Annotated in this window: 52 protein-coding genes (2 of these 52 cut by a window edge); 21 read left to right on the plus strand and 31 right to left on the minus strand. The window is 35.7% G+C overall.

Features of this window, described 5'->3' with window-relative positions; all coding sequences use genetic code 11:
* Both GJU43_RS09170 and GJU43_RS09175 read right to left on the minus strand, forming a co-directional pair.
* Window positions 1–131, minus strand: partial view of an iron-containing alcohol dehydrogenase gene (locus GJU43_RS09170; RefSeq protein ID WP_154340469.1) — the beginning only. 1,027 nt of this gene lie to the left of the window's left edge; 131 of the gene's 1,158 nt are visible here — the first part of the coding sequence; it begins with the start codon at window positions 129–131; its stop codon lies beyond the left edge, outside the window.
* Window positions 132–311: 180 nt separating this feature from the next.
* On the minus strand, window positions 312–1,076 hold the full coding sequence (locus GJU43_RS09175; RefSeq protein WP_195760032.1) for a type 1 glutamine amidotransferase domain-containing protein: 765 nt from the start codon (window positions 1,074–1,076) through the stop codon (window positions 312–314).
* An 86-nt stretch (window positions 1,077–1,162) separates the two neighbouring features.
* Between GJU43_RS09175 and GJU43_RS09180 the strand changes: the two genes are divergently transcribed.
* The 11 genes from GJU43_RS09180 (at window position 1,163) to GJU43_RS09230 (ending at window position 14,921) form a co-directional block, all read left to right on the plus strand.
* Window positions 1,163–2,068, plus strand: a complete 906-nt coding sequence (locus GJU43_RS09180; protein WP_154340470.1) for a LysR family transcriptional regulator — start codon at window positions 1,163–1,165, stop codon at window positions 2,066–2,068.
* Window positions 2,069–2,127: 59 nt separating this feature from the next.
* Window positions 2,128–2,511 (plus strand): PKD domain-containing protein, encoded by a 384-nt coding sequence (locus GJU43_RS09185; RefSeq protein ID WP_229655027.1) that lies wholly within the window; start codon window positions 2,128–2,130, stop codon window positions 2,509–2,511.
* A 113-nt stretch (window positions 2,512–2,624) separates the two neighbouring features.
* The gene (locus GJU43_RS09190) at window positions 2,625–3,317 is read left to right on the plus strand and encodes an NUDIX domain-containing protein (RefSeq protein WP_154340472.1); all 693 of its coding nucleotides are present in this window, start codon (window positions 2,625–2,627) and stop codon (window positions 3,315–3,317) included.
* A gap of 11 nt (window positions 3,318–3,328) precedes the next feature.
* Window positions 3,329–4,531, plus strand: a complete 1,203-nt coding sequence (locus tag GJU43_RS09195) for a M48 family metalloprotease (protein WP_154340473.1) — start codon at window positions 3,329–3,331, stop codon at window positions 4,529–4,531.
* A gap of 1 nt (window position 4,532) precedes the next feature.
* Entirely contained in the window at window positions 4,533–9,938 is a 5,406-nt protein-coding gene (locus GJU43_RS09200) for an AAA domain-containing protein (protein WP_154340474.1), read from the plus strand.
* A gap of 93 nt (window positions 9,939–10,031) precedes the next feature.
* Window positions 10,032–10,865: a ribose-phosphate diphosphokinase gene (prs, locus tag GJU43_RS09205; protein WP_154340475.1), complete on the plus strand. Its 834-nt coding sequence runs from the start codon at window positions 10,032–10,034 to the stop codon at window positions 10,863–10,865.
* Complete coding sequence (locus tag GJU43_RS09210; protein ID WP_154340476.1) at window positions 10,862–11,401, plus strand: NADAR family protein; 540 nt, start codon at window positions 10,862–10,864, stop codon at window positions 11,399–11,401. Before prs ends, GJU43_RS09210 begins: the two co-directional genes overlap by 4 nt.
* A 4-nt stretch (window positions 11,402–11,405) precedes the next feature.
* Window positions 11,406–11,927: an O-acetyl-ADP-ribose deacetylase gene (locus GJU43_RS09215; RefSeq protein ID WP_154340477.1), complete on the plus strand. Its 522-nt coding sequence runs from the start codon at window positions 11,406–11,408 to the stop codon at window positions 11,925–11,927.
* Between the two features lie 11 nt (window positions 11,928–11,938).
* Window positions 11,939–12,496, plus strand: coding sequence for an RNA 2'-phosphotransferase (locus GJU43_RS09220; protein ID WP_154340478.1), 558 nt, complete (start codon window positions 11,939–11,941; stop codon window positions 12,494–12,496).
* Window positions 12,497–12,507: 11 nt separating this feature from the next.
* The gene (locus GJU43_RS09225) at window positions 12,508–13,455 is read left to right on the plus strand and encodes an ADP-ribosylglycohydrolase family protein (protein WP_154340479.1); all 948 of its coding nucleotides are present in this window, start codon (window positions 12,508–12,510) and stop codon (window positions 13,453–13,455) included.
* Window positions 13,452–14,921, plus strand: coding sequence for a nicotinate phosphoribosyltransferase (locus GJU43_RS09230; RefSeq protein ID WP_154340480.1), 1,470 nt, complete (start codon window positions 13,452–13,454; stop codon window positions 14,919–14,921). Before GJU43_RS09225 ends, GJU43_RS09230 begins: the two co-directional genes overlap by 4 nt.
* 114 nt (window positions 14,922–15,035) lie before the next feature.
* On the opposite strand, the gene nadD is transcribed toward GJU43_RS09230, so the two are convergent.
* The 4 genes from nadD to GJU43_RS09250 form a co-directional block, all read right to left on the minus strand.
* A complete protein-coding gene (gene nadD / locus GJU43_RS09235; RefSeq protein WP_154340481.1) occupies window positions 15,036–15,617 on the minus strand; it encodes a nicotinate (nicotinamide) nucleotide adenylyltransferase in 582 nt (193 codons plus the stop codon).
* 111 nt (window positions 15,618–15,728) lie between these two features.
* Window positions 15,729–16,301: a guanylate kinase gene (gmk, locus tag GJU43_RS09240; protein ID WP_127339023.1), complete on the minus strand. Its 573-nt coding sequence runs from the start codon at window positions 16,299–16,301 to the stop codon at window positions 15,729–15,731.
* Window positions 16,302–16,392: 91 nt separating this feature from the next.
* Window positions 16,393–17,253, minus strand: coding sequence for a YicC/YloC family endoribonuclease (locus tag GJU43_RS09245; protein ID WP_154340482.1), 861 nt, complete (start codon window positions 17,251–17,253; stop codon window positions 16,393–16,395).
* Between the two features lie 230 nt (window positions 17,254–17,483).
* Window positions 17,484–17,825, minus strand: a complete 342-nt coding sequence (locus tag GJU43_RS09250) for an arsenate reductase family protein (protein ID WP_370455569.1) — start codon at window positions 17,823–17,825, stop codon at window positions 17,484–17,486.
* An 86-nt stretch (window positions 17,826–17,911) separates the two neighbouring features.
* Between GJU43_RS09250 and GJU43_RS09255 the strand changes: the two genes are divergently transcribed.
* A complete protein-coding gene (locus GJU43_RS09255) occupies window positions 17,912–18,367 on the plus strand; it encodes a DinB family protein (protein WP_154340483.1) in 456 nt (151 codons plus the stop codon).
* Window positions 18,368–18,398: 31 nt separating this feature from the next.
* On the opposite strand, the gene GJU43_RS09260 is transcribed toward GJU43_RS09255, so the two are convergent.
* From GJU43_RS09260 to GJU43_RS09285, 6 genes are all read right to left on the minus strand, one after another.
* On the minus strand, window positions 18,399–18,893 hold the full coding sequence (locus GJU43_RS09260; protein WP_154340484.1) for a septal ring lytic transglycosylase RlpA family protein: 495 nt from the start codon (window positions 18,891–18,893) through the stop codon (window positions 18,399–18,401).
* An 89-nt stretch (window positions 18,894–18,982) separates the two neighbouring features.
* On the minus strand, window positions 18,983–19,405 hold the full coding sequence (locus GJU43_RS09265) for a hypothetical protein (RefSeq protein ID WP_154340485.1): 423 nt from the start codon (window positions 19,403–19,405) through the stop codon (window positions 18,983–18,985).
* 104 nt (window positions 19,406–19,509) lie between these two features.
* On the minus strand, window positions 19,510–22,263 hold the full coding sequence (locus GJU43_RS09270) for a TonB-dependent receptor (protein ID WP_154340486.1): 2,754 nt from the start codon (window positions 22,261–22,263) through the stop codon (window positions 19,510–19,512).
* Between the two features lie 313 nt (window positions 22,264–22,576).
* On the minus strand, window positions 22,577–24,220 hold the full coding sequence (pgi, locus tag GJU43_RS09275) for a glucose-6-phosphate isomerase (protein WP_154340487.1): 1,644 nt from the start codon (window positions 24,218–24,220) through the stop codon (window positions 22,577–22,579).
* 134 nt (window positions 24,221–24,354) lie between these two features.
* On the minus strand, window positions 24,355–24,861 hold the full coding sequence (locus GJU43_RS09280) for a lipocalin-like domain-containing protein (RefSeq protein ID WP_154340488.1): 507 nt from the start codon (window positions 24,859–24,861) through the stop codon (window positions 24,355–24,357).
* Between the two features lie 10 nt (window positions 24,862–24,871).
* A complete protein-coding gene (locus GJU43_RS09285) occupies window positions 24,872–25,432 on the minus strand; it encodes a short chain dehydrogenase (protein ID WP_154340489.1) in 561 nt (186 codons plus the stop codon).
* A gap of 94 nt (window positions 25,433–25,526) precedes the next feature.
* On the opposite strand from GJU43_RS09285, the gene GJU43_RS09290 reads away from it, so the two are divergent.
* Window positions 25,527–26,372, plus strand: a complete 846-nt coding sequence (locus GJU43_RS09290) for an AraC family transcriptional regulator (RefSeq protein ID WP_154340490.1) — start codon at window positions 25,527–25,529, stop codon at window positions 26,370–26,372.
* 33 nt (window positions 26,373–26,405) lie between these two features.
* Here GJU43_RS09290 and GJU43_RS09295 read toward each other — a convergent pair whose 3' ends face one another.
* From GJU43_RS09295 to uvrC, 9 genes are all read right to left on the minus strand, one after another.
* Entirely contained in the window at window positions 26,406–27,626 is a 1,221-nt protein-coding gene (locus GJU43_RS09295; protein ID WP_154340491.1) for a peptidoglycan DD-metalloendopeptidase family protein, read from the minus strand.
* A 24-nt stretch (window positions 27,627–27,650) separates the two neighbouring features.
* Complete coding sequence (locus tag GJU43_RS09300) at window positions 27,651–28,592, minus strand: tryptophan 2,3-dioxygenase family protein (RefSeq protein WP_154340492.1); 942 nt, start codon at window positions 28,590–28,592, stop codon at window positions 27,651–27,653.
* Window positions 28,592–29,362: a DUF3108 domain-containing protein gene (locus GJU43_RS09305; protein WP_154340493.1), complete on the minus strand. Its 771-nt coding sequence runs from the start codon at window positions 29,360–29,362 to the stop codon at window positions 28,592–28,594. The genes GJU43_RS09300 and GJU43_RS09305 overlap by 1 nt, the downstream gene beginning before the upstream one ends.
* Window positions 29,363–29,658: 296 nt before the next feature.
* Window positions 29,659–30,819, minus strand: a complete 1,161-nt coding sequence (gene hppD / locus GJU43_RS09310; RefSeq protein WP_370455570.1) for a 4-hydroxyphenylpyruvate dioxygenase — start codon at window positions 30,817–30,819, stop codon at window positions 29,659–29,661.
* Window positions 30,820–30,903: 84 nt separating this feature from the next.
* Entirely contained in the window at window positions 30,904–31,266 is a 363-nt protein-coding gene (locus GJU43_RS09315) for a four helix bundle protein (protein WP_154340495.1), read from the minus strand.
* Between the two features lie 178 nt (window positions 31,267–31,444).
* Entirely contained in the window at window positions 31,445–32,605 is a 1,161-nt protein-coding gene (locus GJU43_RS09320; protein WP_154340496.1) for a homogentisate 1,2-dioxygenase, read from the minus strand.
* A 211-nt stretch (window positions 32,606–32,816) separates the two neighbouring features.
* The gene (locus tag GJU43_RS09325; protein WP_154340497.1) at window positions 32,817–35,105 is read right to left on the minus strand and encodes a patatin-like phospholipase family protein; all 2,289 of its coding nucleotides are present in this window, start codon (window positions 35,103–35,105) and stop codon (window positions 32,817–32,819) included.
* A gap of 75 nt (window positions 35,106–35,180) precedes the next feature.
* Window positions 35,181–35,681 (minus strand): hypothetical protein, encoded by a 501-nt coding sequence (locus GJU43_RS09330; protein ID WP_154340498.1) that lies wholly within the window; start codon window positions 35,679–35,681, stop codon window positions 35,181–35,183.
* A 4-nt stretch (window positions 35,682–35,685) separates the two neighbouring features.
* Entirely contained in the window at window positions 35,686–37,485 is a 1,800-nt protein-coding gene (gene uvrC / locus GJU43_RS09335) for an excinuclease ABC subunit UvrC (protein WP_154340499.1), read from the minus strand.
* Window positions 37,486–37,621: 136 nt separating this feature from the next.
* Between uvrC and GJU43_RS09340 the strand changes: the two genes are divergently transcribed.
* A complete protein-coding gene (locus GJU43_RS09340) occupies window positions 37,622–38,602 on the plus strand; it encodes a succinylglutamate desuccinylase/aspartoacylase family protein (protein WP_154340500.1) in 981 nt (326 codons plus the stop codon).
* Window positions 38,589–39,158: a 5-formyltetrahydrofolate cyclo-ligase gene (locus tag GJU43_RS09345; RefSeq protein WP_154340501.1), complete on the plus strand. Its 570-nt coding sequence runs from the start codon at window positions 38,589–38,591 to the stop codon at window positions 39,156–39,158. Before GJU43_RS09340 ends, GJU43_RS09345 begins: the two co-directional genes overlap by 14 nt.
* Before the next feature lie 107 nt (window positions 39,159–39,265).
* On the opposite strand, the gene GJU43_RS09350 is transcribed toward GJU43_RS09345, so the two are convergent.
* The 8 genes from GJU43_RS09350 to GJU43_RS09385 all read right to left on the minus strand — a co-directional run bounded on the left by GJU43_RS09350 (window position 39,266) and on the right by GJU43_RS09385 (window position 48,750).
* Window positions 39,266–40,015, minus strand: coding sequence for a tetratricopeptide repeat protein (locus GJU43_RS09350; protein WP_154340502.1), 750 nt, complete (start codon window positions 40,013–40,015; stop codon window positions 39,266–39,268).
* A 62-nt stretch (window positions 40,016–40,077) separates the two neighbouring features.
* On the minus strand, window positions 40,078–41,826 hold the full coding sequence (locus tag GJU43_RS09355; protein ID WP_154340503.1) for a BatD family protein: 1,749 nt from the start codon (window positions 41,824–41,826) through the stop codon (window positions 40,078–40,080).
* Window positions 41,827–41,938: 112 nt separating this feature from the next.
* Window positions 41,939–42,709: a tetratricopeptide repeat protein gene (locus GJU43_RS09360; protein ID WP_154340504.1), complete on the minus strand. Its 771-nt coding sequence runs from the start codon at window positions 42,707–42,709 to the stop codon at window positions 41,939–41,941.
* Window positions 42,710–42,840: 131 nt separating this feature from the next.
* A complete protein-coding gene (locus GJU43_RS09365; protein WP_154340505.1) occupies window positions 42,841–43,878 on the minus strand; it encodes a VWA domain-containing protein in 1,038 nt (345 codons plus the stop codon).
* Between the two features lie 138 nt (window positions 43,879–44,016).
* Complete coding sequence (locus tag GJU43_RS09370) at window positions 44,017–45,018, minus strand: VWA domain-containing protein (protein WP_154340506.1); 1,002 nt, start codon at window positions 45,016–45,018, stop codon at window positions 44,017–44,019.
* A gap of 1 nt (window position 45,019) precedes the next feature.
* A complete protein-coding gene (locus GJU43_RS09375; RefSeq protein ID WP_154340507.1) occupies window positions 45,020–46,651 on the minus strand; it encodes a hypothetical protein in 1,632 nt (543 codons plus the stop codon).
* Window positions 46,652–46,795: 144 nt separating this feature from the next.
* Window positions 46,796–47,659: a DUF58 domain-containing protein gene (locus GJU43_RS09380; protein ID WP_154340508.1), complete on the minus strand. Its 864-nt coding sequence runs from the start codon at window positions 47,657–47,659 to the stop codon at window positions 46,796–46,798.
* An 86-nt stretch (window positions 47,660–47,745) separates the two neighbouring features.
* Entirely contained in the window at window positions 47,746–48,750 is a 1,005-nt protein-coding gene (locus GJU43_RS09385) for a MoxR family ATPase (protein ID WP_007807095.1), read from the minus strand.
* A 223-nt stretch (window positions 48,751–48,973) separates the two neighbouring features.
* Here GJU43_RS09385 and GJU43_RS09390 point away from each other — a divergent pair, with 223 nt between their 5' ends.
* The 3 genes from GJU43_RS09390 to GJU43_RS09400 all read left to right on the plus strand — a co-directional run bounded on the left by GJU43_RS09390 (window position 48,974) and on the right by GJU43_RS09400 (window position 51,937).
* Entirely contained in the window at window positions 48,974–49,849 is an 876-nt protein-coding gene (locus tag GJU43_RS09390; protein WP_154340509.1) for an aldo/keto reductase family oxidoreductase, read from the plus strand.
* A 61-nt stretch (window positions 49,850–49,910) separates the two neighbouring features.
* Window positions 49,911–50,666 (plus strand): SDR family NAD(P)-dependent oxidoreductase, encoded by a 756-nt coding sequence (locus GJU43_RS09395; RefSeq protein WP_154340510.1) that lies wholly within the window; start codon window positions 49,911–49,913, stop codon window positions 50,664–50,666.
* 131 nt (window positions 50,667–50,797) lie between these two features.
* Window positions 50,798–51,937: an ATP-binding protein gene (locus GJU43_RS09400; RefSeq protein WP_154340511.1), complete on the plus strand. Its 1,140-nt coding sequence runs from the start codon at window positions 50,798–50,800 to the stop codon at window positions 51,935–51,937.
* Window positions 51,938–51,974: 37 nt separating this feature from the next.
* On the opposite strand, the gene GJU43_RS09405 is transcribed toward GJU43_RS09400, so the two are convergent.
* Complete coding sequence (locus tag GJU43_RS09405; RefSeq protein WP_154340512.1) at window positions 51,975–52,718, minus strand: DUF3298 and DUF4163 domain-containing protein; 744 nt, start codon at window positions 52,716–52,718, stop codon at window positions 51,975–51,977.
* A gap of 105 nt (window positions 52,719–52,823) precedes the next feature.
* Between GJU43_RS09405 and GJU43_RS09410 the strand changes: the two genes are divergently transcribed.
* Window positions 52,824–53,966, plus strand: coding sequence for a cystathionine gamma-synthase (locus GJU43_RS09410; RefSeq protein ID WP_154340513.1), 1,143 nt, complete (start codon window positions 52,824–52,826; stop codon window positions 53,964–53,966).
* 58 nt (window positions 53,967–54,024) lie between these two features.
* On the opposite strand, the gene GJU43_RS09415 is transcribed toward GJU43_RS09410, so the two are convergent.
* Window positions 54,025–54,819 (minus strand): glutamate dehydrogenase, encoded by a 795-nt coding sequence (locus tag GJU43_RS09415; RefSeq protein WP_154340514.1) that lies wholly within the window; start codon window positions 54,817–54,819, stop codon window positions 54,025–54,027.
* 324 nt (window positions 54,820–55,143) lie between these two features.
* Between GJU43_RS09415 and gdhA the strand changes: the two genes are divergently transcribed.
* Both gdhA and GJU43_RS09425 read left to right on the plus strand, forming a co-directional pair.
* Window positions 55,144–56,487, plus strand: a complete 1,344-nt coding sequence (gene gdhA / locus GJU43_RS09420; protein WP_154340515.1) for an NADP-specific glutamate dehydrogenase — start codon at window positions 55,144–55,146, stop codon at window positions 56,485–56,487.
* 175 nt (window positions 56,488–56,662) lie between these two features.
* Window positions 56,663–57,671: the 5' portion of a T9SS type A sorting domain-containing protein gene (locus tag GJU43_RS09425; RefSeq protein WP_154340516.1), read on the plus strand. 1,262 nt of this gene lie beyond the right edge of the window; only the first 1,009 of its 2,271 coding nucleotides appear in the window; the start codon lies at window positions 56,663–56,665; its stop codon lies off the right edge, out of view.

Below are 57,671 nucleotides of genomic sequence, written 5' to 3' on the forward strand. Positions count from 1 at the left end.
TTTTTAAAGATACTTCCACCACCATAAGCCAATAATATTTTGGCATCTTTTGGAACTAAAGTTGAAAGTTTTTCGATTTGTCCTTTTCCGAAGATCAAATTCGTCGGATTGTATAATTCAAAGTTTAGCATAATTTTTTATAGTTTCTAAGATGCTAAGGTTCTGAGGTACTAAGTTTTTTTTTCAAACTTAAGTCTAAGAATCTCAGTATCATGTTTTCTTTTTAGATTCTAAGGTTCTGAGGCATTGAGTCTCTAAGCTTTGAAAAAATACCAAATCTTAGCAACTTAGAACCTCAGAACCTTAGTCCCTTATTTATTTAATTGCTCCAATAATTTACCTGCCACTAATTTTGATGAAGCGGGATTTTGTCCTGTAATTAGAAGTCCGTCTTCAACAGCGTAAGGCTGCCAGTTTCCTATTTTAGAGAATTTTGCCCCATTTTGAGTTAAAGCGTCTTCCAATAAAAAAGGAACCACTTTTGTTAAACCAACTGCTTCTTCTTCTTCATTTGTAAAACCGGTTACTTTTTTGCCTTTTACTAAATAATCCCCTTTTACTTTTACATTTTTCAACACTGCCGGAGCGTGACATACAAAAGCAACCGGTTTGTTGTGCGTATAAAAAGATTCGATTAAAGCAATTGAATTTTTATCTTCTACTAAATCCCAAAGTGGTCCGTGACCTCCCGGATAGAACACAGCATCATAATCTTTCTGGTTGATAGTTGAAAGCTTATGTGTGTTTTTTAGTTTTTCCTGTAATACTTGGTCGGCATCAAAACGTTTGGTGTCTTCCGTTGCAGAAGAAGGATCCGCACTTTTAGGATCAATTGGAGGCTGACCTCCAAGTGGGGAAGCAATCGTGATTTCGATTCCCTTGTCTAGTAATTCATAATAAGGTGCAGCAAATTCTTCTGACCAAAACCCTGTTTTTTCTCCTGTGTTGCCCAGTTTATCGTTACTGGTGACAACAAATAATACTTTTTTCATACCTTTTTTATTTAATTTTTGAGCGGTAGCAGAAAAGCTAACGGCTGTGAGTGCTATAATTGCGAGTAATGCTATTTTTTTCATAATATGTAATTTTAGTACAAATTTACGGCAATAGTGATATTGGTAAAAATAAAATAAACTATGTTTGTTATAAATATATTTATATCATGGTAAATCTCGAATGGTACAGAACCTTTAAGTCGGTTTATAAAAACGGCAATTTTTCTATTGCCGCTAAAGAATTGTTTATGAGTCAGCCTGCTGTAAGTCAGCAGATTTCTATGCTGGAAGCTCACGTGGGTAATAAATTATTTAATCGGAAGTCAAAAGGGGTAGAAGCTACCGAGTACGGAAAGTTACTCAATAATTTAATTATTGATGCACTTGATCGTCTGGAAAATGTCGAAACCACTTTTAGGGCAAAAGCACAGGATTCCGTTCGGTTGATTTCTGTCGGAGTTTCAAAAGATTTATTCAATAGCGTCGGAAGCACTTTAATTTCAAAATTTGACTTTATAGATTTTACGTTTGGAGATGATGATGCTCTTTTTTCTCTGGTAGACGCTAAAAAACTGGATTTCGCAATTGTAACGAAGCAATTTGAAACCTTTGATACGATTTATGAAATCGTGGGAAAAATTAAGTTGGTCATGGTGGCGCCGATAAATTTAGATGCGGAAAAATTCCGTCAGATTTTAAAAACAGATAATTATACAGAAACGGAACAATGGCTTAATGAGCAAAAATGGTATTGTCACGACGCGAGAATTTCGCATATAAAATTATTCTGGCTACATGCGTTTAATAAAAAAAGGCCCTCAATGGTTCCTAATTATATTATTCCGTCCGAATCTGAAATGCTCGAAATGTTGTCCAGAAACTCCGGAGTGGCGATCACCTGGAATTGTAATGCAAGAAGATATATTAAGGAAAATAAACTGCAGCTGTTATGGAATAGCTTCCATGTGCCGGAGGAATTTGTGTATGTGCTCACTGCTAAGAATAACAATGTGAATTCCTTTTTTGATAGTATTTCGAAAGAATTGAAGTTGTTTTTTGGTAATAGGCTGTAATTTAAAACAGGTGAAAATTCTTCTTTTTCTTTTGAGTGTATCGTTTAAAAAGGATAATTTTGATAAACAAACTGAACTTCCCAATGATGAAAAAGCTTACAATGATTTTAATGAGTATGCTGGTATTTTTTGTGATTAATTCCTGTAGTAAACATGAGGATGAGGCAATATTTGATTGTCTGGCCGCATCAATTTATATTAAATTGCATAATTCGACGGATCCCAATTTTCCAAAGCTCATGAATTACTCCGTTGAATACACCGGGACCGGAACTTTAGTTGAAGTAAAATGGAACTTTGGTGATGGAACCACCGGAGCGGGTACGCTCGTTACCCACTTGTATACTAAGGCAGGAACCTATGAGGCTAAGTCCGAGGTTACGATTAGGAAAGAGAGTTCAGAATGTACTTCCGGTCTGAAGAGAACGGTGACGGTGGACTAGAAGCAGACAGAAAATAAAATATACAAGAGAGTCAATTTCGTGATTTATTGCATAGGCATAAATAATGAAATTGACTCTCATTCGTTATATTTGTGAGATATGATTTTTTAATTATGGAAAATTTTCAAAATATTCGAATTGCTGTTGACGCCATTGTTTTTGGATATAAAAACAACAATTTGTATGTGCTTTTAATCGAACAGAAATTTGGCTCGGCCGAAAAATACTGGGCTTTACCGGGAGGTTTGGTGAAACCGGAGGAATCTTTAAGCGATGCTGTAATAAGAGAATTGCGTGAAGAAACCAATGTACAGCTGACTTTCATGGAGCAGCTTTACACTTTCGGAGATGATATTAAAAGAGATTCCAGAAATCGTGTGATTTCGGTAGCGTATTATGCGCTAGTTGATGCCTCAAATCTGGAAATTAAAGCAGATACAGATGCCGAAAAAGTGCAATGGTTTAAAATAGATGAAGTTCCTTCTTTGGCTTTTGATCATAATTTGATCTTAAAAAAAGCAGTCGAACGATTAAAAGCTAAACTTACTTACGAACCCATTGGTTTTGATTTACTGCCAAAAGAATTTCTGTTTTCTGAACTTGAAAATTTGTATTGTACCATTTTGGAAAAGGAAATTGACAGAAGAAATTTCAGGAAAAAGATTCTCAGTTATGGTTTTATAGAAGAAACGGAAATTTTTTCAGCAGTAAAAACCGGAAGACCGGCAAAATTATTTAAGTTTAATAAATTAAAATATAATGATTTAATAGAAAGAGGTTTTCATTTCGAAATAAAATTTGCTTAAACTACAGTATAATGATTAAACCATTTCCATTCCATTCCGATTTAAGGGATTATTTTAAAAAGCAGGACAAAACCTGGTCCTGGTTTTCTGAAGAAAAGATTAAAGCAGAACAGCAAGAAGCCTTTAAAACGGATTTATTAAAAAATTCCTACAGAATAGATCCCGATACGGAACCAAAAGTGTATGAAATCCTGAATGTTGCAAAAGATAAATTGGGAATCATTGTTCCGATTACCATCTATCAATCGCAAAGCATGGATGGCAATAATGCCGGAGTTGTTTTTTTTGATAACGAAGCGCATATTATTTTATCAGGAACGATTTTAAAACTGCTTAACGAAGACGAATTACTGGTTTTGTTCGGACATGAACTGTCGCATATTGTCTTGTTTAGTTTGGAAAATGGCGATTTTGAAATTACCAACAGAATTATCAATACCATTGCCAGCGACAGCAGCAGTGAATTGTTTTATTATGAAACGGCAAGATTGTACCAGCTTTATACCGAATTATTTTGTGATTTGGGTGCTCTGAAAGTCAGCGGAAGTCTGGAAACTACGATTCAGACCTTGGTAAAATTAAATACCGGATTAGAAAAAGTCTCGGCAGAAAGTTATCTTAAACAAGCCAACGAAATTCTGGAACGAATAGAAAAAGGATCTAATGGAGAAACGCATCCTGAGAATTTTATTCGCGCGAAAGCTTTGGAAATTTTCGAAAAAGACAATTCCGGTTACTATTCGAAAACAGAAAAAATTATTTCGGGAAAAACCGATTTGCATCAACTGAACTTATTTAATAAAAAACTGGTTTTTGATACTACAAAAGAATTAATCTCGATTATTCTTAAACCAAAATGGGCCCAATCTGAATATTGCCATGCACTTTACAAACAATATTTTGCGAATTCAGCTATAAGAACCGACGCTTTTATTGATGCTGTTTTCAAACTCAAAATAGAAAACAGCAGGAAAAACTTAAAGGAATATTACGCTTATGTCATGCTCGACTTTGCCTTATGTGATCCTGATTTGAAAGAAGCATTTATCGGGCATATTCTGGATATTGCGGAGCAATTAAGTCTGCAGGAAGAAATGAAATGGATTCTGAAAAAGGAATTGAACCTGACGGAGAAAAACTATAAATCATTCGCTGAAAACTGCACGAAGACTTTAAATACTATTTTAGAATCAGATCAGGAAAATACTTATTAAGATGATTACACCCATTAAGGAATCCGCTTTTTATCAATTTATCACCGAAAATTTCCAGCGGGGAACTTTTGCCAACGATGATATTATTGCCATAATATTACCTTTGCTGAAAACGGTTGCCGCTATTCATAATCAGGGAAAAGTGGCGTCACTGCAGGATATTTCGACTATTTATATCGAAAATCAGCATTTTCATATTACGGACAATGCTTTCGAAATAAAAGATAATTCGAAAGCAATTGCGGCGTTTTTTAAAAGTAAAAGTAAAGCGTTTGAAATTTCGGGCGAACATTTTACAACCACCGAAATCGGGGAAGGCGTAAAAAGAGAATATGGCGATAAAAGTGTTTCTGAAGAGGATGGTGAAAATGTTAGGAAACCTGCTTACATAAAAGATTACGGCTCTTTCGAATTTGAATTCGGTCATCACGATCCGGTGACAGATATTTTTGTTCTGGGAATGATCCTGGCCAGTATCGCATTGCAATTTGATTTTACCAATATCGAAGACGTGAAGCGTTTTGTGGAATATCGCAGGAAAATGTATTTCCTGAACAGCAAAATAAATCCTGCAATTGCCAATATTATTTTGGGAATGACAGAACTGAATCGCGAGAATCGCTGGAAAGATTTAAATGAAATCGTAGAAAAACTGCAGAATTACAGAGATTACAATCCTGAAACGGAGTATGATTTATCAAGTTTAATTGATGCGAAAGTTCAGAATAAAAATCAATTCATTCACGAAAAACTCCGAAACCGATTATTTGATAATAGTAAGCGAAACCGGCTTTTATACTTTCAGCCGAATTTAAAATTCCTGAACCTGACCGTTTCTTCGGTTCCGCAGGCATTGAATTATGAAAATATAAATCCGGATGCTATTTTTTACTGGAATGCGGAGATTTCAAAGAAAATCAGCAATACCAGTACGATTTCACTCAATAAATATTTAGAATTTCAGGACAATACCTATATCGTTCCTACGCTTGATAAAATTCGTTTAGAAGCGAATAAGGACATTAACGAATACGGCTTTAGCCAGTTAAAACTCGTTTTGTGTAACCTGAACTGGTTTAATACCAAAGAAGAAAGTACAGAAAAAATAGTTTCACCTTTGCTTCTGGCATCCGTTACGCTGACGAAGAAAAAAGGGGTGAAAGATGATTATTCCTTAGAATTTCTCGATTCTGAAGTGGAAATAAACCCTGTTTTGGCCAATATGCTAAAAGATTTATATGACATTCGATTACCGGAACGCATACAGCTTTCGGAAACCAAAATCGAAGAAGTTTATGAATTATTGCGCATACAAGTGGAGAAAAACAGTTCCGGAATTGTTTTGGATTATATCGACAAACCCAAAATAAAACTGATTCATTCGCAGGCCAGGCAAATCCTGACACAGTTTAATAAACGCTCCAAAAAGAAGGAAGCCATTCAGGATCAAAAAAATCTGAGTTATTCTTATAAGCCCGAAAATTTTCAGCCGTATGGTTTAGAATTGTTCCGAAATTATGTTTTTACGAAGGCTTCCTCTTTAGAATACCTGATCAACAGCGATATAAAACAGAACCCGCATTTTTTCAATGAAACCAAAACCATAGGAAGAGAATTTTACCAGCTTGATGAAGGTGATGTAAATCCTTTCCGTTGGGAATTTGATACCTGCAATTTAATCTTAGGCAATTTTAATTATAAAAAAATGTCTTTGGTTCGCGATTACAATCAGGTTATCGAAAATAATGTTGAAAGTAATGTTTTCGGGAATTTGTTCAATTCACTGGCACAAAAAGAGTTTAAAAATGAACTGGAATCCGGGAATAGTTTTACCAAAACCTTTAATGTTGTAGCGAGCGATCCTACGCAAAACAATGCCGTAAAATATTCCGAATCGGGTGAAAGTTATATTATACAAGGGCCACCGGGAACAGGAAAGTCACAAACCATTGCCAATTTAATTGCCAATTATGTGGCAAATGATAAAAAGGTTTTGTTTGTCTGTGAGAAACGCGCTGCCTTAGACGTGGTTTTTTACCGCCTTAAAAATCAGGGACTGGATGATTTATGTTGTTTAATTCACGATTCGCAGGCCGATAAAAAAGAATTTATTTTAGACCTGAAACAGACTTTTAACGATTTTACGGCATCTAAAAATAATTTTCAGGCTGTAGCAAATAATAGAGAAAAGTTAGTTCAGAAGATTGATGCTGAAATCCATAAAGTGGCGATTTTTCATGATTTTATGAATGCCCGAATCGATGATGAAACAGACCTGACGATCAAATCACTTTTTGATGTTTTGGTTTCTAATCCTCATAAAGCTTTACTTGATAATCTGAATATGCTGGATGATAATGCCGGACTTCAGGACTGGAGCAAACATCACGAATTATTCGAAAAATTATTTGCCATAAATCAGGAAACCAACCAATCGGAGTTCTTTGCTGTGCATCCGTTACGTTTTTTAAAAATGGATGCCTTTCGAAAATACAAACATATCTCTGATTTAAGGAAAGATCTTGAAAACAGCCAGGAGATACTGGAAAACATTTCAGAACGACTGGATTTTGTTTCTATTCCGCCAAAAGTCGATACGTTTTTTGAGATCCATAAATTGCTGCGCAAAGCAATAGCTACTTTTATCTATTTTGATACTAATGTATCTGAGTTATTAGAACCCGACAGCGCGCTTTTCAGATTGCTTGAAAAAGATGTTCAGACATTATTGAAACTGAGATCTGATATTGAAAAATCGGCCCAACAGTATCCGTACTGGACCAGGGCGATATCAGAAACGGATGCGAAAACGGCTCTGGAAATCATCAGAAAAAACGAAAACAGTTTTTTTAATTTCATCAATTCCGATTATAAAAAAACACGAAGCGAGATTCTTGCCGTTTACGATATCAATAAACATACAGTAAAACCAGGTTTAGTTGTCGTTTTGGAAAATTACGTGGCTCAATTTGAGCAGGAAGAAAAATTCAATGCTTTAAAAAGTGATTTTGAAAGCAAATACAGGCTCGGTGATTTATTCGAATTAAAATATCATACCGAAACGATCAAAAAAGAATTAGACGAGACCATTTTAGATTTTGCCAGAAACCTGAATCCGGCAGAACGAAAAGAGGTTACTGAAATTAAAAACCTCTTTTTAAAACTAAGTTCTTCTTTATGTGACAGTATTGAAAATTACGAGAATCTAAGTTTATCCGCGATAGAAAATTCAATCGCAGCGATTAATACAAAGAAGATGTATTTTGATTTGTACGCCTCTTTCTTTGAAGAAATTCAGGATGTAAATCCATCCGTAATCCAATTGTTAAAATCGAAGAAAATCCCGCTCGAACATTTGCAGGTTACTTTGGCAGAAAGATCTTTAGAGAAATATTATGCGATTCATTATACGCATAAAAAATTCAACATGGATTTGCTGCATACCTCCATTGAAAAGGTAAAAAGAATGTATGCCGATTTATTAGAAGTAAACGGAAAATACATCATTGCAAAACAAGTCAGCAATCTGAAAGAGTTGATTTTAACTTCTGAAATGTCCGTTTCGGGAATGACAGCAGCACAAAAAGAAAGCAAAAGATCGATTACCGAAGGCAGAAAAATTCTGGAAAATGAATTCAGCAAGAGTATACGTTTTAAATCGATTCGTGAATTGGCTTCTGCAGATTCCGGGCAAATCGTTCGTGAAATAAAACCCGTTTGGCTAATGAGTCCGTTAAGCGTTTCGGACACTTTACCGGTTGATGAAAACTATTTTGACGTAGTAATTTTTGATGAAGCGAGTCAGATTACGCTCGAAGAAGGACTTATGCCGATTTACAGAGCTAAACAAACGATAATTGTGGGCGACGAGATGCAAATGCCGCCGAGTAATTTCTTTGGAAGCTCATCCGGAAACCAGGACGATTTATGGAACGACGCAACGGCAGATGAAGATGATTATTTTTCTTTAGATGCCGATAGTTTCCTGACGCAGGGCGCCCGTAAATTCCCCTCGATTATGCTGGGCTGGCATTACAGAAGCAAACACGAAGCTTTAATTGGGTTCTCGAATGCTTCCTTTTATGATAGTAAATTGCTGACGATTCCCGATTTAAAAGATCACAGCAAAGTGGGTGAAGCGATCATTGTTGACGATGTAAGAGAGGCAAAAAACAATCTTGATCATCTGTTCTCTAAACCAATATCCTATCATTACATTCATAAAGGTGTTTATAATGCGCGTTCTAATAGCATGGAGGCACAATACATAGCCAATATGGTGCGTGAACTTTTAATACAAAACAAAGGCCAAAGTGTCGGAATCGTAGCGTTCTCAATGGAACAGCAAAATGAAATTGAAACGGCAATTGAAAATATTTGCATCGAAGATAAAGTTTTTGAAAACCTGATCGAAGAAGAGTACAAGCGGATTGAAAATAACCAGTTTGTCGGTCTTTTTGTGAAAAACCTCGAAAATGTACAGGGAGACGAGCGCGATATTATCATTATGAGTACGTGTTATGGTTATAATCCGACAGGGAAAATGTTGATGAATTTTGGGCCAATCAATAAACGTGGCGGTGAGAAACGACTGAATGTAATTTTCTCCAGAGCCAAGAGAAGTATGTGTGTGGTGAGTTCCATAAAATATACAGATATTAAAAATGAATACAACGAAGGGGCAAATTATTTCAGGAAATACCTTCAGTATGCGGAGTTGATTAGCCTTGGACAACTAGAGGCCGCAAACAATGTTTTGAATGCGATCAACAGTAAAAATAAAGTAGAGACATCAAGTTTAATTGCAGATCAAATCCAGGAAGAAATAGAGAAAATCGGTTATTTTGCTACAAAAAATATTGGGCAAAGTAAATTTAAATGCCACTTGGGAATCAAGAAAGCTGCCGACGACGAAGAATTTGTGCTTGGAATTATGATCGACGATGATTTGCATTATGCCAATGATGATATTTTAGAGCAATATCTTTTAAGGCCTCAGATTCTGATTGCAAATGGCTGGACGGTTTGTCAAATTTATTCGAAAGACTGGATCGAAAACAAACCAAGAGTTTTAAAAATGATAGCTGCAGCACTAAAAAATGAATCGTTTTTTGATGACGTACTAATTGAGGACAGTCCTATTGAAATTGAAGATAGTATTCCAAATAATACTGTTGAGGCAGAATCGGACCGAAATGGTAATTTCGAAAGATACCTTAACACCTCAAACGGAAGTAATAAATTTTGGGAAATTACTGCTGAAGGCAAAAATATAATTGTCCAGTACGGACGGGTAGGAACCAAAGGCCAAAAAATGGTAAAAGCCTTTGAAAGTGAGGAACAAGCCTTGAAAGAAAAGCGAAAACTAATTGCTCAAAAGGTCGCAAAAGAGTACTTTAAAGAATAAAAAATAAATGTTTGCGTAATTTTTACACAAAATAAATTGCTTCATAAAATATTAAATGTATATTTGCGTATAATTAACGCAAACTAAAAAACTATGATACTTAACTTAGACCCCAATTTCAAACCATTTACTGGTCAGAAAGAAATAGAATTTAAAAATTTTACTTTTTCAGGAGGAGAACCACACATTAAAATTAATCCTGATTTCGATAGTAAGGAGGCCGTAACAATCACACACCGTTTAAATTCATTCAATGATTTAGGATTGTTGTGCCTGACTGTTGATGCTTTAAGACGAATGGATGTGAAAATTATTAGCCTTTTCATTCCGTATTTTCCGGCGGCCCGTCAGGACAGGGTAATGATCAAAGGAGAGCCTTTATCTGTAAAAGTTTATGCTGATATCATAAATGCCATGCAGCTGGAAAAAGTTTTTGTTTTTGATGCGCATTCTGAAGTTACACCGGCATTGGTCAACAATTGCGAAGTGATTCCAAATCATACTTTTATTCAGACGGTTATAAAAACAATTGGAAACGATGTAAAATTAATTTCTCCGGACGGTGGCGCTTTGAAAAAAATCTACAAAGTTTCTGAATTTTTAGGAGGTGTTGATGTTGTGGAATGCAGCAAAAGCCGTGATGTAAAAACCGGAAAACTATCTGGTTTTAAAGTCTATGAAGACGATTTGCAAGGCATGGATTGTCTGATTGTAGACGATATTTGTGACGGAGGAGGAACATTTGTTGGTTTAGCGGAAGAATTAAAAAACAAAAATGCAGGAAAATTATATCTGGCAGTAAGTCACGGAATTTTCAACAAAGGTTTCGAAGTTTTAGATTGCTTCGAAAAAATATTCACAACCAATTCTTTTAAAGATTTTGACGACAAAAAGGTGGAGGTTGTGAAACTAAGTGAATTGATATGAAATATAGTATAGAGACATTAAGCTCTGAAAGTCCGGGGAATAAATACCTCTTTTTCTGGGGACACCAGCCGAACAAAGACGGAAGTATTTCTAAAACCTGTTTCAGTCAATGGTGGTTGAGTTCTTTTGTAGTTGACAAGGTAACGTATAAAACAGCTGAACACTGGATGATGGCAAAAAAAGCGGAATTGTTTGGTGACAAAGCAATTCTCGAAAAAATAATCCACGCCAATTCTCCGGCTGAAGCTAAAAAACTAGGCCGCGAAGTTAAAAACTATGTAGATGCCGTTTGGCTGGAAAACAGGTATGAGATTGTCCGACAAGGGAATTTTCATAAGTTCAGTCAGAATTCGGCTTTAAAAGAATTTCTTATCCAAACCAACGAAAGAATTCTGGTAGAAGCCAGTCCCGTTGATCCCATTTGGGGAATCGGAATGGCGGCTGACCATAAAGATGCTCACAATCCCGAAAAATGGAAGGGATTAAATCTTTTAGGTTTTGCTTTGATGGAGGTTAGGGATGAATTGAAAAAGTAATAACATGAAAATTGAGGTCGTAAAAGGAGACTTAACAGAAATACAGGTTGATGCTATTGTTAATGCAGCAAATACTTCTCTTCTTGGTGGTGGTGGCGTCGATGGCGCTATTCACAGAAAAGGCGGAAAAGCTATTTTAGAAGAATGCATTCAGATTCGAAATAAACAAGGGGGCTGTAAAGTTGGAGAAGCAGTCATCACAACAGCAGGCAATCTACCTGCAAAATATGTTATTCATACTGTTGGCCCAGTTTGGAATGGCGATAAAGAAGAAAAATCAAAATTGCTGTCAGACTGCTATCAAAATAGTTTAGAATTAGCTGTTCAGAATGACATTCAAACTATTGCCTTTTCTGGTATTAGCACAGGAATTTATAGGTTTCCAAAAGATAAAGCGGCTGAAATTGCCATAAAATCAGTTAAAGACTTCTATAAAATTTCAGAAATAGATAAAGTAATATTTGTTTGTTTTGATGAGGAGAGTTACGAAATTTATACTGGTTTATTAGAAAGAGAGCTACTTTAAAAACTAAAATCATGAATGAAAAAACAGCAAAAAGCGTAAGCAAGTTCCTGAGTCTTGTACTTCGGCATTCGCCGGAAACCATCGGATTAAAACTGGACGAAAATGGCTGGGCAGATGTAGCAGAATTGATTGAAAAATGTTCCAAAAACGGAAATTCATTAAATCCATTAACTACGGAACTTCTGGATTATGTGGTAGAAAACAATGATAAAAAACGTTTCGCTTTTAATGAAGATAAAACCAAAATAAGGGCCAGTCAGGGACATTCAATTTCGGTTGAATTAAACCTGACTGAAGTAGAGCCTTCGGAATTTTTATTTCACGGAACGGTTGTAAAATTTATAGAAAGCATTAAAAAAGATGGTTTGCAGAAAATGAGCCGTCAACATGTTCATCTTTCCAAAGATAGAGAAACGGCGACAAAGGTTGGAAGTAGAAGAGGAGTTCCTCAGATCCTAACAATCAAAAGCGGAGAAATGTTCAAAGACGGATTTAGATTCTACTTATCTGAAAATAATGTTTGGCTAACTGATGAAGTTCCTGTTAGATATATTGAATTTAAATCTTAATAAAAGGATTGATGAGTAATAAAATAGAATCAGGATTATTCGGATTAGCTATTGGTGATGCTTTGGGAGTTCCGGTAGAATTTTATTCCAGGTTTTCCCTAAAAGAAAATCCTGTTTCTGACATGATCGGTTATGGAACCCATTATCAGCCTTTAGGAACATGGAGCGATGATAGTTCTTTAGCTTTTTGTTTAGCCGAGAGCTTATGTAATGGTTTTGATTTATTTGATATAGCCAGAAATTTTGTAAAATGGTATAGTACAGAATTATGGACGCCGCATGGACAAGTTTTTGATATTGGAATCGCAACAAGGAATGCAATTCATAATATTGGAAAAGGGCATCAACCGGAATTTTGCGGAGGTTTTGAAGAAAAAGACAACGGAAATGGCTCTTTGATGCGAATCCTGCCATTAGTATTTTATCTTAAAGAGGAAAAGGATATTGAAGTAATTTATGAAAAGGTTAAAGCAGTTTCATCCATTACTCACGCTCATTTTCGATCCGTATTTGCTTGTTTTGTTTATGTTGTATATTGCTTGGAGATTCTAAAAGAGAAAGATAAATTCGAAGCTTACAGTGAAATGCAGATAACACTTTCGAAATTCCTGGAAGATAAAAAATATAATCCTGCTGAAATTCAATTGTTTGATAGAGTCCTAATAAATGATATATCAAAATACCCGGAAGTAAATATTCATTCGTCGGGATACGTTCTTGATAGTTTACAAGCCAGTTTGTGGTGCTTTTTAAATTCAAATTCTTATGAAGAAACAGTTTTAAAAGCTGTTAATCTAGGGGAGGATACAGACACTACTGCTGCAATTGCGGGAGGTTTAGCAGGAATTTATTACGGAATCGAAAAAATTCCAAAAAAATGGATTAAAAATTTGGTTAGAACCAACGATATAAAAGATTTAGCAGAAAGATTATCAAAAAATATAAATTTAAACCTATGAACCCACTATTATTAACAGACGGTTACAAAGTAGACCACAGAAGACAATATCCAACAGGCACAACACTAGTATATTCGAACTGGACACCAAGAAAATCAAGAATTGAAGGGGTAGACGAAGTGGTGTTTTTCGGATTGCAATATTTTATCAAAAAATATATCATCCATGATTTTGAAGCTTATTTCTTCAAACAGCCCAAAGAAGAAGTGGTAAAAAAATATGCCAGAAGAATCAATAATTACCTGGGTGAAAACCTCGTTGGAACGAAACATATCGAAGATTTACATGACTTAGGCTATATTCCTATGGTTTTTAAAGCATTGCCGGAAGGTATCAGTGTGCCGATTCGCGTGCCAATGTTTACCATGTTCAATACACTTCCGGAGTTTTTCTGGCTGACCAATTACTTTGAAACGTTGCTTTCTGCTGTCGTGTGGCTTCCATGTAATTCCGCTACAATCGCAAAAGAATACCGAAAAGTACTGGATAAATATGCCGAGGAAACATCATCCGTTCCGGAATTTGTAGACTGGCAGGCGCATGATTTCTCGATGAGAGGAATGGGTGGAATCGAAGCTTCGGTAACTTCTGCAGCCGGACATTTATTGAGTTTTACAGGATCGGATACCATTCCGGCAATTGATTTTTTTGAAGAATATTACAACGCGAATTCTGATAATGAATTAATCGCAGGTTCAGTGGCCGCTACAGAACATTCTGTAATGTGTATGGGAACAACAGAAGGAGAATGTGAAACGTTTAAAAGATTAATAACTGAAGTTTATCCAAAAGGAATCGTTTCTATTGTTTCGGATACCTGGGATTTGTGGAAAGTGCTAACCGATTATTTACCACGTTTAAAAGAAGATATTGTTGCAAGAGAAGGTAAAGTAGTTATTCGTCCCGACAGTGGTGATCCGGTTGATATTATATGTGGAAATCCAAACGGAAAAACTGAACAGGAAAAGAAAGGCGTAATTGAGCTGCTTTGGGATGTTTTTGGAGGAACAACCAATACAAAAGGATACAAAGAGCTTATTCCTCAAATTGGTGCCATTTACGGGGATAGTATTACGGTTCCGAGAGCAACTCAAATTGCAGAAAGATTAAAAGAAAAAGGATTTGCGTCTACAAACGTTGTTTTAGGAATTGGTTCGTTTACCTACCAATACAATACAAGAGATACTTTTGGTTTTGCCATGAAAGCGACTTACGGTGAAGTAAACGGAGAAGGCAGAGCTATCTTCAAAGATCCGATTACCGATGACGGAACTAAAAAATCGGCCAAAGGTTTAATGAAAATCGATTTAATCGATGGCGTATATCATTTAACGGATAATGTTTCCTGGGAAGAAGAACAAAAAGGGGAACTTAAGGAAGTTTTCAGAGATGGGAAACTTTTAGTAGATCAGTCGCTAAGCGCTATCAGATCACGTGTTAAAAGTCAAATAAGTGTGACATTATAAAAATCAAAAGCCTGAATTTTAACTTCAGGCTTTTTTATATCAGTTTGTCATTTTAAACCCGACAGGTTTTAAAAAACTGTCGGGTTAACTTGCAGTGTAAAGAATCAACTTTTTTTACTTCTTATAAAAATTATTATGATCGATATATTCCCAGACTTTTGGCGGCAATAACGGTTGTATATTTTTTCCTTCCTTAATGCTGTTTCGGATAAAAGTTGAAGAAATCTCCACTATCGGAGCATCAATAATATGAACTTTGGGATGCGCTTTTAATTCAATATTTTCGGCTTCTTCTGAAATGCGGGGATAAACATAAATATCGTAATGATCTAGAATCACCTCGTAGTTTTTCCACTTATGAAGTGTTTTCAGATTGTCTTCTCCCATAATCAGTGAAAAGTCATGAGTCGGATATTTTTCCTGCAGGTGAACCAGCGTATTTACCGTATAATTCGGCTGTGGTAGCTTAAACTCAATATCAGAAGGTTTAATTTTTAAATAATCTTCTGTGGCCAGAAAAACCATTTGTAACCGCTGGTGATCGTCTAATAATGTTGCTTTTTTCTTCAGCGGATTATGTGGCGTGACAACCATCCAAACCTGATCTAAGCCGGCAAACTCAGCCATATGATTGGCAATGATCAGATGACCGACATGAATGGGGTTATACGTTCCGAAATAAAGACCTATTTTCATAGTTGTTTTGTTTCACGGAGATTCACCGAGTTTTCACAGAGATTCACAAAGTTATTTATTTTTCTTTGTGTGGTTTTGTGTTTTCTCCTTTGTGCGTCTTTGTGTTATAATTTAAGCATTCACAAAAGCTTTCACCAATTGATACGCTTCTTCTTTTGCCGTATCTAAGTCGTAGTTTTTTATAATCGTATCAAATTGTGGTGCGGTTGCCAATTCAACCGAAGCTTTTGCAATTCGCATATTGATTTTGTCGTCACTTTCTGTAGAACGTTCCTTTAATCGGCGTTTCAGTTCATCTACACTTGGAGGTTTTACAAAAACAGCTAAAGTCTGCTCCGGAAATTTGTGTTTGATACGCAATCCGCCGGCAACATCAATGTCAAAAATCACATTTTTACCCAAAGCCCAGATACGCTCGATTTCTGATTTTAAAGTACCGTAAAAGTTATCGCGGTATACTTCTTCCCATTCCAGAAAATCTTCGGCTTTAATGTGTTTTTTGAATTCTTCCAGCGAAATAAAATAATAATCTTTTCCGTGTTCTTCTTCTCCACGTGGGTCGCGGGAAGCTGCTGAGATCGAAAATTCTAAATTTAAATCTTCTTTCCCCAGCAAATGTCTTACTATAGTTGTTTTTCCCGATCCCGAAGGTGCAGAGAAAACAATTAATTTTCCTTTGTTCATTATGGTATGCTTTAGGCTTTAGGCAATAGCCTTAAGCTTTTATTTGATGTCTATATTTTGCTTATAGCTTAAAGCTTATTGCTTATAGCAGTTACAACACATTTAAAACCTGTTCCTTAATTTTCTCCAATTCATCTTTCATCATCACAACCAGTTTTTGCATTTGGGCGTGATTTGACTTCGAACCCATGGTGTTGATTTCACGGCCCATTTCCTGTGTAATAAAACCTAATTTACGACCATTGGCTTCCGTGCCTTTAATCGTTTCTAAAAAGTAATCCAAATGATTCGTCAGACGTACTTTTTCTTCTGTGATGTCTAATTTTTCAAGATAATAGATTAATTCCTGCTCAAAACGGTTTTCATCAACATTTACTTTCAATTCAGAAATAGCAGTTTGCAAGCGATCTTTGATAGCCTGAACGCGTTCCGGATCAAGAGCCAGCGCATCAGTCATATATTGGCGGATATTTCCGATTCTCAGATTGAATTCTTTTTCGAGCGATTCGCCTTCGTCTCTTCTGAAGTTTAAGATGTTCTGAAGTGCTTCCTCAATGATAACCTGAATCTGTTCCCAGTCATTTTCATCAATTTCCTCACGCTCCGTTTTTAAGGTATCCGGCATACGAACGGCCATCTTCATTAATTCCGTTTCATCCGCATCAGGATTAACCTCTTTAAGCTGTGCAATGTAGTTTTTTACAACAGGGACATTTACTTTAGTCGAAGTTTGTTCAGCAGTGCTTTCAATGTAAATCGCAAAATCAATTTTTCCTCTTTCGAGTTTTGTCGAAATGAAAGTTCGTAAACCTAATTCCATTTCGCGATAAAGCGACGGCATTCTTACGTTTAAATCTAAACCTTTACTGTTTAAGGATTTTACTTCGACGGTAATTTTTTTTGTAGGCAATTGCAAAGAAGCTTTGCCAAACCCTGTCATAGATTGTATCATATAATTGAGTATAAAGGCGCAAAGATAAATAAAAGTTTGCTGTGTTTGGCTGTAAAATGCTAAAGTGTTAAGCGTAAGACTTTTTAAGGTTTTTTGCCACGAATTTCACAAATTCTCACAAATCCCGTAGCTCTTAAAATCGAATTTTACGAATTAAAAATTTGATGTAAATTTAGAAAATCGGACCGTTTGCCATTCGTGAAAATTTGTGAAATTCGTGGCTGACTTTTTTAGCTCAAAGCTTTCATGACCTGCAATGTCACAGGCTGCGTGTTGCCAATGTAAATTTTATCATCAATAATAAAAACCGGACGGCTTAAAAAAGTATAATGTTCTAAAATGTATTTTTTAAAATCCGCTTCTGTCAATGCTTTGTTTTTCAGGTCCATTGATTTGTACAGCTGTGCTTTTTTGCTGAACAAAGCTTCATAACTTCCCGAAAGTTTATACATTTCTTCTAATTCTGCTTCCGTTATAGGATTTTGCTTGATGTCATGAAAAACCAGATTATTGTCTTTCGGTAAACTTTTGATGATTTTACGGCAAGTATCGCAGGAAGCGAGGTAGTATATTTTTTCATGATCTTTGAATTTATTTGACTACAAAGAAAATCCATTTGAAATATAAAAATGCTTAATTTTATAAAAAAAATACAACTATGAGTTCAGTTTTTAAAGTGCAAAAAACGATTAGGGAAATTCTTCTGAAAGTTTTGGAAGGTCATTCGTTAGAACAATTGAATAAAATTCCGGATGGATTTAAAAATAATCTGATTTGGAATGTGGCGCATTGCATATCCTCGCAGCAGGTTTTAGTCTATAAACTATCCGGTTTGCCAACACAGGTTTCAGATGAATTTATCGATAAATATAAAAAAGGAACGAAGCCGGAAGGTGATGTTTCGCAGGCAGAAGCTGATGAAATTAAGGCATTACTTTTTACCACTTTTGATCAGACCGAAAAAGATTATGCTAATAACGTTTTTACTCATTATACACCTTATACAACAAGTATGGGCTTTGATCTTACGAATGTTCAGGATGCATTAGACTTTGTTAATTATCATGAAGGTATTCATACCGGAATTATTATGGGTATTAGGAAGTTGGTTTAAATAAAAAATCCCGCGATTGCGGGATTTTTTATTAATTCATTATGACTTCAATTGTAACTTTCATGGCTCCTGCACCCTTGCTTTTGGTGATTTCCATAAAAGCTCTTTTCGAGAGGTCTATTTCGCGGGTTTTTACAAACGGTCCGCGATCGGTAATTTTTACGATTACGAATTTGCCGTTGGCCTCATTGGTGACTTTTACCCTTGTTCCAAACGGAAGTTTTTTGTGGGCTGCGGTGTATTTGCTGTTATTGAATCTGCTTCCGTCAGCTGTTTTCTTTCCGTTAAAACGGTCTGCATAGTACGAGGCATGCGCCGTTTTTTTGTATAATTTTAATTTTAAACCTTTATCGGTAAATATAGAATCGGTTGGTATGGCGAGTAAGTCAGGTCTTGCCGTTTTTACAGTATCCTGTGTAATCTTAGGTTGTTCTGTTGTTGGCTTTGTCTGGCTTATGACATAAGTAAAGCAACTTAAAAATGTGATGGTAACTGTAGTAAGTATAATGTTTTTTTTACTTCTCATAGGTTTATTTTTTTTCAGACTTGGGGAGTTTGTACAAATAATATGCCGAGATAAAAAAAGCCCTATTGATTTAGGGCTTTAATTGGTTTTTAGAACCATAGGTTCCATGGAATTCTGCTTAAAATAAGCAATAATCCTAATCCGTAATAAATAGCAAAAGTTTTGAATTTAGCGTCGCTATTGATTAATTTTTTATGTTTTGACCATCCGATAGTAATCAGTGCGATAGCGATAAGGTTAATTAAAGGGTGTTCTAATGAAGTTAATCTTAATTCTGCATTAGACATTTGTCCGAATGCTGCTTTTCCCAGTGGAGATACAAAATAAAGAATGATGCCAATCAATAGTTGCGTATGAGTTCCAATTAAGGCAAACAATGCAATTTTGCGATCTTTAGCTGTAAAGTCTTTTTTAGAAGTAAGACCAATGATGGCGTTTACAACTGCAATTAATAAAAGGAGTAAGGCTAAATAAGCCCAGCCAGAGTGGAATTTTTGTAAAAAAGAGTACATAAGGTTGTTTTTTTATTAAAACAAATATAACAAAAAAGGCTATAAAAAAACGGCATTGGACTAAAAGTCAATGCCGTTTTTGGTATTTATTCAGATTCTAAATATTAGAAATCGTAACGTAAACTAAAGTTCCAAGTTCTTCCGAAACCAAAGAATACCTGGTTGTTAGTAGCGATTCCTTTATATGTAGGTTGAGTTGGATAGTCAGCCGCAAAATAATTTGTTTTTGCTTCAGCAATGTATACTGTATCAAAAACGTTATTTACGTTTAATCTAAAACCAACTGAATTACTTTTAGTTTTTCCAACTAACCATTTGTAAGATAAACCAGCATCAACTAAGCCGAAAGATGGTAATTCTAAAGATCCTTTATTATCTTCCTTTGTGAAGTTTCCTGGAGAGATTGCAGCATATAATTTGTCTGTATAGTTGTAATTTGCATCTACAGTAAAACGAGGCAAGATTTCATAATTTGCTCCTAAAGCAGCGGTTAATTGAGCTGCATCACCAACTTTTACACCATCAAGGAAAAGAATAGTAGTTGTTCCTCCACCAATTGGGTTGTTTGCTGAATCGTAACGATTACTTGTACTTGTTCCATCATATTTCCAGTCTCCAAGTGAGAACATACCAGTAATGTTAAGTTTATCTGTAACTTTAGCTCTACCATCAAACTCTATACCTGAATGGATTTCTGTAATTCCAGAGAAATCATAGTAACCACCTGGGTTTGATGTGTCATTATCGTTTTGTCTTTGGTATCTGTCTTTCCATGATGTACGGTAAATATTTACGTTAGCAGTGAAGATTCGAGAACGGAAACCGTAACCGGCTTCTAGGCCAAAGATTTTCTCGTTAGTTAAATTACCATTTACTAATGAAGCGTTGTTTGGATAAACAGCATTAAAGAATGGTTGTTTTGAATAGTAACCTGTATTAAAGTAAACATTGTGGTTTTCATTAATGTTATAGTTAGCCCCACCTTTTACGTTACCACCAAGAATGTTTTCAAAACTTGTGCTTGATAATTCATTTGAAGATAAATATTTGAAATAATCAACTCTTTTAAATCCTTGTTGAGAAAGAGCACCTTGTACAAAAACTGTTAAGTTGTCGTTAGAGTATTCTAATTGAGTAAAACCTCCATACCATCTTACATCTCCATCATTATAAAAGTTGATTTTTTTCTCATCATCTGTGCTTTTGAAAACATTCCAAGCCGGATATGTTGAATATGTCTCTGATAATACTCTATTAGGATTATTTACATCAAAATTATCAGTGTAAGAATTTGCTCCCAAAAGATTGTTTAAATTTTGATAGTGAATTCCTTTGTAACCTCTAACATCAATACCAAGATCCCAAGTCAAGTGATCTGTGAACTTTTTGTTAAAGTTTACAATCGCACCATACCAGTTATGTGAATTAACTGATGAAATTTGAGAAATACCACTTGTTGAGTTGGTAAGTGATCCTGTAGCTGAACTGTTTTGAAATTGTCCGCTTGCTCCGTTAGTTGTACGTGTATAGCTGGTTCCGTTGATGCTTACGGTTTGTCCAGAATTGTAGGCAACTATTTTGTCATAATCAATTAAACCATCAGCAGTTCTAAATGCATTATTTGTGTAGTTAAAACCTCTAATACCACCTGCTCCTCTCGAACCTCCTCCACGTCCAAAAGATACGTAAGCTACGGTTGATAATTTTGAAGTTTCATTGATCTTGTAATCCCAGTTTAATGAAACGACAGGTTTGTGGTAGTAATTTCTTACCATATTAAATGATTGTCCATTTTTATATCCCCAGTCAGCATTATATTTAATGTTTGGGTCATTAACTGAACCATATTGTTGGTACTGTGCAATAGTAATAAACGTTGATCTTTGATCATGCCATTGTGGAGCACCAGTTACAGTAAATTGGAAATCGTGTTTGTTGTCTTTTGTTGCGTAACCAAGACCAATATAGTAATTGTCTCCGTTAAATTTTGTTGCGTCTACGTAACCGTCACCCTGAGTGTGGCTGTACAAAACAGATGCTGAGAATCCGCTATCTAATTTTCCTGTGTTGTAAGCAACGTTTGTTTTGAAGAAATTGTCATTTCCGACAGATGTACCTACTGTACCACCTTGTTTTAAGTCTGACGCTTTAGTTACATAGTTCATAGTTCCTCCTACAGAAGCAATTGCTAATTTTGAAGACCCTAAACCTCTTTGTACCTGAATTGCAGATGTAACATCTGATAAACCAGACCAGTTACTCCAATAAACAGATCCATTTTCCATATCGTTAACCGGCATACCATTAACCATTACAGCAATGTTATTTTGGCTAAATCCACGAATAGTAATTCTTGAATCTCCGTAACCACCACCTGATTTACTAACATATACTGAAGGTGTGCTTTTTAAAATCTCAGGAAGCTCCAAGTTTCCTAATTTTTCCTGAATTTCAGCTGCTCTAATAGTAGAAACTGCAACAGGAGTTTTTCTGTCTTTTGCGATATCTACTGTAGTACTTTTTACAACAATTTCGCTTAATTCGTTTGAATTAGCAGACAAAACGATTTCGCCTAAATTTGTTGTTCCACCATTTGAAACTGAAAATTGTAAAGTTTTGGAATCGTATCCTAGGTAAGTAATAACCAATTCTCCAGTACTAGTTTTAGGATCGATGGTAAATTTACCATCGAAATCTGTTGAAGTTCCAGTTTGTGAACCTTTAACAGCTACGTTCGCACCAGGTAAAGTTGCACCTGAGGCATCGGTAATAGTACCGGTAACTTTTCCTTGAGAAAATACGGTTGAAACTACCATGAACAATAGTCCAGTTAGTAACCAATTTTTCATTGTCTTCATTTGTTTATTTAGTTTATTGTTTTTGGCAAAATTATAACAATAAAATCAGATAATGTTATCAAAATGTTAAGAAAAACTAGTTTTGCCTAATTCATTGCGCATTAAAATGATTTTTCTTTTTTATACTAAATAAAATGGTGTTTTGTTGAATTTACAGTTATGTTTTTTGTTAAAAACATAATAATCGGAATGATATTGTAGCTCTAAACGTTCAAATAAGATAGGTGTTACCGGTTTATTAGGTGCTTTATGCGAAAAAACGCCTTAATTAGTGTTAAATTAAGACGTTTCAGTATGTTGTGAAAAAATTAAATTATTTGTTTTTCAAAAAATGATTCAGTAAAAACGAGGTTGAGCTATCATGATTTTTTACTGTTTTGGTATTAATTTCTTCCAAAATAGAATTGGCCAGTTGTTTTCCTAATTCGACACCCCATTGGTCAAAACTGAAAATATTCCAGATAATTCCCTGAACAAAAATCTTATGTTCGTATAAGGCAATTAATGAACCTAAACTTTTTGGAGTCAGTTTTTGAATCAAAATCGTATTAGTTGGTTTGTTTCCGGTGAAAACTTTAAACGGCAGTAAATAAGATGCCTGTTCTGTTGCAAGTCCTTGTTTATCGAATTCTGCCTGAACCTGTGCAGCTGTTTTTCCATGCAGTAAAGCTTCGGTTTGCGCAAAAAAGTTGGACATTAATTTGTCGTGGTGATCTTCATTTCCATACAAAGGTTTTACAAATCCGATAAAATCTGTCGGGATTAGTTTTGTTCCCTGGTGAATCAGTTGGAAAAAAGCATGTTGTGAATTGGTTCCCGGCTCTCCCCAGATAATGGTTCCCGTTTGGTAGTTTACTGGTTTTCCGTCTCGGCCAACACTTTTTCCGTTACTTTCCATAAAGGCCTGTTGCAGGTACGGCGCTAATTTTTGTAAATATTGTGTATAGGGAATCAAAGCTTCGCTTTCGGCTCCAAAGAAATTATTATACCAAACGCTTAGTAAGGCTAAAATTACCGGAATGTTTTCGTCAAATTCTGTCGATTTGAAATGCTCATCCATTTCACTGGCGCCTTTCAGTAATTCATTGTAATTGTCAAAACCAACGGCTAGTGCAATACTTAAACCAACGGCACTCCATAATGAAAATCTTCCTCCAACCCAATCCCACATTGGGAAAACGTTGTCCGGATTAATTCCGAATTCGGTTACTTTCTGAATATTGGTCGAAACCGCTACAAAGTGTTTTGCAATGTCTTCCTGAGTTGCCGATTTTAAAAACCATTCTTTAATCGTTTCAGAGTTAGTTAAAGTTTCCTGTGTGGTAAATGTTTTGGAAACAATCACAAAAAGGGTTGTTTCAGGATCTAATTTTTTAATGATTTCATTTACGTGATCTCCGTCAACATTGGAAACGAAATGTGTAGTTAAATGATTTTTGTAGAATTGTAAAGCTTCAACTGCCATAACCGGGCCAAGGTCAGAACCTCCAATTCCAATATTTACGATATCGGTAAATGCTTTTCCGGTGAAACCTTTTCTTTGTCCTGAAATTACTTCCTGAGTGAAGTTTTTGATTTTGTTTTTTACTTCATAAACTTCCGGAATCACATTTTCTCCGTCTACTTTAATGTTTGCCGATTCCGGCGCACGCAAAGCGGTATGTAAAACGGCTCTGTTCTCCGTTTTGTTAATGATCTCTCCGTTAAAATAATCCGCAATTGCATTTTTTAATCCAATTGAGTTGGCCAATTCCAATAAAAGAGAAATAGTCTCCTGGCTAATGTTGTTTTTAGAATAGTCTACTAAAAAGTCGTTCCATTGTAAATTGAATTTTTCAACACGTGCGTTATCCTGTTGAAATAATTCCTGTATCGTAGTTTCGTGAATTGCGTTATAGTGATTTTGCAGATTTTTCCACGCTTCAGTCCCGGTTGGGTTTGTTGTGTTTAAAGCCATTTTGTTATTTAATTATAAAAGTGGTTATAACGCAAAAATACTGAAATTAGTTTTAATAGGGTATTGCTTCACGATTATATAACAAATAGTTGCGAAAACGTTTTTGTGTTGTATTAGGTTGTAAAGCTTTAATTTTACTGTAGTTTTTTCCAGACCACTTCTGCAGTAACTGATTTTCCGCCTTGTGTGGTATTGGTTACAACATATTTTAATTTATTGCTGTTATGTGTGAAAGATCTTTTTTGTTCTTCATTTTCCCAATTCGGAAATGAGGCTGTTTTTATTTTAAAAGTAATCGTTTTGTTGGCCGCATCAATTTCGAATTTACCAAAATGTGAATTGCTTCCCTGTACAATCGAAGCATTTTCTTCAGGGGTACATTTGTTCTTGTCTCCGGATATTATTTTAGGTCTTTCATTTTTATAAATCTGAATGGCGTAATTTCCTTTTTCATCAAAAAACAATAGTCCTCTGGGATCTCTTCCATACGGAAAAGTCTTTGTGCCATCCGGATTGATATTTTCAACGGATACCAATGCCCACGAACCCAAAATTTCTGAGCGCACTTCTTTTTTATTTTTTTGCGAAAGTGCCGAATTTGTAATGAGTAATACCATAAGTACTGTTTGTAACTTTTTCATTTTTATAAATTTAGTAGTTTACTTTAAGGATTTCTCCATTTATAAGAGTCTCGGTACTTTTTAAATAAGCAGCTACTAAATCACTCACAGGAATATCTGAAACTTTTCCGGGACTTATTGCATTTATTCGAATGCCTCTTCCCAGTTCCAGTGACGTTGCGAGTACAAAACTGTTTATTCCGCCATTTACAATTGCTTTGCTGATATTGTTTTTCACCGGTTTGTCAGCCATTTTTCCTGAAGTCAATGTGAACGATCCGTTGTCGTTTAAATATTTTTGCCCGACTAAAACCAGATTAACTTGTCCTAAAAGTTTATTTTTAATGCCAATGTTTAATTTTTCTTCGTCAAGCGAAAGTAAATCTCCTGTATAACAATCACCCGCGACGCAAATGCACGCGTCAAGACCTTTAATTTGGGTGAACAATTTCTCAATAGAATCGGTGTCAGATAAATCGATTCTAAAATCACCACTGTTTCTTCCTGCGGAAATAATTTCGTGGTTTTTTGCAAATGCGGGTTTTATAATCTGGCCGATTTCGCCATTTGCCCCAATTAAAAGTATTTTCATTTTATGATTTTTAATTTGTTATCTGAGACAAAATTAGCCGGTTAACCTTGATTGAAAATTGTACTTTTCGGCAGTAAAATTGTATTTTAGCAGGATGAACGATAAAAATTTATATCTTCCTTTTGAAGTAGATTTTAAAGAATTCGAACAGTTTCCGAAAATAGACCGGAAGAACAATTTCTTTGAATTGATATACGTTGTTGATGGAACGGGAATTCAGATTATTAACAATAATAAATTTCAATACCAAAAAGGAAATCTGTTTCTCGTTACGCCGCAGGATGTTCATTCGTTTGAAATTTTGACTCCGACGAAATTCTTTTTTCTTCGTTTTAACGAATATTATATTAAAACAAATTCTAAGAATGGACATGAGGAAACCATTTTGCGAATGGAATATATTCTGCAAAATGCAAGTCATCGCCCCGGTTGTATCCTGAAAAATAAAAGAGACAAACCCTTGATAGCATTGCTTATTGAAAGCATAATAAGCGAACAGCTGAATCAGCAAATTTATCGTCAGAAGATAACAGAGCAGATTGTAAATACAATTATTACTGTTGTTGCGCGGAATATCGCTTTGAAATTACCAAAGAATATTAAGGAAAGTACTGGCGAAATGGTTCTGGAGATATTGCATTACATTCAGGAGAATATTTTTAATCCAAAAGAATTAAAGTCAGATAAAATAAGCGTGCATTTTAATATTTCACTCCATTATTTGGGGAAATATTTTAAGAAACAAACTGGTGAAACCCTGCAGGAATATATCTCAAATTACAAATTAAGATTAATCGAGGCCAGACTTCTGAATAGTGACATGCGTATTAATGAAATTGCAGATGAACTTCATTTTTCAGATGAAAGTCATTTGAATAAGGTTTTCAGAAAACATAAAGGCATGAATCCTTCCGAGTTTAGGAAAAAGTTTTGCAAATAAAAGCATGCTGAATTTTTCGTTGAAATAAAATCTTTATAAATTCCCAATACTGTCCAGTTCTCTTTTCAAAGGTTCAATTTGCTTTAAGAAACGCGTTCTGTCATTTCCTCCTAAAGATTCTCCGGTTGGCAGATTAAGTCTGAGGGCATCTACCTGTACTCCGTTTTTCCAGAAACGGTAACAAACGTGAGGGCCAGATGCCAGTCCGGTGCTTCCTACCAGTCCTATCTTTTGTCCTTGTGTCACACGTTGTCCGCGTCGTACTAAAATTCTGGACATATGTAAATATTGAGTAGAGTAGGTGCCGTTGTGTTTTACTTTTACAAAATTTCCGTTTCCTGCAGTATATCCGGTCGCTTCTACAACTCCTGATGCGGTTGTTGAAATTGGTGTTCCGGTTGGTGCAGCATAATCTGTTCCTTTATGTGCTTTCCAGGTATGCTGTACCGGGTGAAATCGGTTCATCGTAAAGCGAGAAGTGATTCGGCTGAATTTGATCGGCGTTTTTAAGAAAAAGTTTTTCAGCGTTCTTCCCTGATCATCGTAATATTCTATTTTTCCGGAAAGGGAATCTTTTTCAAACGGGAAGGCATAAATGATTTTTCCTTTATATTCAAAAAATGCCGCTTCAAGATCTTCCACTCCGTCATATACTTTATTGTTTATAAAACGTTCTGTGAAAATTAGTCCGTACCGGTCGCCTTTCTTAAGTTTAAAAAAGTCAATAGACCACGAAAATACTTTGGTGATTCTGTTGGCAAGTGCGGTTTCTACACTTTCGTTTCCTAGAGTTTCAGATAATGAGCTTTTCAAAACACCGCCAATAATTTTACGTTTAAAGGTAACGGGTTTTACTTTTTTGTAAGCCTTAGCGATACTATCCCTGAAATCGACTACATAATAGGTTAAGGCGTCGGGCTGATAAATAAAAACCTGAAGTTTGTTTGTTTTGTTTTTTGATCGAAGCAGTGTATAAGGTTTGTTGTAGCGAATAGACCTTACATCAAAAGAATCTTTTACCTGTTCTACAATATCATACACCTTTTTATCGCCAATATTCTGGCTTTGAAAGATGGATCCAAAAGAATCGCCTTTTTGTATGGTGTCCTGTAAAACATTAAAATCTGCGTAATTAAAACCAAATTCTACTTTCTTAGTTTTTGGTTTTGTAATTTTGGTTTCGACTTTTTCTTCTGTTTTTTTACATGAAAATACTGAAAACAATATTATAATAATTACAACTGCTTTTTTCAAACTCTTAAAATTTTTGTTGAGAAATTAAACGGTGGTTTCGTTTCCCCAATTGGACAATTCTTCTTCGGTCCACAATTTAGGAAAAAAGATGCGTCTTTGGTATTTTGGATGCATATATTTTTGCCAGTCACTTCCTCCGGTGGCTTCACCATTTCCTTTTCCGCTTTCTAAGATGTATTTTCTTGCAGTATTGAGGTGTTGCATTACCCAGGTAATATTAACGGTATGGTCATAATGACGCATGGCTTTAATCAATTCTTCATTCAATTGATCTTTTTCGGGCAGCTGTGTAAATTTCTGCCAGATATTTTTTGTCTTGAATGCGCTGATCTGACGTAAAAACTGCTCTTTATATTTGTTCTCAAACTCCTGAAGTAAGTATGATTTTTTTCCGGTGTGATAATCTTTCCCCGCGGCCTGCCAGTACAAATGTTCGAAACTGGTTTCTAAAGGTGTATTCTCGTCAAAATCTGCTTTGTATCTGCGGTCTGTCAGATTAATAACATCAGTAGAAGCAAATTCAATCAGTCGGTATTGGGCACTCTGAAAACCACTGGCTGGAGTCAGGGTGTTTCTGAATTTCATGTACTGATCGACTTCCATTCCGTTTTCCATAATGCTGAAAGAATTGGTCAGCATATCAAAATAGCGGGTAATTCTGGATAATCTTTCACTGAAAAAATCAACCTGAATGTTTTCGGTATCGGAAATCTGATCAATTTCCCAAAGGATCATTTTAAAAATCAATTCATTCACCTGATGGTACATAATAAATACCATTTCGTCAGGAAGCGTAGTACGCTGTATTTGCAGGTTTAAAAGAGCATCAGTCTGAATATAATCCCAATAGGTAATTGGTTTTGACCAGAGTAAGCCTTCAAGCTGTACATCAGTTTTTTGATTTATGGCTTGAAATTTAAGATCAATTTCTTTTAGGATTGATTCAGAATTATCTGTGGTGTTCATTATTTTTTTACTTTAAATGGATTTTTTAATCCTTTGTATTCATCTAGATCTGCTTTTAGGGATCCTACGGCAAGATCTGCTTTTATTCGAACCGGAACTTTGTTGTCGTCGTCTGTTATCCAGATGGTTAAGCTTTCTTTTTCTTTAAAAACTCTTCCTGTTTGTACCAATGGTTTGAAGACCATTGTAGAAACGGTTCCAAATTTAGTTGTAATATCCTGAAGGCCTATATATTTTAACTTAAATTTTGTGATTTCTTCATCAAAAAACATATCAATCGTGATCGATTCTCCTGATTTTAGTTTGTCAATATTAGGATGGTTTCTCAAATAATAAAAAGATGAAACAATATCTTGCACATTGTCTGTAAGAATAATTGTTTTCTCTGTTTTACGTTTGTAATCTTTGACTAAAACCCTGTTTTCGGACGGGTTAAAAATACCTTCCTGATTTTTGGTATAACCTCCTTCGTCGATTTTTCTAATGTAGCGATACGGATTTCCGTTCTCCTTGTCAAAGTAACTTTCGTATATATCTTCCACTTTGAAGAAAAATTTTGACATTCCGGTTGTGTAGCCTTTACCCACAGCGTGAAAAACTTTCTTATTGTTTATTGTGGCATCCTTTACTTCAAGAGTAGCGTAACCGGCATTTACAATTCCGTAATGAATGCGGAATTTAAAATATTCCCCTACGTCAAACGCGTCTTCTTTAAAAGAATCAAAGCTAAATGTAGTGAGGATTAGTATAGTGAGAATTATTTTTTTCATAGGACTATTTTGACAGTTATGTTATAACGATAAAAGCAAATTCTATTCCAAATGTACCAAAACAAAAAAACTCAGTCAAGGAATGACTGAGTTTTTATGCTATTAACTAACCAAAAAACTATAAATTATGAAATTTATATCAATTCGGAAGGAAACCACCCCTTCCTGATTTGCGAGTGCAAAGATAGATACAAAGTTCAGAAAATAAATAGCAAAAAGTGAGTTTAACATATCATTTGCATAAAAAGCATCGTTTTACAGAGAATTTTTCTACATAATGTAAAAATAATGCATTTTTATAGAGTTCCTCTCAATTCTTGTTCTCTCTCAATTGACTCAAAAAGAGCTTTAAAGTTACCCGCACCGAACCCTTTTGCACCCATTCTTTGAATAATTTCGAAGAATAATGTTGGTCTGTCCTGAACCGGCTTTGTAAATATTTGTAATAAGTAACCATCTTCGTCAGCATCGACCATGATCGCTAATTTTTCAATTTCATTTAAATCTTCTTTCATCATCTCCATATGAACGCCTAATCTTTCAGGAATTGCCTGATAGTAGGTGTGAGGCGGAGCGGATAAAAATTCGACACCTCTTGCTTTTAGATCTGAAACGGTTTTGATGATATCATCAGTTGCAATGGCAATGTGCTGAATTCCGGGTCCGCCATAGAAATCCAAATATTCTTCAATTTGTGATTTTTTCTTGCCTTCTGCCGGTTCATTAATTGGAAATTTGATTCTTCCGTTACCATTAGACATTACCTTACTCATCAAAGCTGAATATTCGGTGTTGATTTGTTTGTCATCAAAAGAAAGGAAATTCACAAAACCCATCACGTCTTCGTAGAATTTTACCCAGGTGTTCATTTCGTTCCAGCCCACGTTTCCAACCATGTGATCGATATATTTCAATCCTGTTGGTTCCGGATTGTAATCCGATTTCCATTCTTTGTAACCCGGCAGGAAAACACCGTTGTAGTTTTTTCTTTCGACAAAAATATGAACCGTTTCTCCGTAGGTGTAAATTCCGGAACGAACAACTTCTCCAAATTCATCTGATTCTACAGTTGGTTCCATAAAAGAACGGGCACCACGTTTCATGGTTTCTTCATAAGCGCTTCTGGCATCTTCCACCCAAAGTGCTGCCACTTTTACGCCGTCACCGTGTTTTTTAAGATGCTCGTGAATTGGGGAATCCTGTGTTAACGGTGTGGTCAAAACAATTCTGATTTTGTCCTGCTTCAATACATAAGAGGCTTTGTCTTTTACCCCGGTTTCTAAACCTGCATAAGCTAATGACTGATATCCGAAAGCGGTTTTGTAATAATGTGCCGATTGTTTTGCATTTCCTACATAGAATTCTACATAGTCTGTTCCTAATAATGGAAGGAAATCCTGTGCTCCTTCAAAGATTTTTTCTAATCCGTATTCTACTGATTTTACTTGTTTCATAATTAGATAATTTGACAATGAGAAAATGAGATAATTTTGAAATGTTTTAATTGGATCAATTTTCTAATTGACACATTTTCTAATTTTCTAATTCCTCATTTTAGATGTTGATATTATTTTATTTAAAATTTTTAAAATTTCTGATAATTCATGTAATAAATCTTTGCAGGCTGGATAGCTTTTGTGAGCGTCGCATAGAAACAACCAATATTCTGTTTCGTCTGCTTCTTTAATTGCAATTTTTAATTTATGAATAAAATCGGCTTTACTTTCTGCGTTTTGGGATTCTTTTGAATTTGCACCAATTGACGTTCCGCTTTTTAATAATTGATTTGCAATTACAAACTTTTTTTGTTCTTGTAGATTACTTGTGTAGTCAATTATATTTAATGCAAAGTTGAACGTTTTTATTAAAAGAGCATTGTCTTTGTATTTTTCGTTGAAAGTCATGTTTTAATTTGATAATTAGAAAATGTGTTAATGAGATAATTTATTATACCTGTCAAAGATAATAATTTGTAGTCTAAGGACTACTTTTTAATCTCGTTAGAAATTGTCTAATTATCGATTACCACATTTTCTAACTGATAAATTATCTAATTATCAAATTGGCACATTGACTAATTCTTTACTCCTCCGTCCAGGATTTGTAATACTGTCCATCATCTAACCCCATGGCCTCTTCCGTAACCATAAGTGGCCTGAAAGTATCCACCATAACGGCTAATTCCTGAGTTTCTTTATGACCAATACTGCGTTCCATGGCACCGGGTGCAGGACCATGCGGAATTCCTTTTGGGTGTAAGGTAATATGTCCCTGTTCGATATTGTTACGGCTCATAAAATCACCATCAACATAATACAGCACTTCGTCTGAATCAATGTTGCTGTGATTATAAGGCGCCGGAATCGCTTTTGGATGATAATCGTAAAGTCTTGGGCAGAATGAACAAACGACAAAAGTTGCCGTTTCAAAAGTCTGGTGTACCGGCGGCGGTTGGTGTACGCGTCCGGTTATAGGTTCGAAGTTATGAATCGAGAATCCGTACGGGAAATTGTAGCCGTCCCAGCCCACAACATCAAAAGGATGTGTGGCGTAAACGACTTCGTGAATCATTCCTTCTTTTTTGATTTTAATTAAAAAATCACCTTTTTCGTCATGTGTTTCCAATTCGTTTGGCAGAATAAAATCGCGTTCGCAAAAGGGCGAATGTTCTAAATGCTGGCCCGATTGGTTTTTGTAACGTTTCGGCGTGTAAAAAGGAGAATACGATTCAACATAGAAGAGTCTGTTTTCTGCTGTTTCAAATTCGATCTGGTAGATAATTCCTCTCGGAATAATCAGGTAATCACCATATTCAAAAGGAATGTTGCCCAGCATGGTGCGTAATTTTCCTTTTCCTTTATGAATGAAAAGCATTTCATCAGCATCGGCATTTTTGTAGAAATAATTCCGAAGCGATTCTTTAGGTGCGGCTAAACCAATAATACAGTCTTTGTTGACCATCATTGCTTTCCGGCTGTCTAAAAAGTCATTCTCCGGTTTTAGTTCAAAACCTTTGAATAATAATGATTTTATGTTTTTTCCGATTGCGATTTTAGGTTCAACCGAATAGGAGTTTATAATTTCCTTAACCTGCGTAGGTCTGTGAACATGATAGGACAATGAAGAATGTCCGTGAAAACCTTCGGTTCCAAATAATTGTTCGTAGTAAAAACCTCCGTTTGGTTTTTCGAACTGAGTGTGTCTTTTTTGAGGAAAATCTCCAAGTTTATGATATAATGGCATGGCTTTTCAATTAGATAATTTATAAATTAGATAATTAGAAAATGTAAATTGTGAACAGATAATCAGCTCATTTTCTAAGTTGGCTAATTATTCAATTCGATAGCATTACTCCGGGTTTCTCTTCATGAGAAATTGAAGATACTCCAATAAACCTGTCCATTTTGTTTTCATTATAACAAATGTCGTAATTTTTATTGATTTAAATTACAAATTAAAATAAAAATCCGATACTAAACCAGGTAAAACTTTTTGACATTTCCGGAGACCAGGAATGTTTTACCTCAATTGGGCCAATAATGGTTTCCAGTCCGTAACCTACGGCATATCCCGAATATTTAGGCATTGAGATCCAGTCTACCGTGGTAAAAATGTCTTCACCCAGATTGGCATAATTGGCCGATATATTGACGTGATTTTTTTTAAAAATTTCGTAATCCAGCGTAACGTCGGATTTAATGTAGCTGTTTCCGGCAATACTTAAAAAGTCGTATCCGTAAAAATAATTAAAGTTGTTTATTTTGCTGTAACCATAACCTCCAAGTATAAAATTAAAAAACGGAACGCTGTCGCTGCCAATATTAAATCCGGCATCGGCTCCAATTTTGAATGTTGCTCTTCTAAAAAGTTTGTTTGCAAATGCAATTTCTGCCTTTGCGACTGAGAAAGGCTTAAATTGTTTCGTGTAATCCGACGAAGCCAGATAGGTTTGTAAACTGGATGAAAAATACAATCCTGAACGGGGGAAACTTTTGCTGTCGAAGGAATCGTATTTTAAATAACCAAAAACGCTCAGATAACTGCTTCTTTCAATAATGTTCTCTGCATCGGAAAGAGTTGGAGAATCTATTTTTAAGAATTTGTATTCCAGACCGCCGCCCATAAGAAACTTTTGTACAAAAATGGTCTGGAAATAGGCCTGATTAGTCAAATCCAAAAAGTCAACATTAATCATGTTTACATTTTCAGTATCGAAATTACTGATGTTGGTCGTAACATTGCGGTTAAACTGACTTAATTTGGACTGAAACCCGAAGCTGATATTGAAACCATTTTCTATATAATAATTGAAATCGTATCTGAAATTATCTCCTAAAATGATGTCAAGAGAGGTAATGTCATTTTTTAAGAAAGTTTTTTTGTGGGTAAGGTTTAATAAAATTCCGCTTTTGTAAAGCCCGTCATAATGCAATCCGAGTTTTAAAAAAGTCTGTGTCGGATTTTCCTGTAACACAAGGTCTAAGTTATCCTGATTACCATCAGGCTGCAGGCAATAGGATATCGTGCTAAAGTTTTGCGTAGCATTCAGATTGTTTATTCCGGTTTTGAGATCCTCATAAGTTATGGTGCTTCCGGGTTTAAAACGAAGTTTACCACGAATATATTCACGGGTATAATTATCTAAGGGATCGCTGTTGATTTTTTTAATCTCAATGGTATCCGTGCTTACTTTTAGCTTTGGTTTTTTATAAAAATGCTCTTCATCTGTCAATGATTTGATTTTTTCATAAACAGCAAAAGCAGCTTCTTCTCCTTTTCGGATTATTTCTTCCCCTTTGTCAAATGAAATGACGCCATAATCCCGAATGTCCGGTTTTATATAAACATCAGTATCTTTTATCTTGCTTTTCATTTTGTCAATCGACTGCATATTGGTGATCTGTACCAGTATTCGGGTAGCATTTTTAAGTCCCTTTCGATTTAATAAATCGTCCTGTACATCGACACCAATTATAATATCGGCACCCAGATTTCTGACTTCTTTTATCGGATAATTGTTTACAACCCCTCCGTCGACCAGTAATTTTCCGTCAATTTCTACCGGAGTAAACAACGACGGAAAAGCGGCACTTGCCATCATGGCCTGAACGAGATTACCTTTGTTCAGTAAAACTTCTTCGCCTGTTTCTATATTGGTTCCGATACATAAAAACGGAGTTGGTAATTTATTAAAATCACGAACATGACGCACATTTCGGGTCAGGCTGCTCAATAAATTGTAATTGTACATTCCTTTTGAAAGGGCTTCCGGAATCCCAACTCTGAAATTACTGAAAGGCAAAACGATAGCATATAACTCATCATTTTTTTTGCCATAAAAGTTTTTCGAGGAACGCGGAATGTAATCGTTTATTAATTCGTCAAAATTGGTTTTTTTAAAAATAGAATCAATCTGTGAAGCATTGTAACCGGAAGCGTAAAGTCCGCCGATAACAGATCCCATGCTGGTTCCGCCGATATAGTCAATTTTGATTCCGGCTTCTTCCAAAACTTTCAGAACCCCAATATGAGCAAATCCTTTGGCGCCTCCGCCACTTAGAACCAAACCAATTTTTGGCCTTCTTACACTGTCTTGTTTTTTATCTTGGGAAAAAGAATTTAGGGAGAATAGTATAGCAAATAGTACAACGTATGCGTTTACGCCCCAGGTGGAAATAGAAAACTTGGAGAGAAAAAATCCTTTTGATTGTATATCTTTAAAGGACAGCTGGATAAGGCTCATAGAATTAGCTGGTTTGTTCTGTAAAAGTCGGAAATATTATTGAACTTTTCAGGTCAATTTTGTTTTTTAATAACATTATTTCTTCGTTAATATCAGATTTTGGTTTTTGTCGAATTTCCAGTTATCGGTGTGCCATTTTGCTCCGCCCCGACAGCTGGATTGAAATGTTTTTCTTTTTTTATTTACTCGTACATCACAAAATTCATCGCATTCCGGATTGGAGTTCAAAGGGATTTTTAATTTTTTGAATTGTTTATTTAAAGGGTTGTAAATAAATATTTGATATATCGTGTAAACGCCCATTCCGTCATCTGTTCTATAGACAGCAAAATCGGTATAACCATCAAAATTGTAATCTTCTGTTACCAAATGCATCTCTTTATCGGTGATGGATGTTTCGATAGCATCTATACTTTGCGTTTTATTATTTTTAGAATTAGTGATTTCTAATTTTTCAAAAGCATGGACCGCATTAATTTTGATTTGGATATTGTCTTTCTGCTGAAATGCAATGTTCTTCTGACTGTAACAATGACAGGAAAAGAATGTTATAAGGCTTATACAGAATATTCTCATCGGATCAGGATTGATTATTATTGTAAAAGGACATAATTTTTTTTGCTTTGGATGGGCCTACAACATCTGCTATTTCTTTTTCTGAGGCTAACTTTAATCGCTTCACACTTTTGAAATGTTGTATTAAGGTAAGCATCGTTTTTTCGCCAATTCCGGGAATGCCTTCCACAGAAGAGTTGAGCGCTGCTTTGCTGCGTTTGTCGCGATGAAAAGTAATACCAAATCGGTGCGCTTCATTTCGCAACTGCTGGATTACTTTTAAGGTTTCCGATTTTTTATCGAGATATAACGGAATCGAATCTCCGGGGTAAAATAACTCTTCCAGACGTTTTGCAATTCCGATGATGGCAATTTTGCCACGCAATCCCAGTTCGTCGATACTTTTTAAGGCAGCAGATAATTGTCCTTTTCCACCGTCAATAATGATAAGCTGCGGTAAAGGTTCCTTTTCGTCTAATAACCGTTTGTAGCGGCGATAAACGATTTCGGTCATCGAAGCAAAATCGTCAGGGCCTTCCACTGTTTTCACATTAAAATGGCGGTAATCTTTTTTGCTGGCTTTTCCGTCTTTAAAAACAACACAGGCTGCCACAGGATTGGTTCCCTGAATGTTAGAGTTATCAAAACATTCTATATGACGCGGCTCAACCGGCAATCGCAAATCTTTTTGCATTTGCGCCATAATACGATTGGTATGGCGATCGGGATCTACGATCTGCAATTGTTTGAGTTGTTCTATTCGGTAAAATTTTGCGTTTCGAATGGATAAGTCCAATATCTGTTTTTTGTCCCCAAGCTGCGGAACCGTTGTTTTGATATTTTCTCCCAGATCAATTTCAAAAGGAACAATAATTTCTTTTGACAATAGATGAAAGCGTTCGCGAAGTTCTATTATCGCAAGTTCCAGTAATTCCTCGTCACTTTCGTCCAGTTTTTTCTTTATTTCTAAAGTGTGTGAACGAATAATCGATCCGTGTGAAATCTGTAGAAAGTTGACATAGGCCGCGCTTTCATCCGATACAATCGAAAAGACGTCAATATTGGTAATTTTTGGATTTACAATAGTGGATCTCGACTGATAATTTTCGAGGACTTCAATCTTTTCTTTTATTTTCTGGGCCTCTTCAAAATGTAAATCCTGAGCATATTTATTCATTAAACGTTTGAAGTCTTTCATGCTTTCCCTGAAGTTTCCTTTCAGGATTTCGCGGATAGCATCGACTTGTTTCTGATACTCTTCCAGGGATTCCAAACCTTCGCACGGCCCTTTGCAATTCCCGATATGATATTCAAGGCAAACTTTAAATTTTCCTGAATTGATATTGGATTGGCTTAAGTCGTAATTGCAGGTACGAAGCGGATACAATTCTTTAATTAAATCCAGAATAGTATGCACGGTTTTAAAACTGGTATAAGGACCGAAGTATTCCGAGCCGTCTTTGACCATTCTTCGTGTCGAAAATATTCTTGAAAAAGGTTCTCTTTTAATACAGATCCAGGGATAACTTTTGTCGTCACGCAATAATACATTATAGCGCGGCTGCAACGTTTTGATTAAGTTATTTTCTAATAAAAGGGCATCGCTTTCAGTAGGAACGACAATGTGTTTTATCGTTACGATTTTCTTAACCAGTACGTTGGTTTTTGCTGTATCATGAATTTTATTAAAATAAGAAGAAACCCTTTTTTTTAAGTTTTTTGCCTTTCCGACATACAATATTTTATCGTCTTTATCATAATATTGATACACCCCGGGATTGTCGGGCAAGGTTTGAATTTGGAGTTCTAAAGACGGTTTTGACATTCTGTTTTGTTTCTGAAGAGACTGAAAAAGCTTTTTCAAAAACGATTCTGATTTTGATAATAAGCTTAACAGTGATTTAGTTTCAAATTTACGAAATCAAAAGAATAATTTCTATATTTAGATTTTATAATTCTATATGAAAAATAACAAAACCATGCTTATTTTTGGCGAGTCGATTTTGCCGGGAGAAAATAGAACCATAAACGTCGAAATTGCTAGATTGCATACCACTACGAAGCTCAATATTCCCGTTATTGTTCGTCGTTCGAAAGTAGAAGGCCCGGTAGTTTTATTCTCGGCCGGAATTCACGGAGACGAAATAAACGGAATCGAGATTGTGCGTCAGCTCATTAGCAAAAAGATCAACAGGCCCACGAGAGGAACTATTATTTGTATTCCGATTATTAATATTTATGGTTTTGTAAATAAATCCCGGGAGTTTCCGGACGGAAGAGATTTAAATCGTGTTTTTCCCGGAAGTAAAAAAGGGTCGCTGGCAAGCCGTTTTGCTTTTCATATTGTTGCGGAAATTTTGCCTATTATAGATTATGCGGTCGATTTTCATGCCGGTGGAGCGAGCCGTTTTAATGCCCCTCAGATCAGAATCACCGAAAATAATCCTGAACTGAAACTTTTGGCGGATGTATTTAATGCCCCGTTTACTTTATATTCTAAAAATATTAATGGCTCTTTTAGAAATACATCCGAAAAAGCAAATGTAAAAATGCTGCTTTTTGAAGGAGGAAAATCATTGGATATCAATAATGATATTGCCAATGAAGCCGTAATGGGAGTAAAGCGTTTGTTGCATTATTTGAACATGCTGGATCCCAAACAAGTTGTGGAAGAAGCCGAGGATCCGTCCATCTATATCAAAAATTCGGTTTGGTTAAGGGCCAAGTGTTCCGGTTTATTGCATGATTTTAATATGATTGGCCGATTTGTAACAAAAGGAACTATTCTGGCCATAATTACAGATCCGTTTGGTAAATTCGAACAGAAAGTAAAAGCACCTCATGATGGCTTTGTTATTAATGCCAACCATTCGCCAATCGTTTACGAAGGCGATGCGATTTATCACATTTCTAAAAACGCTACTGAAAATGCCGACGAATAAAAAAGAATTACGACTCCACTATAAGCATCTCAGGAAACAGCTTTCGGCTGATGACATCGAAGAAAAAAGCCTGATGATAGCCAATAATTTACTACAGCTGCCGATTTGGAATAAAACGTATTATCATGTTTTTCTTCCTATTGAGGAGCAAAAAGAAATCAATACCGAATATATACTGCACTTGCTTTCGGGAAAGGATAAGGAAATTGTGATATCTAAAAGTGATTTTGAAACCCGCGGTATGTCTCACTTCTTATTAACGGACAATACCAAAATAAAGAAAAATGAATATAACATTCCCGAACCTGTAAACGGATTACCTGTTGCTTCGGAAATGATTGAAGTGGTTTTTGTGCCGCTTTTGGCTTTTGATCTTTTAGGAAATCGTGTGGGTTACGGAAAAGGATTCTACGATAAATTCTTAGCAGAATGCAAACCGGAAACCATGAAAATCGGACTTTCTTTTTTTGAAGCTCAAAACGAAATTGAGGATGTTTTTGAGTTAGATATAAAATTGGATTATTGTGTAACGCCTGAGAAAACGTATGCGTTTTGATTAAAACCCAAGCAAGAAATCCCGAGTAAGAAATCAAAAAAAAAATTCCAAATTCCAAAATCTAAGATTGGAATTTGGAATTTAGCTTTTGGAATTTTAAAAGAATCCTATTGTTTTACTTCTTTGATAGTCGAACCATCGATCCAGCCTTCAGTGCCGTCTGTCAATTCAATTTTTTTCCATTGTCCCAGAGTTTCTGTAACGTAAACTTTTGCACCTTCGTGTAGTAAAATAATAGCCGAACCTGCCTTTTGCGGTTCACTTCTCACTTCGCTGATTTCGGCAAAAACAATTGCCGGGCGATCGTTATCAAAATGATCTTTTTCAGACATTCCGGCAGCAACACTTAAAAGTAATACCACCAAAAGAATAAACATTCCGATGAAGTAGATTCTTTTTGAAAGGGTGAGCTGTGAGAAATAGTATCCGATAAAGCTCAGTAAAAAAACAAAAGAAATGGCAACAGAAATCTTTGCCCAGGTATTGTAGTCAAAAATCCCTGTGAAGTTCTGGATCAGCTTGGCAAAACCAACTTTTGGTACTTCTTTTATTTCATCAATCGTAAGTTTTTTGGCGAATTTTAAATTATTTAAGGTTTGAGGATCATGAGGTTTTAAAACCAAAGCCTTCTCGTAATTGTAAATGGAAGGCGCAACCTTATTGAGTTTATAATAACAATTTCCCAGATTGTAATACAATTCAGCCGATTGCTGTTTGTCTTCTTTAATAATATTTTCATATTCCGCAATGGCCTGCTGATATTTTCCATTTTGGTATAAATCATTCCCCTTTTCAAAGCTGCTTTGAGCAAAGAAAACCTGAGAGATTAATAAAAAGAGATATAGTATATTTTTCATTTTATTTTCTTTAAACCTGACAGGTTTTGAAAACCTGTCAGGTTTGATTTTAGGATTTAAATTTAAACGATCTGCTTTTCTAATTCTGAAATAATCAAAACAGCTTTGTCGTAGTCCTGCTGAATCGATGCACTTGATGCCGGAGCATAACGGGCAAATTCACAGTTTTCAGTTAAATCAATAAAACTCTGAACGGTTTCCGGATTCGCACTTCTCGATAATAACACTTCCCGGATATTGTCTTTACTCATTTCGGAAGTTTCAATATGTAATTTGGCTTTCAGGAAATTATGCATCGCTTTTTCCAGTGCAATGTAAAATGGCTCTTTATTATTTAGCTGTTTTTTAGCTTCGGATAAATATTTTTTAGCCAGTTTATTGTTCATTCTAATTCTGTTTCCGGTCACATCACTGTCAATGGCTTCTTTTTTCTTCTTAGCTAAAATAATAATTGGAATAATTATAAAAGGCAGTAACAACAATCCGTAATACAGATTCGATCCGTAAAAATCGTTTTTAGCGATCGAAAGTAATGTCGTTTTGGTTCTTATATATTTGAATTGTTCGGTTTTCGCTATAACATTTTTTGAGGCATTTGCAGCAGTATTCGCCTCAGCCTGCATTGGACCATCTAAAACATCAACCATAATTTCCTGAGAAGTAATAGTTTTATAAGAACCTGTACTCAGATCAAAATAAGAAAACTGCATTGGCTTTATGGCATATTTTCCTTTATACTGCGGGATAATAGTATACTTATCTGAAATTCTTCCCGACATTCCGGACAATGAAGTTGTTACTTTTTCGTCATGTACCGGATCATACATTTCTAATGCATTAGGCACTACCGGTTTTGGCAACGTAAATAATTTCATGTTTCCGGATCCTGTCGCACTTACAAATAAGTCCAGGCTTTCTCCGTTTTTCAGTGTCGTTTTAGAAGGCGTAACGGTAAAGTTGAATTTACCAACAGCCCCGCTGAAACCTTCCGGTTTGCTTGCTTCAGGAAGTGGTTTTACATTGATTGTTTTAGCTCCGGCCGAGACAATTTTGTTATCTTCAGATAATATCATCTGACCAAACATGTCGCGACGATTGGTTGGTAATTGTACCCCAATATCTAATGAAAGTGGTTCAATAGTAAGTTTTCCAGATTTCTGCGGATATAGAATTGTCTTTTTCAGGATTACGAAATAGCATCTTTGTCCATTATGAGTCCCTTCTTCTGTTGTCAGTCGTTGGATCTCTATATTTTGGTTCCAGAAATCATTGTATTTTGGTTTTGCCAGTTCCTTAAAACCGGTAACACCGATGTTATTAAAATATAATTTGTAAACGACTGTAATAGGTTCATTCAGATACGGATTCGTTTTCGAAATTTCTGCCACAAGATCCAGTGTCTCGCTTCCGGCACCCTGTGGTCTGTCGTTAGGATCTCTTTCCTGGGCAACAGCATTGGTAACCACTATTTTTATGGGAGCTGTTTTGTATACCTGACCATTAAATTCTATAGAGGCCTGTCTGATGGTAACCGTTCCTTTTTGTACGGGTTGTAAAATATAAGAGTATGCTTTCTGAAAAGAACTGCGTCCGTTTATCCAGGACTGACTTACCTGCTGACTTGGTCCTGCCACAACTCTGAATCCCTCAAATGCAGGCTGTTCAAAATTATCTCCATCAACATTCATGATAAAGTCAATTCGAAGTCTTTCATTTACTCCAAGCGTAGTTTTGGTTACTTTGGCTTCAAATTGAACCTGAGCCATAAGCCCTTGAAAAGTGAATAGTAATAAAATTAAATATCTTTTCATTTTGTTGTTTAATCGTTGTTTTGTTTAACTGTTTAATCGTTTATTGGCCTTTTGTCTAATGGATGGTATTCGATTATACAAATGAACGGTTAAAGGATTAAACCAAAAAGAACTACCAGTCTTTTTCAGTTTTCTTAGGACTTCCTTTTACTTTTTGCGCGTTAACTTTATCCTGAATTTTCTTTTCCTCGTTGTTAACAGCATCTAATAAATTCTGAACGCGTTCTTTTGAAATTCCTCCGGGCATTGGTTTTGGCTCTCCTTTATTGTCTGATTTATCATCTTTCTTCGGATCGTTTTTACCGTCTTTTTTATCCTTGTCCTTATCGCCCTTATCGTCTTTTTTATCTTTATCCTTGTCTTTGTTTTTATCTTTATCCTTGTCCTTGTCTTTATTTTTATCTTTGTTTTTGTCCTTATCCTTATTCTTGTCTTTGTTTTTATCGTTTTTCGGAGGATTTTCTTTTAATTTTTGTTTGGCGTAAGCATAATTGTAACGGGTTTCCTCATCGTTTGGGTCATTACGCAACGCTTGTTTGTAAGCTTCAACCGCTTGCGTATAATCTTTTTCTTTCATAAAAACATTTCCTAGATTGTGATAGGCTTTATGTTTGTCAGGTCTGGTTTTAGCATTTTTTATGGCTTTTGCATACGCCAGTTTAGCTTCAGAAGCCTGGTTTTGTCTGTAAATGGTATTCCCTAAGTTATAAGAAGCAACACCGCGTTTTGGGAATTTAGATTCCGAAATCCTGTAATTTGCTTCAGCGTCAACAAATTTATTCTGCTTATATTCTTCATTGGCATCAGGCAATGTCTTGTCTTTCTCCTGAGCCGAAACGGCTAAAGAAAACGTTAGTAAAATATAAAGAAGTAAATTTTTCATTCTAATTTTTTATTTTTTATTTGTCACGAATGACACCAATTATCACTAATCAGATTGTTTTTTTTGAATTTCAGAAAGAGAAAATTAAAAGGCTTCCTTTTTGTGAAAATTCGTTTCACGTGCTACTGATTTTAATGTTTCTTTTCGTTAAATAAATTCAACTCTTTTATCCAGCTTGTTTTTCTTTCTAAAAGGAAAATATCCAAAAACAATAACAGGAATGCAAACCCGATAAACCATTGAAATTGCGACTGAAAATCGGCCATTTGCGTCGCTTCAAATTCCGTTTTCTGGATGTTGTTCAGCGCATTTTTTACATATTCTAAAACTTCCTTCGTATTTCCGCCATACACATAGCCTCCTTTTGTAGCTTTTGCAATGGTTTTCAATCCTTCCTGGTTTAGTCTGGTGATAACAGTTGTTCCGTTTTGATCTTTTTGGTAACTTCTGACAACGCCATTTTCCTTCAGCGGAATTGTCGCTCCCTTTTCAGTTCCAACACCAATCGTGATGATTTTCATTCCCAGTTTATTGGCTTCTTCGGCAGCGGCAGAAGCGCCTTCAGAGTGATCTTCACCGTCAGAAATCAGGATCAGTAATTTACTGGTTTTGCTTTTTTCATCAAAATAAGTAGAAGATAAGCGGATCGCTTCGTCAAGCGAAGTTCCCTGAGACGAAACCATATCAGGAGTCATACTTTGCAGGAACATTTTGGCCACGCTGTAATCAGACGTAATTGGCAAAACCGGGAAAGCACTTCCCGCATAAGCGACGATTCCAATCCTGTCACTTCCCAGGTTGTTGATAATCTGAGAAACCAATTGTTTGCTTTTTTCTAAACGGCTTGGTGCCACATCTTCGGCAAGCATACTTTTTGAGACGTCAACCGCAAAAACAATGTCGATACCTTCACGTTTTACGGTTTCCATTTTGGTTCCAATCTTCGGATTCACTAATCCGATAATTAAACACGCAAGTGCCAAAAGCAGTACCGATATTTTTAATACAGGTTTGAAAACAGAACTTTCAGGGCTCAGTTTTTTCACTATTTCTATATCACCAAATTCGCGTTGCTTTTTTCTTTTCCAATACATATTGAAAAGAAAAATACACACCACAATCGGCAGTAAGAATAAAAGGTATAAATATTTTTTTTCGTCTAATTCCATATAATTTTTAAAATTCCAATCCTCATCGTTGAGGGGATAAATTCCAAATTCCAAACTTTTTGCCTTTATCTTCAATTTTTAAATCCAATTCAAATTGGAATCTGGAATTTTAAAATTGAATTTTTTTGATTTGAAAAATCAAATGAAGCTTCTGTAAACGGTATTTCTTAAACCAATTTCCAGCAATAGTAAAAAGGCTGCGAGTAAAACAAAACCTCTGTATTTTTCGTCATAATCATAGAACTTCAATTCCTGAATTTCTGTTGTTTCCAGTTTATTTATCGCACTGTAAATTTGTGCTAACCTGTCATTGCTTGTTGCTCTAAAGTAAGTTCCGTCAGTTTTTCGGGCAATGTTTTTCATCAATTGCTCATCGATCTCTACTTTTTGCATTTTAAATAAAAATCCTCCGTTTGGTGCGTAAGCGTATGGTGATTCCGCCATTCCGTTAGTTCCAAGGCCAATCGTATATACTTTTATTCCGTATTGTTTTGCAATATCAGCAGCTGTTTCCGGTTCAATAAAACCGGCGTTGTTTACACCATCTGTCATCAGGATAATAACGCGGCTTTTTGCTTTACTGTCTTTGAGGCGGTTTACAGCAGTGGCCAGTCCCATTCCAATTCCGGTTCCGTCCTGTAAAACCGTATCGTATTTAATTCCTTTAATGGCTTCTAAGATAATAGCTTTGTCACTTGTAACGGGCGTTTTTGTATACGCTTCTGAAGCATACAGGACCAGTCCGACTCTGTCATTTGGTCTCTCTTCAACGAAATCTGCCGCGACTCTTTTTAAAGCTTCCATACGGTTTGGCTTTAAATCTTTGGCCAGCATACTTCCGGAAACGTCAATTGCAATAACAATATCAATTCCCTTGGTTGTTTTTGTCTGATTGCTAATGTCTACTGTCCTTGGTCTTGCCAATGCAATAATTAAGGAAGATAATGCTATAGTTCTGAATACATACAAGCATGGTTTTAGTTTTGTCAATAGCGATTCACTATTTTTAAAACCCTGCGTTGAACTCATTTTTAGGGTTGCCGATTGTTTGTTGCGTTTCAGTAAAAACCAAATGATCACAATTGGAATTAATAAAAACAACCAAAAAAATTCCGGATTTAAAAAAGTTATCTTACTCATATTAGTTACCTGCTTTTCTAAGTTCAACAGAATTTAAAATCCTTGTTGTGATATCATTTGCATATTTGTCACCTTCTTCATGTAAAATCATAATCTGCTGTAAGCCCTGATCTTGTTTGAAAAGCAAGATTTCATAATATGCTTTTGCACTTGTTTTGTCAAGAGGGTTTAAGATGGTCATTGTTCCGTACCCTTTTAATCCCTGTACACCTTCGTTGGTTTGGAAATCTTCTTGTTTTACAATTATATTTTGTCCGCCCTGAGCTTCAATTACTTTTAAAGAACCTTCTAAAGTTTTGGCTAAATCCAGCTCGACAGGTTTTTTGAATTTACTGGTAGAAACCGTAATAAAGAAATTGTCTGTCATGCTTCCGTATGTAAAAAGCTGCATTTCCTTAATTAACGCCATTGTCTCTTTCGGCAGCACTTTTTGAGCATCCATACGTTTTAAGACTTTTGGAGTTTCAATTAAAACACCAGGGTTTCCGTATTCGCTTTTTACCCATTCTCCTTCTAAAAGTCGTTTAGTCGGGTTCATTAAAATAGTATCTTTCACATAAGTGAAACCTTTGTTTGCAATGAAAGCCGCCGTTGTAAGAGCCAATAAAAGAAAAACAGATCCTATGGCAATGGCAATGCGCTTGTTGCGTTTTTTTCGTAACTGAATTTTGATTTGTTTTTGTCTTTGCGCCTCATTCAATAACTCGTCTTCTTCGTTCGGAACTTCTGTTGGAATCGCGTTATCAAGCGTTAAGATTACTTTTTGGATTTTATTTCGATCCTCGGTGATTTCAAAATCCAAAGGTTTGGATTTTGCAAATTTTACTAAATCGGCCTGACGTAAAACACGCTCTAAATTTTCAACAGTTTCCGGTGTTAAAGCCATTTTCTTTTTGGTAGAAGCCGTTCTGATGGCCTGGATCAATTCAGAAGTGGTGCTTTCCATAGCCGGAATATGAATTGCTTCTTCAATATAGTTACGGGCAATATCAGTCAGTTCACTGTAATATTCTTTAATTTCACCCTTCTGAACCAGTTCTTTCTGTTCCAGATTGTTCAATAAGCTGGTCGCCTTTTCGATAGGTGTTTTATAAACTTCTTCTTCAATTTTCTTTTGTTGGCGTTTTTTGACAAACCAGTAGACAAAAACTCCAATTCCGATAAGTACAACTACAATCAAAAGATAAAGCCACCAATCGCTAATGCCGCTGTCCGAAGCGGTAATGTCTTTGATGTCGTACATTTTTTGCTGTAAAGTATCCACTTTTACGTTAGCCACTTCAACACGGATAGAATCAGATAAAAAAGGTTTTTTGTCAATAAGAATCTGAACACTTGGAATGGTATATTTTCCGGAATCAAACTGTGTTAAACCGTATTTTTTGATCAGTTCGTAAGTGTCATTTTTCTTAACCGTATCAATGGGGTACGACTGAATTACCTCAAGCGGACCAATGTTTTTTAGTTTTGGGAAAACGACTTTCGATTTCGAACTCACCACCGTTTTAAGCGTCAGCTTAAATTCGGCCCCAATTTTATTTTTTGTGGTATCAATGCTCGTTTCCACTTGTTTTTGCTGGGCAAAAATAGCAGAGGAAAGTAAAAATAAGAATATGTAAAACTTTAATTTCATTTGATTTTTTTGATTTCAGATTTTATTCTAAAATGATTGCTTAAAAATGGTACGCGGATGACACAGATTGAAGCGGATTTTATTTTGGATATTTATATTTTAAAATCTAATATTCTAACAATCTAATAAGTCTGATAATCTAAATCATCTTGATTTGAAATACCCCAGCAATTTAGTCACATAATTTTCATCAACTCTTGTGTTTACGACACCAGCTCCGGATTTGCTAAAAATATCTTTGAAATAATTTACCCTTTCGTGATAATGTTTTTCGTAATTCATTCGCACCGATTTTGATCCGGTGTCCACCAGTTGAATTTTTCCGGTTTCTGCGTCAAGCATGCTGACCATTCCTAAATTCGGGATTTTTTCTTCGCGGATATCGTAAACACGAACACCTGTAATGTCGTGTTTTTTAGAAGCAATTTTTAAAGTCTGCTCGTAATTTTCAGACATGAAATCAGAAATTACAAAAACAATTGCTTTCTTTTTCTGAGTTCCGGATAAAAATTTTAGGGCAGCTCCCACATCTGTTTTCTGGCTTTTAGGTTCAAATTCGATTAATTCGCGAATGATCCTCAAAACATGGGAACGACCTTTTTTGGGAGGAATATACAATTCAACGTTATCTGAAAAAAGGATTAAACCAATCTTGTCATTATTTTGGGTAGCCGAAAAAGCCATCGTTGCCGCTATTTCGGTTACGATGTCTTTTTTAAACTGACTCTTTGATCCAAAACCTTCAGAACCCGAAATGTCAACCATTAAAACCATGGTCAGTTCTCGTTCTTCTTCAAAAACTTTTACGTGAGCTTCGTTATAACGCGCAGTCACATTCCAGTCGATGTTACGGATATCATCGCCGTACTGGTATTGACGCACTTCGCTAAAAGTCATTCCACGCCCTTTAAAAGAAGAGTGGTATTCTCCCGAAAAGATATGATTACTCAGCCTTTTGGTTTTGATCTCTATTTTTCGTACTTTTTTTAAAAGCTCTTTTGTATCCATTTTTTTAGTTTTCAGTCGCAGTGTTTAGTCGCAGTGTATCAATGTCTTTATGACTGTATACTGCGACTAAACACTGAAAACTATTTTTAAGGTACTTCAATCTCGTTTACGATTTTATTGATAATGTCTACAGAAGTAATGTTTTCGGCTTCAGCTTCGTAGGTGATCCCTACTCTGTGACGTAAAACATCATGTACAACGGCACGAACATCTTCAGGAATTACATAACCACGACGTTTGATGAAAGCGTAACATTTTGCTGCATTAGCTAAATTGATACTTCCACGTGGTGATGCTCCAAAACTGATAAGAGGTTTTAAATCCGCAAGTTTGTACTTTTCCGGATAGCGGGTTGCAAAGATGATATCCAGGATATATTTTTCGATTTTTTCGTCCATGTAAACTTCACGAACAGCTTCCTGTGCACGCAGAATTTGTTCTACTGAAACAACCGGATTTACTTTTTCGTAACTTCCTTTTAAGTTTTGACGAATTACAAAACGCTCTTCGTCAATTTTTGGGTAGTCAATTACTGTTTTCAACATAAAACGATCGACCTGGGCTTCAGGAAGCTGGTAGGTTCCTTCCTGCTCTACAGGATTTTGAGTGGCAAGTACTAAAAACGGACGGTCTAGTTTGAAAGTAGTGTCTCCGATGGTAACTTGTTTTTCCTGCATCGCTTCCAAAAGTGCTGATTGTACTTTGGCGGGAGCACGGTTAATCTCATCGGCTAGTACGAAGTTGGCAAAAATTGGCCCTTTTTTAATAGAAAATTCGTTTGCTTTAATGTTGTAAATCATTGTTCCGACTACATCGGCAGGTAATAAGTCAGGTGTAAACTGAATACGGCTGAAAGAACCCTGAACAGCTTGTGACAAAGTATTAATGGCTAAAGTTTTGGCCAGTCCCGGAACACCTTCCAGTAAAATGTGCCCCTGTCCCAAAAGACCAATTAATAAACGCTCGACCATATGTTTCTGGCCCACAATAACTTTGTTCATTTCCATTGTAAGAAGGTCTATAAAAGCACTTTCTCTTTCAATTTTTTCATTTATCGCTCTAATGTCTAAAGTCGTTGTATTTTCTTCCATATAAATATTTTTAAAACCTTTTTAAGACGTTGATTTATGTGCCTAACTTTTGAGAGTGCAAATTGAATATTTTTTGAGAAGTAAGATGTTAAAGAATGGTTAAAACTTCGACCAATGACCTAATTTTAAGGACGAATTGTGAATCTATTTTTATATTTTTAAGAACTTTGGTGATTATGCTTTACAAAAGCATATTTAATACCAAAAATAACGCAATAGTACCATGAGCAAAACAACATTATCGCCTATAATTTCAGGCACTATGAATTGGGGAGTATGGGATAAAAACCTTACACCAAAAGAAATGGAAAACCTGATACAAATCTGTATCGAAAACAAAATCACCACTTTTGATCACGCCGACATTTACGGATCCTATACCACAGAAGCCGACTTTGGAAAAGCTTTTCACGCCAGTAAAATTGCACGTGAGAAATTACAGCTAATCACCAAATGCGGAATCCGGATGATTGCTGAAAATCGTCCGGAGAACAAAATCAAACATTATGACTATTCGAAAGACTATATTGTCTGGTCCGTTGAAGAATCACTTAAAAAATTAAAAACAGACTACGTAGATGTTTTTTTACTCCATAGGCCAAGCCCATTGATGCAGGCTGATGAAATTGCTGAAGCAGTTGAAAAATTAAAGTCTGAAGGTAAGATTATCGATTTTGGACTTTCTAATTTTACGAATTCCCAAACGGAATTAATTCGCCAGAAAACAGAAGTTAATTACAATCAGGTTCAGTTTTCGGCAACACATTTCGAACCCATGACGGACGGAAGTCTGGATTATATGCAAACGCACGGAATAAGACCATTGTCATGGAATCCGCTTGGAACTGTGTTTAGGGAAGATACCAAGAAAACACGTCGTCTGAAAAAATTGCTTTCGGCCTTAGTAGAAAAATACCATTTTGGTTCAGATACCCTTTTGCTTTCCTGGATTCTGAAACATCCGGCAAAAGTGATTCCGATCGCCGGAACAGTAAATATTGCCAGAATTCAATCCCTGATGAAAGCAGTCGAACTTGAAATGGATAAAGAAGACTGGTTTGCGATCTGGACTGAAAGTATGGGGGACGATGTAGCGTAGTTTTCAGTGGCAGTATTCAGTATTCAGCTTCTATTGGTGTGAAAAAAATAAAAAAATCAGCATGAAAAAAACAGTTTTAATTACTGGGGCCACCAGCGGGATTGGAAAAGCAACCGCGCAAATAATGGCAAAAAATAACTATAAAATTATCCTTTGCGGAAGACGTAAAGAACGTTTGGCAGAACTTGAAAAAGAACTTTCGGCTTTTACAGAAGTCCATTCGCTTTCTTTTGATGTTCGTGATAAAGAGACAGTTTTTTCAACTATAAACTCATTGCCAACAGAATTTTCGCAAATTGATGTTTTAATTAATAATGCCGGAAATGCTCATGGTCTGGATCCAATTCAAAATGGAAATACTGACGATTGGGATGCTATGATCGATATTAATGTGAAAGGACTTTTGTATGTTTCAAAGGCTATTATTCCGCAAATGATCGAAAGAAAAGCGGGACATATTATCAATATTGGTTCTATTGCGGGTAAAGAAGTTTATCCGAATGGGAATGTTTATTGCGCCTCAAAACATGCTGTTGATGCTATTAATAACGGAATGCGAATGGACTTGAATCCATACGGAATTAGAGTAGGAGCAATTCATCCGGGAATGGTTGAAACCGAATTTAGTGAAGTTCGTTTTAAAGGCGATGCAGATAGAGCGTCGAATGTTTATAAAGGCTTGGACGCTTTACAAGCGGAAGATATTGCGGATATTATTCATTTTGTAGTTTCGAGAAAATACCATGTAAACATTGCGGATTTAATTGTATATCCGACGGCGCAAGCCTCGGCAACAATTGTCAAGAAGAATATTTAGATTATTTGACGTTGGACTTCTTAGATTTTAGACTAGCTTAGACAGCGAGATTTAAAATTGTTAAATCTAAAAATTTAAGAAGTCCAACGTCTAAGAAGTCTAAAAATCTAACATCTAAGAAGTCTGATTAAATGATCAACAAACGTCTTTTAATAAAAAATTTACTTGCCCATAACGACGAGAGCAGTTTTTATGACAAAAAAAGACAATTGAATCTGCATACCCGCGAAGGAAAGGGGAAGTTTCTGAAACACATTTGTGCCTTGTCCAATTCAAATCCTACCAACAATTCCTATATTGTTGTGGGTGTTGAAGATCAGGATAATGAAATTGTCGGGGATGATTTCTTTGATGACAGCCGGATTCAGAATCTGGTGAATGCTTTTTTAGAAAATCCGCCTAAAATTCAATACGAAAATGTTCCTTTTCCAAATCTTCCAAAAGATAAAGTAATCGGGCTGGTGACTATTAAACCCAAAAATAAAACATCTTATTTTAAAAAAGGAATACATACCATTGTCGCCAATAGTGTTTTTGTCAGACGTGGCAGTAATTCGGTTCCTGTCGAAGGGGAGATCGAAAAGAATTATCAAAACACGGAAACCGTTATTGGAATCGAAAACAGTTCCCGAAACAGTATTCAATATACACTGGACGGTGTTATCGATTTTATGAATTTCAGGCACAAAGACATGTCGCCTAAATACAATGTTTTTAAAGAATTGTTTGTGATCTGCTGGGCGGGAGTTCCTAAAAAATCAAGGGATAAAACCTTTTTATCGCGCGTCGATATCGAACTGATCAATGAACAGATTAAGCTTTTTTATTCGGCTCTGGATGTGGTTACCATTGTTTTTGACGACGATAGTTTTACCATTACCGAATATGTTCCTTTAGGACTGAATGATAAAACGAGTTATTATCCTCTGGAGGAACAGACCATCCGTTTTTTTGATAACGGCTATTATAAGATTGACCGCAAAATGCTTTTTCAGCCACCGGAATTCAACAGGCGAATGTTGTATCATATTTATAATTCGAATGTGACACTGCTTCAGAAATTGCAAAAAGGATTTACACTTTCGGAACGCGAAATGTCTGATTTAGAAAACCTTCCTTCTACTTTTATGATCTGCTATCTGAATGGTTTTGAAGATGCTAAACAAAAATTGATCGATTCGAAAGCTCTTTTAAAACCTTTTGGACAGGTCTATTTATCCTTTAAAGAAGCCTTACGAATTTTAAGGAAAATGAAATACGATGTCCAGTAATAAGGTTCAAAATTACCGAAACCCGAAGCAGGAAATTTTATTGGTAGCGTAAATAGGGTCTGACTTTGTCGTAGGGAAACAGGATTTCCTTCGCTCCTTCTGCATAAGAAGCCGCTTCATAGGAGTTGTAATATAAGAGCAATCCTTCTTCTGTATAAAAAATATTCTGCGGCAGCTGAAACTGGTCGTTTTCGAACATTAGTCCCGTAGCGTTAATATTGGCTTTCTCCGGTATGTTGTATTTGAGGCGGAATTCTTTTTCGGCAAAAGCCTTAAACTGTTTTTGGTTTTTGAAAATCTGATCGTTAAAAATTGTTTTTCCGGTTTTAGGATCAAACAATAAAGAGCGGAAGCCCTGATAACCGTGAGCCCCTCCGGTAAAAGTATAATGATCGATTTTTATATTCAGGATCTGTTCCGACTGAAATTCAATATTACCAACAATTTTGGCTTCCCAGCCATAGGTTTCACTCGGGAATTTTTTATGCATTTCTTCATAAGAAGCAATAAATGACGAAGCTAATGTTGTATAGTCGGATGATTTTAATGGTTTTTCTTCAAAATAAACAATTTCCTTTACTACAGAATATACTTTTTTATTGATGCTGTCGGCAACGATCCCGCTATTTTTTGCAATTGGAATATCGATTAGTATATAAGGACAATCTTTATTGCAGGGAAGGGAGGTTTTTTTTTTAAATGTTTCATTATCAAATGAAAGCTCTTTGTTACAACTAATACATATTAGAAACAAAAAGACTAAAAAAGCATACTGTTTCATGTCTAAAAATGTTAATTATATACAAAGGTAAGAAGTTGTGGCTGGATTAAAATAAATTAAACGGTAAATTTGTACTGTTAAATTAGGTTTAAAAAACGTAACTATATGAAATTCAATACAAAAGTAATACATGGTGGTCAGCATCATGATCCAAGTACAGGCGCTGTTATGCCTCCTGTTTATCAAACTTCAACTTATATTCAAACGAGTCCGGGTCAGCCATTGGGCGACTATGAATATAGCAGGGCGGCAAATCCTACCCGTACAGCATTGGAAAATGCTTTGGCGAGTATTGAGAATGGTACCCGCGGATTGGCTTTCTCCTCTGGTCTGGCAGCGACAGATTGTATTTTAAGAGGATTTAAAGCCGGAGACGAAGTAATCGCTATGGATGATTTATATGGCGGAACATATAGAATGTTTTCCAGAATTTATAAAGATTCAGGGATCAAGTTTCACTTTGTTGATATGACTGATATTGAAAAACTGAAGTCCTTAATCAATGAAAATACAAAATTGATCTGGGTGGAAACCCCAACAAATCCGTTAATGAAACTGGCAGATATTGAGGAAATTTCAAAAATTACCAAAGCGCATAAAATCTGGTTGGCTGTCGATAATACTTTTGCAACACCTTATTTGCAAAAGCCTCTTGATCTGGGTGCCGATATCGTGATGCATTCTGCTACAAAATACCTTGGCGGACACTCTGACGTTATTGCCGGAGCTTTGATCGTAAAAGATGAAGCTTTAGGGGAACAATTGCACTTTCAGCAATTTGCAACCGGTGCGACACTTGGACCAATGGATAGTTTTTTGGTTTTGAGAGGAATCAAGACGCTTTCTTTGAGAGTACAAAGACATTGCGAAAATGGAGAAAAAGTAGTCGAGTATTTAACGAAACATCCAAAAATTAAAACGGTTTACTATCCCGGACTACCAAGCCATCCTTTTCATGAGATTGCCAAAAAACAAATGAAAGCTTTTGGAGGAATGGTTTCTTTTACTTTTACTTCAGGCAAAAAAGAAGATTCAATTTCGTTTTTGGAAAAACTTAAAGTTTTTACCCTGGCAGAATCATTGGGTGGGGTAGAATCATTGGCAAATCATCCTGCTTTAATGACACACGCTTCTATTCCTGCGGATAAAAGAGCTGAGGTGGGTATCACTGATGATTTAGTCCGACTGAGCGTTGGAATTGAAGATGCCGAAGATTTAATAGCCGATTTAGAACAGGCACTGGCATAAAAAACAAAACCCCAATTCGAAAGAGTTGGGGTTTGTTTTATAAATTATTTTCTCAATTCTAGAACTCCAGATAATAGATATAACCTACGTTAAACCATACTTGTGAATCGTTAGACTTGTTTTCTTTGTACTTGTCTTTGTTCGGATTTAATCCGTCAACCCAGTCAGAGCTAAAACCCTGATAACGGATATCGAACATTAAATCGCTCATTTCAGCTAATTTATAGTGAACACCTACACCGGTTACAATCGATAGAACGACACCGTTTTCCGTAGAAAATCCAAAGGCACGACCATCTGACGGAGTTAAGTATTTTGGATAAGTGGCTTGCGTAGTTCCTAAAGGTCCTAATGATGATTCGGCTTTTGTCGAATAATAACTAACCTGAACTCCTAAACTTACATAAGGACTAAAGCTGCCAACGGTATTTTCGAAATCATGTATTTTCATAAATGGAGAAAATTCCAGTTGCGTCCCAAGATTTAATAACGTAGAACTCCCGGTCATGGCTTTAAGTTGTTCTGTTGTTACTTTAGGGGGATTTCGGTCAACCGCTTCCCCGAAATGTTTTAAATCGGTTTTGTTGAATGATAATTCCGATCTTACTTTGAAGTGTTCAGAAAAGAAATGTTCCCGGTTATTATTGGCCGAAAAATTGATAAAGTGAACTATTCCTACACCAAATCCGGTATTTCCGACATTGGTTTCAAAATTGTGTCTTTGTCCATAATCAGACTGAAAAGATACGGGGCCGAATATAATTCCTACTTCTTGTGCAATAGATTGAGCATTTGCAGTAGTTGAGGAGATTCCGAATAAGGCAAATAATGTGAGTACTATAGGTTTAAGCATGAGTTTGGGCTTTCAAATCTTGGCAAATATATAAAAAACATGTACGATTCAAAATATTATATTGTGCTATTAGAAAATAAGTAGCAAAATACTTAATTTGCTAACTTTAATTCGGTTGTTTTGATGTAAATTTAGAACTGTAAAATGCTATTTTTGGGATTGTTTGAAAAATTTACAATTCGTTAACTGAAACAAAAAAAAATAACATTGAATTGTCATTTTACTATATCTTTGTGTGTCAAAACGAAAACGTTTTCTTAAACGTGTTTTCTAAGTTTAAAAGAGTCAGAAATAAAATAATTTACTAGAATAATTTATTTAGAAATGGAACAAAAAATAAATGAATTTATGGCTCTTGTAGAGTCTAAAAATCCAAACGAGCCAGAATTTCTTCAAGCCGTTAGAGAATTTGCAGAAACGGTAATTCCATTTATTGCAGAGCGAAAAAAGTATGATGGAAAAAACTTACTTCTTAGGATTGCTGAACCGGAACGCTCTATAATTTTCAGGGTTCCATGGGTAGATGATAATGGAGAAATCATCGTTAACAGAGGTTTCAGGATTCAGATGAATTCAGCCATCGGACCTTATAAAGGCGGAATAAGATTTCACCATACGGTAAATCTGTCTGTATTAAAATTTCTTGCTTTTGAACAAGTTTTTAAAAATAGTCTTACAACACTTCCTATGGGAGGTGGAAAAGGAGGTTCTGATTTTGATCCGGAAGGAAAATCGGATGGCGAAATCATGCGTTTTTGCCAGTCTTTCATGACGGAATTATGCCGTCATATTGGTCCTGATTTAGATGTTCCCGCCGGAGATATTGGTGTGGGTGCAAGAGAAATCGGATACCTGTTTGGTCAGTACAAAAGAATCAGAAATGAATTTACAGGTGTTTTAACCGGAAAAGGAATTGCTTACGGAGGTTCATTGATACGTCCTGAGGCTACCGGATATGGTGTTGTGTATTTCACGGATCAGATGTTGCGTACTATCGGACATGAAATTAAAGGAAAAAGAGTTGCTATTTCAGGTTTCGGAAATGTTGCGTGGGGTGTAGCGCTAAAAATAAATGAATTGGGAGGGAAAGTAGTTACGATTTCCGGACCTGATGGTTATATCTATGATGAAGAAGGAATTTCCGGAGAGAAAATCGAGCACATGGTAGAAATGAGAGCAACGGGTGATAACAGAGCTGAAGTGTATACTAAAAAATATCCAAATGCAGTTTTCCACAAAGGGAAAAGCCCTTGGGAAGTAAAAGTAGATATTGCTATTCCTTGCGCTACTCAAAACGAACTAAACGGTGAAGATGCAAGAAAACTAATTGATAATGGTGTATTGTGTGTGACGGAAGCTGCAAATATGCCTTCAACTTTAGATGCTATCAAATTATTTTTAGATAATAAAGTATTATTCGCGCCGGGTAAAGCTGCAAATGCCGGTGGAGTTGCTGCCTCCGGATTAGAAATGACTCAAAATTCAATTCGTCTGAACTGGACCAGTGAAGAAGTAGATTTGAGACTGAAAGATATCATGGTTGGAATTCACAACCAATGTAAAAAATATGGCGTTGGTGAAGATGGTTACGTAAATTACGTAAAAGGAGCTAATATTGCCGGATTCGTTAAAGTTGCAGATGCTATGCTTGCCCAGGGTGTAGTGTAATTTTAAGTACAATTTTATAAATGCCTTCATTCGTCTCAGAGGAATGAAGGCATTTTTTTTTATGTTTTATAAATAATAAAATTCGTGATCCCTAATAACGTGAATTATTTATGAAAGGAACAAAATTCAAATACTTACGTTTGTAGTATATTTGTCTATCCGAACATATTTGATAATGAAGAGAAGTTTTTTGTATATTTTGTTTTTATTGCTCATGCAATTCGCTGTTGCACAAAACACATTGTCCTGGCAGGGCTATTTTTCATTCAATGAAATAAAAGATATTTCAGAAAGTACAACAACTGTTTTTGCTGCATCAGAAAATGCCGTCTTTTCTAAAAACCAGACGAACAACAGTATTAAAACAACTACTACTGTTGAAGGACTTTCAGGGCAAACCATTTCTGCTCTGTATTATAGTGAGACTTCTAAAAAAACTTTAATTGGATATCAAAACGGTTTACTGACTGTAGTCAATGAAAACGATGGGAGCATTGCAAAAAAAGTGGATATTATCAATAAACAATTACCCCCTAATCTGAAAAAAATCAATCATTTCATGGAGTATAACGCTATCGTGTATGTCTCTTGTGATTTTGGAATTGTGCAGTTTAACCTGAAAACATTGCAATTTGGGGATACTTATTTTATTGGGGATAATGGTGCTGAAATAAGCGTAAAACAAACTTCTTTTTTTAACGGGTTTATTTATGCGGCAACTTCAAACGGAATTAGAAGAGCGGATATTGCAAATGCAAATTTAATTGATTTCAATCAGTGGAGTGTAGTGAATTCAGGAGACTGGTCCAGTGTTGAAACATTCGATACGCAGCTTCTTGCAATTAATGCTTCGGGATACATTCACAGGTATAATTCCAACACATTTGTCGGATTTTTTCAGCTGCCGCAGACGGCTGTAGACATGCGGGCTAAAAATCATAATTTATTTATTACGACAGCCAATACGGTTTATGTTTATAATAACCAAATGACCCTGAGCCGTCAGATTAGCAACACGCAGGTGCTGAATGATAAAGTGACTTTTAGTTGTGCCACAACGGTTGGAGATTTAATTTACATTGGCACGGCTGAGAATGGATTATTCTCGTCAACACTTTCAGGAGCTTCTGCTTTTGAGAACAGTACACCAAAAGGCCCTTTACGGAATAGTATTTTTGCGCTTC

This window comes from Flavobacterium sp. LC2016-23, from assembly GCF_009674775.1.
Lineage (GTDB): Bacteria > Bacteroidota > Bacteroidia > Flavobacteriales > Flavobacteriaceae > Flavobacterium.

Bases quoted from the DNA above. Each gene is read 5' to 3' on its own strand.
- GJU43_RS09180 (WP_154340470.1), top strand. From the start codon at position 1,163: ATGGTAAATCTCGAATGGTACAGAACCTTTAAGTCGGTTTATAAAAAC.
- GJU43_RS09255 (WP_154340483.1), top strand. From the start codon at position 17,912: ATGAGTTCAGTTTTTAAAGTGCAAAAAACGATTAGGGAAATTCTTCTG.
- GJU43_RS09365 (WP_154340505.1), bottom strand. From the start codon at position 43,878: ATGGAATTAGACGAAAAAAAATATTTATACCTTTTATTCTTACTGCCG.
- GJU43_RS09300 (WP_154340492.1), bottom strand. From the start codon at position 28,592: ATGAACACCACAGATAATTCTGAATCAATCCTAAAAGAAATTGATCTT.
- GJU43_RS09290 (WP_154340490.1), top strand. From the start codon at position 25,527: ATGAACGATAAAAATTTATATCTTCCTTTTGAAGTAGATTTTAAAGAA.
- GJU43_RS09340 (WP_154340500.1), top strand. From the start codon at position 37,622: ATGAAAAATAACAAAACCATGCTTATTTTTGGCGAGTCGATTTTGCCG.
- GJU43_RS09245 (WP_154340482.1), bottom strand. From the start codon at position 17,253: ATGATACAATCTATGACAGGGTTTGGCAAAGCTTCTTTGCAATTGCCT.
- GJU43_RS09260 (WP_154340484.1), bottom strand. From the start codon at position 18,893: ATGAGAAGTAAAAAAAACATTATACTTACTACAGTTACCATCACATTT.
- GJU43_RS09265 (WP_154340485.1), bottom strand. From the start codon at position 19,405: ATGTACTCTTTTTTACAAAAATTCCACTCTGGCTGGGCTTATTTAGCC.
- GJU43_RS09220 (WP_154340478.1), top strand. From the start codon at position 11,939: ATGAATGAAAAAACAGCAAAAAGCGTAAGCAAGTTCCTGAGTCTTGTA.
- GJU43_RS09375 (WP_154340507.1), bottom strand. From the start codon at position 46,651: ATGAAATTAAAGTTTTACATATTCTTATTTTTACTTTCCTCTGCTATT.
- GJU43_RS09315 (WP_154340495.1), bottom strand. From the start codon at position 31,266: ATGACTTTCAACGAAAAATACAAAGACAATGCTCTTTTAATAAAAACG.
- GJU43_RS09360 (WP_154340504.1), bottom strand. From the start codon at position 42,709: ATGAAAAATTTACTTCTTTATATTTTACTAACGTTTTCTTTAGCCGTT.
- GJU43_RS09200 (WP_154340474.1), top strand. From the start codon at position 4,533: ATGATTACACCCATTAAGGAATCCGCTTTTTATCAATTTATCACCGAA.
- GJU43_RS09210 (WP_154340476.1), top strand. From the start codon at position 10,862: ATGAAATATAGTATAGAGACATTAAGCTCTGAAAGTCCGGGGAATAAA.
- GJU43_RS09280 (WP_154340488.1), bottom strand. From the start codon at position 24,861: ATGAAAAAGTTACAAACAGTACTTATGGTATTACTCATTACAAATTCG.
- GJU43_RS09225 (WP_154340479.1), top strand. From the start codon at position 12,508: ATGAGTAATAAAATAGAATCAGGATTATTCGGATTAGCTATTGGTGAT.
- GJU43_RS09400 (WP_154340511.1), top strand. From the start codon at position 50,798: ATGATCAACAAACGTCTTTTAATAAAAAATTTACTTGCCCATAACGAC.
- prs (WP_154340475.1), top strand. From the start codon at position 10,032: ATGATACTTAACTTAGACCCCAATTTCAAACCATTTACTGGTCAGAAA.
- GJU43_RS09390 (WP_154340509.1), top strand. From the start codon at position 48,974: ATGAGCAAAACAACATTATCGCCTATAATTTCAGGCACTATGAATTGG.
- GJU43_RS09285 (WP_154340489.1), bottom strand. From the start codon at position 25,432: ATGAAAATACTTTTAATTGGGGCAAATGGCGAAATCGGCCAGATTATA.
- nadD (WP_154340481.1), bottom strand. From the start codon at position 15,617: ATGAAAATAGGTCTTTATTTCGGAACGTATAACCCCATTCATGTCGGT.
- GJU43_RS09330 (WP_154340498.1), bottom strand. From the start codon at position 35,681: ATGAGAATATTCTGTATAAGCCTTATAACATTCTTTTCCTGTCATTGT.
- GJU43_RS09325 (WP_154340497.1), bottom strand. From the start codon at position 35,105: ATGAGCCTTATCCAGCTGTCCTTTAAAGATATACAATCAAAAGGATTT.
- uvrC (WP_154340499.1), bottom strand. From the start codon at position 37,485: ATGTCAAAACCGTCTTTAGAACTCCAAATTCAAACCTTGCCCGACAAT.
- gdhA (WP_154340515.1), top strand. From the start codon at position 55,144: ATGGAACAAAAAATAAATGAATTTATGGCTCTTGTAGAGTCTAAAAAT.
- GJU43_RS09415 (WP_154340514.1), bottom strand. From the start codon at position 54,819: ATGCTTAAACCTATAGTACTCACATTATTTGCCTTATTCGGAATCTCC.
- GJU43_RS09395 (WP_154340510.1), top strand. From the start codon at position 49,911: ATGAAAAAAACAGTTTTAATTACTGGGGCCACCAGCGGGATTGGAAAA.
- GJU43_RS09410 (WP_154340513.1), top strand. From the start codon at position 52,824: ATGAAATTCAATACAAAAGTAATACATGGTGGTCAGCATCATGATCCA.
- GJU43_RS09270 (WP_154340486.1), bottom strand. From the start codon at position 22,263: ATGAAGACAATGAAAAATTGGTTACTAACTGGACTATTGTTCATGGTA.
- GJU43_RS09380 (WP_154340508.1), bottom strand. From the start codon at position 47,659: ATGGATACAAAAGAGCTTTTAAAAAAAGTACGAAAAATAGAGATCAAA.
- GJU43_RS09190 (WP_154340472.1), top strand. From the start codon at position 2,625: ATGGAAAATTTTCAAAATATTCGAATTGCTGTTGACGCCATTGTTTTT.
- GJU43_RS09370 (WP_154340506.1), bottom strand. From the start codon at position 45,018: ATGAGTAAGATAACTTTTTTAAATCCGGAATTTTTTTGGTTGTTTTTA.
- pgi (WP_154340487.1), bottom strand. From the start codon at position 24,220: ATGGCTTTAAACACAACAAACCCAACCGGGACTGAAGCGTGGAAAAAT.
- GJU43_RS09345 (WP_154340501.1), top strand. From the start codon at position 38,589: ATGCCGACGAATAAAAAAGAATTACGACTCCACTATAAGCATCTCAGG.
- gmk (WP_127339023.1), bottom strand. From the start codon at position 16,301: ATGAACAAAGGAAAATTAATTGTTTTCTCTGCACCTTCGGGATCGGGA.
- GJU43_RS09350 (WP_154340502.1), bottom strand. From the start codon at position 40,015: ATGAAAAATATACTATATCTCTTTTTATTAATCTCTCAGGTTTTCTTT.
- GJU43_RS09195 (WP_154340473.1), top strand. From the start codon at position 3,329: ATGATTAAACCATTTCCATTCCATTCCGATTTAAGGGATTATTTTAAA.
- GJU43_RS09230 (WP_154340480.1), top strand. From the start codon at position 13,452: ATGAACCCACTATTATTAACAGACGGTTACAAAGTAGACCACAGAAGA.
- GJU43_RS09215 (WP_154340477.1), top strand. From the start codon at position 11,406: ATGAAAATTGAGGTCGTAAAAGGAGACTTAACAGAAATACAGGTTGAT.
- GJU43_RS09305 (WP_154340493.1), bottom strand. From the start codon at position 29,362: ATGAAAAAAATAATTCTCACTATACTAATCCTCACTACATTTAGCTTT.
- GJU43_RS09385 (WP_007807095.1), bottom strand. From the start codon at position 48,750: ATGGAAGAAAATACAACGACTTTAGACATTAGAGCGATAAATGAAAAA.
- GJU43_RS09355 (WP_154340503.1), bottom strand. From the start codon at position 41,826: ATGAAAAGATATTTAATTTTATTACTATTCACTTTTCAAGGGCTTATG.
- GJU43_RS09405 (WP_154340512.1), bottom strand. From the start codon at position 52,718: ATGAAACAGTATGCTTTTTTAGTCTTTTTGTTTCTAATATGTATTAGT.
- GJU43_RS09175 (WP_195760032.1), bottom strand. From the start codon at position 1,076: ATGAAAAAAATAGCATTACTCGCAATTATAGCACTCACAGCCGTTAGC.
- GJU43_RS09320 (WP_154340496.1), bottom strand. From the start codon at position 32,605: ATGCCATTATATCATAAACTTGGAGATTTTCCTCAAAAAAGACACACT.